This is a genomic window from Carboxylicivirga sediminis, assembly GCF_018156225.1.
Taxonomy (GTDB): domain Bacteria; phylum Bacteroidota; class Bacteroidia; order Bacteroidales; family Marinilabiliaceae; genus Carboxylicivirga; species Carboxylicivirga sediminis.
In genome coordinates, this window is sequence record NZ_JAGTAR010000002.1 from 1 (window position 1) to 57,671 (window position 57,671).

Below are 57,671 nucleotides of genomic sequence, written 5' to 3' on the forward strand. Positions count from 1 at the left end.
GTTCACCATAGCTCGCTATGCTTTCACAAATATTCCTTGAAACTAAACATTTATAAGCGATTTGAGCCAGTAATTTTATGTCGAACTCAGGTTAAAAGGGAGTAGCACCATGCATAACAATAAAAAAGAACATAGCAATTCTATTTTAATAACCCTTTAAATGCAACTACTATGTCACACACTTCATCATTGAACACCTCGGCCTTTATGGCTGAGCTGATGGCGAAGAATCCGGCCGAACCTGAATTTCACCAGGCCGTTCATGAAGTGGTTGAATCCCTCGACCATTTTCTGGATGAAAATCCCAAGTACAAACACGCTCGCATTCTGGAGCGTATTACCGAACCAGAGCGCGTTATTATGTTTCGCGTACCCTGGGTGAATGACAAAGGAGAGATGCGTGTTAACCGCGGCTATCGCATTGAAATGAACAGTGCCATTGGTCCTTACAAAGGCGGCCTGCGATTTCACCCTACTGTTAACCTGGGTATCCTTAAGTTTTTGGCTTTTGAACAGGTATTTAAAAACAGCCTGACCACCCTGCCCATGGGAGGTGGCAAAGGCGGCAGCGATTTTGACCCTAAGGGCAAATCAGACAATGAGGTGATGCGCTTCTGCCAGAGCTTTATGACTGAATTGTATCGCCATATTGGGCCAAATACCGATGTGCCTGCAGGCGACATTGGCGTGGGAGGCCGCGAGATTGGCTTCTTATATGGCCAGTACAAGCGCATTGTTAATGAGTTTACCGGCGTATTAACCGGCAAGGGCCTCAACTGGGGCGGCAGTTTAATTCGTCCGGAAGCCACCGGCTATGGCAATGTGTACTTTGCTCAGGAGATGCTCAACACCCTGGGTGAGAGCTTTAACGGCAAAACAGTATTGGTATCGGGCTCGGGTAATGTAGCACAGTTTACCGTTGAGAAAGTAAATGACCTGGGCGGCAAGGTGGTGACACTCTCCGATTCGAGTGGTTACATCTATGATCCGGATGGCATATCGCCGGAAAAACTAAAATACGTGATGTTCCTCAAAAACAATAAGCGGGGACGCATAAAGGAGTATGCTGATAAATATGGTGTTAAGTACGTTGAAGGTCAACGGCCCTGGGGCGAAAAAGGAGATATTGCCCTGCCAAGTGCTACCCAAAACGAAATTAACGAAACTGAAGCCATCACGCTGGTTGGTAACGGTTGTAAGTGCGTATCAGAAGGCGCTAACATGCCATCAACACCCGAAGCCATAGAAATATTTATTGACAAGGGTATTTTATTTGGACCTGGCAAAGCTGCCAATGCAGGTGGTGTAGCAGTATCGGGGCTAGAAATGGCACAAAACAGCATGCGCCTGAACTGGACGCGTGAAGAGGTTGATAAACGCTTGCAACTGATCATGCACAGCATCCATAAAACATGCTGCCAGTATGGCACTAAAGATAATGGCTTTATCAACTATGTTGATGGAGCAAACATAGGAGGTTTTGTGAAAGTTGCCGATGCCATGATGGCACAGGGAGCTGTATAGGGAAACCTGCAATCTGTTCAGGTGATTAACACCCGATAAACCAAGGAGGCTTGTCGGGTGTTAATGTGTTTGTACTGATTATAAATTACACAGTTTAAAGATCTAGTTGCTATGAAGTATTTTCTTTTTATCCTTGCCGTGCTGGCAACCGCGTGTCAAACAAATCAACAGGTTGATACAGCCACTCCGCACGCCTTTTCCTTCAGTATTGAAACCCGGCTTATCGGAACACCCGAAGCTGTGTACGACCAATTAACTGGTGACATCAGCCCGTGGTGGGATCATACCTTCTCCGAGACCCCGCACCAATTATATATAGAAGCAAAACCGGGTGGAGGCTTCTACGAAATCTTTGATGAATCGGGCGATGGCGTGCGCCATGCCGTTGTAACAGCTGCCCATCGCGGTAAACTTTTACGAATGGAAGGACCGCTGGGCTTAGCCGGTCATGCCCTCACGCTGGTAAGTACCTATCACCTGTCTGCCGTTAATGACTCCACCCTGCTGAAGGTAGAGGTGCATGGGGCCGGTGAGTTTAAGGAAGAGTGGCCCAAAGTGATTGAAAGCGTGTGGCACCATTTTATCATTGACCGCTTTCAGCCACATTGGGAGGAGCAACAGTAACAAAATAAAGCCCGAACAGCAGTTGTTGTTCAGGCTTTCACATCCTACACTCAAACCTATTTAGCTTTTCTTGTCCTTTTCAATCTTCACAAAAGCAATCTTTCCCCTTGTTTTAATAAGATGAAGACCATTTTTTGCATAGAGTTTCAACCAGTCATCCACATTTGCCTTATCACTTTTTATTGATGTATTAATAGTGTATTTTCCTGATAAATCTGTAACAACCGGATAGCGTATGGCTCTATTTGGTTCATTAATGTACTCGCCATTTTGAGACACGTATAAAAGTTGATTTTCTATCAGAGATACTAATTCTGCGGCAGTGCAATTTTTATTAACAATAAACTCCTTAAAACTAACCGAACTACTTCCTTTTACATCAAATGCTTCATACCCTTCCTTTATTACACAGTCCTTCTCTGATATTTTTATTAGCTTATAAAAAACTACGTCCTTTTCATTTATAGAAATCTTTAAATTGAATGCTGCATTTAACTGCCCTAATAATATTTTTCTATAATCTCCGGCAAAATTAGAACAGGAGAAATCAATGTTATACAAGTTTAATGGGCTAAAGGAATTAATATAGTTCAGCTCTTCATCAAAAATAAATCTTGCTTTTGTCAAATTAGCAAATGCGTATTGATACAACGTAAGAATAGTTGCTTTAGTAATAGTGCAACTATTAATTATCTGAAATGTATCCACTAATGCATTTCCTTGCCATCCGTTAATGATTTGTTTTGGCACTTTGACATCTAACATCTCCATTTTCATTTGCCTATCTGCGACATTCGAATTCCTTAACTCAAATGACACCAATGCTTTATTTATCTTTGTAGACTTTGCTATTTCATCACTTTTTGTTTTACATTCAATCACAGGTAAATGTGGTTTACCTCCATTAATAAGTTCAGTAATTATTTCATTTGTAATATAACCTGGAATAGTGTTAGCATGAATTTGTCCATTTTTATCTATTAAAATCGAATATGGAATTGCATTATGCGGAAATACTTTCGACAAAGACCTGTCCTTATCATAAATAAAATCAAAGGGAAAGTTGTTATCAGAAATGAATGCATTTATTCGGTTTATAGGTTCAATTGACACACAAACAATCTGAAGCTCATCTCCAAACTTTGCTTTAAGTTCTTTTAAATGGTGCATTGCCTCAATACAAGGGCCGCACGAGGTTGACCAAAACTCAATAATAATAACCTTATCATTATTTTTATTGATGAAGTCATAATCAACACAAGTGCCTCCTTTTACCTGCTGCCAATTAATATGATTAGTTTTTTGACTAATCTCACTTGGAGGTTGACAAGAAAAGAATAAAATAATAAAGCTAAGGAATGATATAAGTCGCATAGTTTAAAAATTAAGTGTTAGCAGCAATTCTTCCCCCTTTAAAGACTTAAACTGGCCAAGCATCTCAGGATAACGATAAACAGGCATCACTCAACTCAATAACCCGAACACATCACAATGCCCGGGCTATTGATGCCAAATAACAAAAACCTATTTAATCAATTCCTTCAATTGGCTTACGGGAATTATTTCATTAATGGTCATCTGATAAATTCCTCCGTTAGGACCATATGTGATGTTTTGAGTACCAGCAACGATACCTATAACATTGCCACTTTTATCCATAATGGGAGCACCACTTGAGCCGGCGGCAAAGTTTGCCGAGATGCTCTGACGGATTTTTGAAGAACCAGGTTTGAAATAGGTTCGATTGATATCTCCTTGTGTATAAGAGTAAAATCGTCCATCAGGATGGCTGATTAAATTCACATGCTCACCTGTAACCTTTTGATTACCTAGGCTTAATGCATTTAAAATCTTGCCCTTTGTATCAATCTTAAAAACAGCCAAATCATCCTTTTTACTACCGGCCAAAACTTCCGTCACAGGATATACATTCCTTTCGCTATCCATCACAAAAAAGGTCGTGTAATTATTCGGGCGCGATGGATCGTAGGATTTAAACACATGGTAATTTGTCACGCAAATGCCATCATCAGAAATAACAAAAGCAGATGCTGCACTAATATGATCCTTAGGACAATGACCACATTTATACATCTTGCCCATCAATAGTACGCCACTTTTAAATTGCTGATAAAATGCAGCTCCGTTATATACCTCATTTACCTGAGGCTTAACGCTCACCTTACAAGATGTATTATTTATCTGTTCCTTGAATGTATTGCTTTCGGTGCCACCGTGTTCCTTATAATATTCTGATGCCTTAATCTCAAATTCTCTGATTAGTTCAGCATCGTTTATAGGTTCTTCTTCTAATAAATACTCACCACTAGTATGATCTGATGTAGCTTTTATGGTTGATTCATTACAATTACATAATAATAATAATCCCATGGCTAATAACACTATTGATAAGACATAGGATTGTTTGAGTTTTTCTACTTTACTTAACATGCTCAATTTCTATTTAGACAAACACCGGTACACATAGCTTATACCGATATAAATATTTCTTTGCTACCTTCTTTTAACTTTATAATCAACAATTCTGATTCTTCCAGGAAATTCCTTTCTCATATGGAATGTCTCTGTTGTATGACCATTTTCGTATTCATTCTCAAAAACGAAGAAGTAAACTGAAGAAGAATTTGTACCTGATTCTGTTTTCCATTCCTTTATATATCGATGCTTCAAGTAACCAAGTTGCTCTCTTAGCTCAGACAGAAAAACTACTAGTTGCTGCATCTCGAACTGCTTAATATACTCATTGCTAAACATTCCGAGCATTTGATCTATATCAGCTGCGTTTTGATAAGAATAAAACTTTTTTACTATCTGTTCCGAATCGAATTTGTCCTCAATGCTATTAGTTTGAGACCTTTCAACATTAAAAATACAACCTGATAAGAACAATAATAAAATCAGTCCTAAAACCTGTTTCTTACTTCTCTCGTTCATAATCATTTTTGTTAATTAAGATTCATTATCACCTTGTTTACAACAAATCTTTAATCATTGCCTCAGCTTTTATATTGCTTGGTCTTGGAGCATCAGTCGATACTACCTTACCTTCTTTATCAAATAGCATAAACCTTGGAATAGAGTTGATGCGATAGGCCTTGGCAAACGGAGAATTAAATGCATCGTCGGCAATTAGCTGAACACCTTTTAAAGATTCGTCTTTTACAAAATGCTTCCATTCACCTATCTTCTTAGGACTATCTAACGATATACTTAAAAACACCACATCCTTATTGTGATATTTTTGTTCCAATTTCTTTAATGCAGGTATTTCACCTTTACATGGCGCACACCAGGTTGCCCATGCATCAACATACACAACTTTACCTTTAAAGTCAGATAACTTTACACTCTTATTATTAATGTCTTTCCCTTCTATATCAAACGCATCTGAGCCAATTGTAAAGCTATTGATAGATAATTCATACTCTTCAACTTTAGTCTTTAAGTATTCATTTCCTAAATAAGGTTCAATGAGCTTCTTATAATCCAAAAAGCTCTTATCCAGTGATTGAAAGCGTTCAATGTTTTCTACCCCAAAATATCCTTTTAAAAGTGGATGCTCTATTTGTTCAAGTTCTGTTTCGTACCAATTGGCCTTAGCTTCTTCTGGTAACGAAATCATTTTAAACATAACGAATCTACGCATACAACTGTATCCAGCAGGCAACTCGAGGATACGTTCTGTAGACAATTCCTTTTGATTTAACAGGTAATCATAATACTCAGGAAAATCTGATGGTTCGGGGTGCTTTGTGCGAGGTGTGTACAACATTGATAAAGCAGCATTATTCATATCTACTTCAACCATAAGTTTCATCAACTCTTCAAAGTTGGCATCCGATACACTGATCTTATTCGTAAAATCAGTTGCCTCATTCACAAATGTTGGCAGCAACGGAAAAAAATGGGTATAATTTAACTGATTATAACGAAAGCCATGTGAATATGTAAAAACAGAATCGATGTAAGTATTCCATTCTGAAAGCAGGATATTTTTATCACAATTAGACTTGAGCAATTCGTATTTACCATCTGTTAGGTGAATATCCAGCTCAACACCACCGTCCAGATAATAGCGTTTAAGGTTATGGTCCTCACGAACGAGTTGCTGCTGTTCTGTCCAAACAACATTGATAACATATAATTCGGGATGATCAACTGGCCATGAGAAGCCAAATTTTCCATCCGGCTGAATAGTAGCTGTTGCAATTTTACTGGTTTGTCCATGTTCCACCTTACAGAGGTGAATCTCTTTGCCGGTTCGTTCGCCTTCATAATGCCCTCTGATAGTGGCATACTCCGACTTATTGGCGTGACATGCCCCTAACATTAAGGCACAGAATAGTAAGGCTGTAATGAATTTCATACAGTTATGTTTATTAGAAAAAATTAAAAGTGGAGAGAAGAGTTAAAAATGTATTTCGTTATACTGCGTTTTGTGTGTCAAAAAATCACATTCTCTTCCGTGCTAAATTATAAGCACTGATTAGTACCTTTTATAAAGCAAAGCCGGCATACAAATGATGAACATCTTGTGAACACCGGCTTCGCTTAGCAGACGCTTATTAAAACTTAAGCAAAATCCTTAATCCCGAATTACAGTTTTGAAATCATATCAATAACTTTACCACAAACATGTTCGTATTTTTTGTCTAAAGTTCCATCCGGGTTATAATAATAAATTGAGCCCGGCTTATCAACGGTAGAGTCATAACTGCCTACAATAAATTTATTATCAGCCAAAGACCAGCCTACTTGCTTGGTTTCCATCTTCAAGTACGAAATCTGCTGACCTTCTGGCAGTTCAAATGCAACTACAGGCATTTCTGTTGGTGCATCAAAATTATATTTATAAACCTTATTGCCCGAAGAGAAGTAAAAATACCTTTGAGAGTATGATGGAACAAAAATACTTTGGTCATCAATTAATGCAGTTCCAACAAATTCACGTTTAGCTTTTAGGTTAAAAGTTAGGGCTCCAAATCCCGCAGCATTAATTACTGTTTCATTAACCTTTCCATCTTCCCTGGTAAAGATATAGGTATCAATTCCATAAAAGGCGTATTTACCTGGTTCCCCAGCCATAAACAAACATTCACCAGGTACCGCAACCGGTTCACCATCGATTTGTAATTTGCTTGTTATACCTTGCGAACCAGCAATATATAATGTGCCCGGATCGGTGCCATGGATTAACGACAATCCCCAACATATTTCATTAGCTCTGTCGACCGACTCATCCAAATCTGGAGATTTAAGACCAATATATGGGTTATAATCACCTGCTCCCCACTTATTTGTATAATGGTAAGATCCATTAATAACGGTATAAAAATCACCACTATTTGGTTCAAACTTAAACCAATCCACAACTATTGGCTCGCTTCCCAGGTAGCCTTCGTGAAAACATTTACTGGCCGGCCACTTGTATTGCACCTCGTTCAAATCCAAAACAGCGCCCACAGTTTCGGGATCGGATGTAAAAATAATTAACTCGGTTCCGCCAGATGGCGAGTAAGATTCCATACCAAAAGGTTTGCCCTTAAGAGGCATTCCTGTGGCTTTCTCGTAAAAGTTATCAATCGTATTCCAGTTATTCCTAACCATAAACAAATCACTATTACCATCCCCTTCTTCGGTAAGAAAGTAATAACCATATTGATAGGCGTTTTGAACCCGGATTTTAAAACCAAGTTTTTTAGCTACGCCCGTCGAATTTTCTATTACTTTAAATGTTGCAAATAAATCAGTATAAGGCACTTCATGATTAGCAACATATTCCAAATCTTTATCTGTTGAAATAACTAATTCAGTGTTCTCATATGCTCCACTTTGTTCATTATAAGCCGAATGATTAACAGCCCACTCGTAACTGAAATCACTTTCTTGCCCCAATTTGAAAAGAAGCACAGGACTAATACGCAAAGTATCTTCGTACTTGGTTATACTATACATCTCTTCAATTCCACCTACTCCAACTACCTCATTCGGATCTACATAGGTGTAATTACCGTTATCTTGGAGACATCCATAAAAGGCCAATAGAATGGCCAAATGGATATATACTATTTTAAATTTCATTTGTTAGCAGTTTAAATTATCAATACTGAAAATAAAGTCGGTTCCCATCTTCATCGTATGTTGGATTTTCATTAAACCAAATTCGTGTTTCCTTTACGTACTCATCAAGGGCAGCCGTTTGCTCTGGATACCAATTAGGAGAATCAACCTTTGCTATTTCAATAAATTTTTTACATTTCAAAGAATGATATGCTCCAGCCTTATAATGCAGGTAATTAGCCTCCCAAAATGGAGGTGGCGTATCAAGGTTATCAGTAATATTAACTATAAATGATTTAAACTCATCCAGCCCCTCTACAAAGTCATCCGTCGATTCAAATTGCAATTGAATTCGGTATGTACTATCCTGGAGCGACTCATCCCGGTTAATATATACTTCCAACCAGGTACGTGTGGTATCGGCAGGCAATTCATACTTCTCTTTCAATTCATAATGTTCACCCAGTGTTGCAGTCGTACCAGATTCAACAGGGGCTACTTTGTAATACCTTGTAGCGCTATTTGGCATTCCCAAGAGCCTGACCTGTACTCTTAAAGTATCAATTACTTTTTCATCCGGGTAAAACATAAAGTTGATATACAAACTATCAGCCTCTTTCCCTTCAATACCTGGCATAATAAAGTTAAGTGCATTATAATTTTCATCATAAAGCATCCGTTCATTCTTCTCGCATGACAGGCACATGGCCAGTGTCAATGCGATTAAAATTATATTAATTAGTTTCATATTCATCAAATTTTGTATTAACGACCACCAAATTGAATTTCATTTGCAGGCAATGGGAGTGTATATTTAGCGTCATTCATTGGCATATTTGTACCATCAGCTGCTACTATTGTACCCATGTTCATCCTTTTGTAATAGTAAAACAGTTGCCCCTCGCTATAAAACTCTTTTTCATATTCACTCTGTAGTGCCTTTTGAAATTGACTGAAGTCAGCATTTTCATCCAGAGGGCTTGCTTCCCTTACAGTCTTTAGCATGTTTAAAGTCGTAATGGCCAAACCAAGATCATACTCTGCCTGAGCTTCGGCAAGAATCAAATACATTTCAGGCAGTCTGATAATCGGAATAGAAGGATCTTTGTATAAGTGTTCTTCATTAGCCGATGAAGGTCTTTTATACTTATTGATCATCGTCACTGTCCCTGAAACTATACCCTTCTTTTCAAACCAGTATTTAAATCGGACATCTGTTCCATCGTACCAATCAGCCATTCTGAATGAAGCCATTAAATCATCACTATCTTCTAAATCACCAATATTGAAATAATTCGAGTATAAATTAGACATACGAAGAGTATATAATCCAAATATATGCTCATTGTAGTATGTATAATCATTATAAAGGAGTATCTCATCACCATTAACGAATGCAAACCGCTCTGAATCGATAACTTCCGAAGCATATTTTTCGGCGTTAGCATAATCTTTTGAATAAAGGTGAACGCGCGCCAGAAGAGCTGCAACCGCATAGGCATTTAATCGATTCTCACGGTGTATATTGCCTCTTTCACCTTCAGTTTTAATTTCATCTACTTCCAATAGGTGATAAGCTGTTTCCAAATCATCGATTATTAACCCCATGGTTGCGTCGGTGGAGAGCTGCGCTGTTACATCTTTTTTAAATTCCGTTACATAGGGTATCCCTTTAAAATTGGAATCACTCAGATATGGCAGATTAAATAAGCGCAGCATATCAAAGTGAACCAAAGCCCTGATTGCCACAGCCTCACCATAAATATAACTTTTGGTATCCCCTGTAAAAATAAGGTCATCAGCCGTCTCTATATGTTCAATTAAAGTATTACAATTGGCAATAATGTTATAGGCTTTCGACCAAATACTTGAAATCTCATTTTGGATAAACTCCGTCTCATAATTATGATACGCTAAGTCAATGTATTGATGATCTGAAAATATAAAGTAATTCTGGGCCATCACATCCACAAAACCAGCCGTCAGATTTTTACCATAAACTGCATTTTCGCTCATCATCAGGTAGATGCCGTTTAAAGCATCCATATAACCGTCTTCGGTTTCAAAGAGGTTATCTTGCGACACCTCTGATATCGGCTGAACATCCAGCCAATCCTGACATGAGCCCAAACTAATGCCAAGAATTGTTATAACTATTAAAGTATATTTTTTCATCTGTATAGTTTTACAATTGAGTATCATTATCGTAATAATGATAGACAGCCATATTAAAATTTAGTTTGTAATGAGAATGATACAGAACGTGCAAATGGATAGGATGTTCCTCTCTCTCTTTCAACAGTTGAAACCCTGAATATATCACCCATATAAACAGATAGTTTAGTTTGTCGAAGACCTATTTTTTGTATCCATTCCCTTTTAAGATCATATGAGACTCTTGCACTCGTCATCGCCAATGAGTTTTCATCTTCAACAAAGCGTGAAGATGCACGTACAAGACTCTTATCACGAATACTTCTGTATGGTTTGATATCCCCCTCTTGCGTCCATCTTTGTTCCAACACCCGACTGTCGACATTGTAAGACAAATTAGCATTCTCCACTTTGTTAATTACAGTATTGTTATACACTTGGCCACCTAGGCGGTAGTTAAACGTAAGGTTAATGCTGAAATCGCCAATATTTGTGTTAGTTCCAAAATAACCTTCAAATTCAGGTTGAGAATCGCCAATAATAACCTGATCGCGTGCATCCCAAATCATTGTACTGTTGCCGAAACGATCTAAATAAACTTCTTTTCCGGTTACGGGATCAATTCCTAAAGATCGAACGGCGTAAATAGCGCTCATCGACTCACCTTCTTCGAATTGTAATACCGGTGACCCACTGATTAAGTTTGCCGAATTTGTATAATCTGTACTTCCCCCTTTTGCGGCTTCTTCATTTTGTTTAGCCATTACAGATTCATTATACGCCTTCAGTGAATCAGATATTTTTAATATTTGATTGGTATTATGACGCACATTACCAAATAGGTTGACAAAGATTCGCTTACTATTATTTTTATAAACAGTAGTACTTAGGTTGATCTCAAAACCTTTATTCAATACATCACCCATGTTTTCGGTATAACTATCAAAACCGGTAGATGGCGCGATGGTTACCTGGCTAACCAGGTCCTTGGTCGTATCATAGTAATAGTTTCCTTTAAGCATTAAGCGATTATTAAATAATGCCAGGTCGAGACCAATGTTTTGTTTGATGGTGGTTTGCCACTTTAACTCGTCATTACCAAGTGCTTTCACATATGTACCGGTTTGATAGCGATAGTGTTTATCTGTAAAATACTCATAGGTAGTTAATGCCTGATAGGCGTAAAAATTGGTTCCACCTGTTTCACCAATATTAGCTCGAATGCGTGCTTCATTTAAGAAGTTGCTATCTTTTAGGAATGGTTCATTGTGTATATTCCAACCCAATCCGGCAGACCAAAATGGTGCTGTCCTTTGTTTAGAGCCAAATTTTGACGAGCCGTCAATACGAAGCGAAGCATCCATTAAAAAACGGTTGTCGTAATTGTAATTCAAGTTGGAGAAAGCACCGATTAAACGCGTTGTTTCCTCACTACCGTTAGGTGTTGATCCTTTTTCAAACTGGGTACCAAAACCAACATAATGCAGTCGATCATTAGGAAAGCCTTGAGCTGTATAATCCTCGGATGAATACTTACTTTCTTTAAGGTTACTTCCAATCACCGCATTAACAAAATGCTTGTTTAGCTGCTTAAAATAACTCAACACGACGTTTCCGTCAATCATAAACATCTCACTATCGCCAACATAATAACTTCCGCGAAGATTGAACTCATTAGAACTCAAATTAACAAACTCTCTTGATTCAGGTGAGCGAAATTTCTGATTATTTTTATTTTGAAGCTGCATAGATACATTTCCTTTCAGGCGCAGGCCTTCAATGATGCTCCAGTCAATAGAAAAGTTGTTAGTGAAATTGGTATACTTACTTTTACTGAAATTACTCAGATTTTCAACATCATACAATGGGTTGAATTGGCGAACCCCTGTTGGCGAATTATAGTATTGCTGAATATACCTGCCATTGTCGTCTTTCATCCTATTGTAGGGGTTCATTCGGGCATATTCAGAAAAACTACCATAAGGCGTTTCCGGGGCGTTGACATGTGTTACATTCAAGTGGTTCCTAAAAAGAATATCCTTATATCGATAAGACAGAATACTACCAATCGAATACCTTTTACGTCCCGATTCTTTCATCACACCACTCTCATCGTTGTAGTTGGCTTCTAAGGCATATTTAATAACATTATCTCCTCCTTCAATAAACAAAGAGTGCTTATGAGAGAAGCTATTTTCAACAGGTTGAGCTATCCAATCCGTGTTAACTCCGGATTTGACTGCCTTAAGGTTATAATTGTAAAGGTTATCAAGATATAATTGATCATTATAGCCATGTATATCAATCAATGATTTTCTTGTTTCATACAAGCCGGCTAAACGTTCTGCTTCGAGCTTATCTTCCGCATTTAAAAGGTTATAATCCGATAGATCTGGAGCTGAAACCGTTCCATCAAAAGTATAATTTACGCGAAGCTTTCCTTTTTCAGGAGCTTTTGTTTCAACTACTATAATACCGTTGGCTGCCCGTGAACCATATATTGCAGTTGCACTGGCATCTTTTAATATCGTCACGCTGGCAATCCGGTTAATATCTAAATCATAGAGCTTTTCAAGACTAACTTCAAAACCATCCATTATTATCGTTGGCTGGTTTGGGTTACTTCTTAACTCATTTTCAGAAAGTCCAGGTATACTCCCTTTACCGCGAATCTCAATTTCCGGCAATTTGTTAGGGTCTGAACCGAACTCATTGTTTTCCATAATTTTAAAGGAAGGATCATAAACCTGCAGTGCTGCCAACACGTTGGTATTAGATACTGCTTGTAGGTCTTCCGCACTAATAGTAGTGGCGGCACCTGTAAAGCTTTCTTTTGTTTGATTATAATATCCTGTGACAATTACATCATCAATTTTACTGACTTCCGTTTTCATTTGAACATTAATTTCTGAACGTCCATCAATTTTAATCAGTTGCTTTTCAAAACCAATAAAGGAGAAAGATAGTGTAGCATTAGCATCCGGTACTTTGAGCTCATAATTACCTTCAACATCAGAAATAGTACCGTTGTTATACTCCACAACAATAACATTTACACCCGGCACTGGCTGCCCTTTTTCATCCAGTACCTGACCAGTAATGACTAAGTCAGTTTGCTGAGATATACTTTTCGATGGTTTTATGATGACCACATCATCGATAACCTGCCAGCTTAATCCTGTACCCTGAAGGCATGCTGATAAGACCGATTCAACTGTTTCGCCATTAACCGATAGGGATACCGCTTTGACCTGTGCAATATCTTCCTCGTTAAAAATGAAGGTAAACCTGCTTTGCGACTTAATGGCTTTAAATACTTCCTTTACTGAAGCATTGCTGATATCTAACTTCAGTTTTGTTTCCTGGCTGTATGAGTTGGCTGATACCTGCCAGAGGATAACGAACATCATAAAAAGGCTTAGCTTCATAATTCGCCAAATTTGGGGTGTACCCCTCCCATCCGGGTACAGTAATTCCCGATTTTTTTTCATAGATTTGTAATTGAATGATTAAACTTAAGCCATAAGAGTTAATCTCTTAGGCTCAAACAGGAGGTGTTCCAGCACTTCCTGTTTTTAGTTATGCTTATTGATTATTATCTCAGATCCGTTGATCGTAAAGTAGATTTTTTCTGTCACCTCAAGCATCTTGAGGATATCATTTAAATGCTCATAACGTTTTACATCCATACTGAAATGCAAATCCTTTATAACTTCATCTTGATAAGTAACCGTTACGCCATACCAACGCGATAAAGAGGTCATGATATCTTCCAGACGTTCGTTTTCATAGGCAAAATACCCGTTCTTCCAGGCAATATAAGGATATACATCAACGACTTTTACCTCTATACCATTATCTAAGTTACTTGCTAATAAAAGCTGACCAGGTTCCATCAGGCGTTCTTTGCCATTATTTGATTTCCAAAGAACACTACCTTCAACTAATACGGTTTTCTGCAGGTGCTCTTCAGGATATGCTTTAACATTGAATTGTGTGCCCAACACTTCAATGCTATTGTTATTAGGTAGTTCAACAACAAACGGACGAGTGGCATCTTTGGCTACCTCCAGGTAAACTTCGCCTTCAGCTTTAATACTTCGAGTATTTCCCTTAAATGGATGAGCAAAGGTCACTTTACTGCCGGCATTCATCCAAACCTTTGTACCATCCGATAACACAAATTGATACTCGGATTTAATGGGCACTTTAACAGTCATTTCAAGCAAAGAAGATACCTCGTTATTGTAATTTATCTGCCCATTACTAATACTGGCAATTAGTTCAGATTTATCTTCCAATATCACGTTAACAGTATCACTTAAGGTAATTGATTGATTATCTACTACCAAAACAGCATTTGAGGTGCCAGGTTGAATACTTGACTCTGTTAACTGTTGAGGCTGCTCACGCATTGTGTTCAGAAAATAGAGGACGCCACCAATTGATATCAACAAAACAATAATAGAGGCTACTTTCAACAACGGTTGCATATAGATGGTGTTATTCCTTTTGAGTTTGTTGGTTATGACGAACTGGCCCCATGCCTTATTGCTATCAAAACTATTGTAAAGCTTTAGCTTCTCACCTAATAAATGAGAATCATGTATGTCATCAATAAAATTCCTATTCGCAGGTTTTATGGCTTTCCATTCCTCCACTTTCGCTTGCGCCTGCGCATCACAATTCCCTCTTAAATATTTTACAACTAATGCTGATAGCTTAAATACATCCATCCTTTACTCTTTTGCCATATGACAATTAGAAAATAAAATTAGGTGAAACAAGTATTAAGAAAATTCGCTTATAAATGAAAAATACTTATCAGACTGAATAAATGCCTTAATTCATCTTTTAAAATACTTTTCGCTCTCTTCTTATGTGTCTTTACCGAATTAACAGAAATATTCAGTCGATCGGCAATTTCCTGCTCGCGTAGTTGAGTAAGGTAACTTAGCTTAAACACTTCCTGTGCACGCTCGGGCAATTTTTCAATACTTGCCATTATCTCACGCAATACTTCTGCTTTCACTATACGAACAGACTCATCATCATCCCAGGCTATTTCCTGCATTTCATTTGTCTGATATTTGTGCAAATTTTGTTGCGTTCTAATCCGATTGAGACAACGATTACGAACCATAGCATATAAGTAGGCTTGTAATTTAGACGGTTCTGAAACTTCAGGCATATTATCCCAGACTTGGGTAAAAACGTCCTGTACTACATCTTGAGCAGCATCACTATCAGATAAATAATCGTTAGCAAAAAAGCACAGGCTTTTATAATAATAGTGATACATAACCTTAAATGACTTAAGATCGTGATTTAAAAGATAGCTATTAATGGCATGTATGACGGTATCGCTCTCCAAGTTATTATTTGATATACTATAGGTGAAACTACTACGAAAATGAATTTCAGCGGACTAAAATAGAAACATTTTTTAATTGACACAAAGTAAGATGGAAAGTTGTCAAATGTCAGTATATAAAAAAGGGAGCCATATGACTCCCTTTTAATATATTCTAGATAAGTAATTATCTGTTTTTAACCATTTCGGCTGCTGAGTAGTTAATCTTCAAAGCAGCTGCTTTACGCAAGGCTTGCTTGATATCAGTAATAACTCCCATTGGACATTCTCTGTCAGCTTTAATTGACACAGTCATTTTTGGCTGATCACTCTCACGCATAGCGTCACGCGATTGAGCGATATAACTTTGAATATCCGGCACAGTTGCAAACTGGTCATTCAACTGAATACGTGGTTCACTTCCGTAAAGAGCTTGAAACTTTTTAGCAGGCACACCTACATAAATAAAAGTTACCAACTCTTTTTTCTCTAATGTAGCGAGTTCCGTTGCCTGTGCAGGTTTAATCTGCACTTTCATATCTACCTCTTTCATAGTGGTTGATACCATGAAGAAGAACAGCAACATGAAAACGATATCAGGTAATGAGGCCGTGTTAATAGCTTGCTGGCCTCCGCTCTTCTTTTTTCTGAACTTTGCCATACTAGTTACCTCCTATATTTTTAGGTTCTGCCTCGGAAATCTTTTGAGGAAATACTTCGCGAACAGCTTTTTGCTCTTCTTTTTCAAGCTCCTCATAAGCTTTACCAAATTTTCTTTTCGCTAAATCGTCTCTTAACTCGTTGTAGGCTCTTTGAAGTTCGTTTTGAACCATCAAATAAGTCTGATATTCAGTATCACGGTCGTTCTGCAGAGAGATTACTCCTTTGGTTACTTCCTGAACACCTAACAGTTCAACTTCTATCTCCTTTTTCTCTGGAAGTTTTTCATCATCCAGTGGATTTAAGATAAACTCTTTAGTTGCTTCTGTCAGGTCCCTTATCTCCATTGGTCGGCCTTCTACCAGCAATTGGTTCTGACTGTTGATAAGCACCGTAAATACGTTACGCTCCTTAATAGGAGGGGTATCTTCTGGTTCTTCTTCTACCGGTGGAGGTAAAAGACGTGCTAATCCGGTGTCAGTATCCATGGTAGTGGTTACCAGGAAGAAGATAAGCAACAAGAAAGCAATATCTGCCATTGACCCTGCATTAACTTCTTGTACTTCTCTTTTTGACATAGACAATTAATTTTATGATCCTATAACAGGATCGGGCCATTATTTAAACAGACGCGATAATTCTGTATACAGAATAGCAACAATCACTATTCCAAACAATAAATAGGTTCCATATAACATGGTACCAGCCATGGTCAACATGCTTGGAACGTTATCGGCTCCTTGATAACCTATCAGTTGAAGCGGCGTGTCATCAGACAAGCTATAAGCCACTAATACGATAACTCCCAAAATAGCCATCGAAACTAACGAACGAACAGCATTTCTTGGATTCATCACTAAGTGGAACACTTCAAATAATAGTGATACACCTGCAGCTACATAGATTAACAACTTTGCCCAGTTAAGGAAAGACTCTGTGTAGATTGGTGTGTCATGTGCTACACCATCTGCTTCTGTTAACCATGGACCGAAAAAGAACATTCCGGCAAATACCAAGGTTATTGCTAACAGCAGGTATAGAACAATATTTAAAATTTTTGAAAGCTTAGTCATAACGACAATTATTTTTTCATGTTATATTTTACCAAAATATCCAGTAGAGAGATTGAAGCATCTTCCATAGTATTTACAATACCATCGATTTTAGAAACGATGTAGTTGTAGAATACCTGAAGGATGATAGCTACGATCAAACCAGATACAGTGGTAATCAACGCTACTTTAATACCACCTGCTACAGCTGTTGCAGAAATAGTACCCATTGCCTGAATGCTATCGAAAGCATCAATCATACCGATTACAGTACCCATGAAACCAAGCATAGGAGCAAGCGAGATAAACAATGAAATCCAAGTTAATCCTTTTTCTAAAAGACCCATTTGAACTGAACCGTAAGAGATAACTGATTTCTCAACTACTTCAATACCTTCATCGAAACGATCAAGACCTTGATAGAAGATAGAAGCTACAGGACCTCTTGTGTTACGACACACTTCTTTAGCTGCCTCAACACCACCGTCGTTCAACGCATTCTCGATGTTTTGTAACAACTTCTTAGTGTTAGTAGAAGCAAGATTCAAGTAAATGATTCTTTCGATACAGATTGCTAAACCGAAAATCAAAGCTAAAAGTACAAAGCTCATAAACATTGCACCACCTTCGATGAATTTGGCTTTAATCTGCTTGTGAATACCCTTAGGAGCCTCAGCCATTTCTTCCTCAACAACTGCTGCGGGTTCTTCACTTGGAGCTGTTTGTTCAGCCACCTGTTCTGTAGCTTCGCCAGCTACATTTTCTTCTTCCTGAGCATAAACGGCATTGGCACCGGTACTCAGCATTCCAATTACTGCTAAAAACGCAAATAGCTTTTTCATAGTCTGCTAAAAATTTTGATTTGTATTAGTATTGTTAATACTCAAAATAGTTTAATGTTGTCCCCTTTTCCCTTATTTATTAAAGGTACAAAAAGGTTCAAACCCTTTAATTTTTCAGGGTTGCAAATTACAAAAAAAAAGTCAATTACAAACTCTTAACTGTTAATTTTCGTTATTGCTCACACATTGGAGAGGTTTCATTTAGGAAGTCCCAAAACAAGATCAAATAAATCATCAGTGATGAATCACAAATAACTATTAATTAACGCAAAAGACCTTTTATTAAAACCTATTGATTAAAATGAGACATTAAATACTTTAGATATGAATTTCACCCTGAAGCGATCGGTTTAACTCTTTTTTCACTTCCTCAACCGAAGAACAGTTAGCCAACAGGTACATCAGTTTAGTAACGGCCGCCTCTGTAGTCATATCGTATCCACTAACAACTCCCAGTTCGAGCATATGCACACCTGTTTCGTAACGCCACATTTCAACGCTACCGGCAAGACACTGCGTCACATTTAAGAGGATTAATCCTCGTTCTACAGCTTCTTTAATTTCGTTTAAGAACCATTCTGTAGTTGGTGCATTACCCGAACCATAAGTTTCAAGTACAACTGCTTTGATATTAGGTGCATTCAACACAGCTTTAACCACATCCTTATTTATGCCCGGAAAGATTCGTAACAAAGCAACGTTGGTATCCATTTTTTTGGATACACGGAAGGTTCCGTTGAGTGTTGTGTAACGAATGTAGGGATAATTATATTTAAGATGAATACCTGCTTCGGCTAGAGGTGGATAATTATCAGATCGAAAGGCATTGAAATGCTCTGCATTGTATTTTGTTGTACGATTGCCCCTGAAAAGCTTATCCTTAAAATAAATACACACCTCAGGAACTAGTGCCTGGCGGTTTTTTTGGGCAGCTGCAATCTCCAGAGCGGTTATCAAGTTTTCTTTACCGTCGGTACGAATCGTTCCTAAAGGCAACTGGCTTCCGGTAAGTACAACCGGCTTTTTAAGGTTTTGCAACATAAAACTTAATGCACTGGCAGTATAAGCCATCGTATCAGTCCCATGTAATATCACAAAACCATCGTATAAGGAATAGTTCTCCTCGATAATACCAACCAATTTAATCCAGATATCCGGATGCATATCCGATGAGTCGATGAGTGGCTCAAAAGAAAGACTCTTTACCTGAAAATCGAATCGGCGTAACTCAGGCACGTGCTTTGATATACTTTCAAAATCAAATGGCACCAATGAGTTGGTTTCCGGATCGATGACCATACCAATAGTACCACCTGTATAAATTATCAATATCTTTCTCTCTTCCATACTTATCCGTTTATTTACAAGGCAAACAGTTTTTTCGCATTACTTGTGGTTTGCTGCTTCACCTCATCAACATTCACATTATAAACACCTGCTATTGTTTCGACTATCCTCTCCAGGTAGGCAGGTTCATTTCTTTTACCACGTTTTGGCACTGGCGCCAGATAAGGTGCATCTGTTTCAAGCACGACCTTACTCAATGGAACTCCTTTCAACACCTCACGCAATTTGGTATTTTTAAAGGTTACCACACCGTTGATGCCCAGCATAAAGTTTTTGTATTCCAGTATACGTGCAGCCTCGACTTCATAACCACTAAAACTATGAAAGACTCCAAACAAACTCTCATCCAGTTGTTTTTCGACCACCTCAAAAACCTCAGAAAAAGCATCTCTACAGTGAATCACAATTGGCAAGCCCTTCTCCTTTGCCCAGATAATCTGCTGTTCAAAAGCATCCATCTGCTCCACTTTGTAGGTTTTATCCCAATAAAGATCAATCCCAATCTCTCCAATAGCTACGTAATCGCGTGTATCAATAAAGCTTCTGGCTTGCTTAAGCAGCTGCTTATAATCTGCCCCTATAGATGTTGGGTGTATACCCATCATGGCCAAACAATAGCCTTCAGACCTTGCTTCAAGCTGATGCATGGCTTCAATTGTTTCAATATCAACATTGGGCAATAATATCTTCTCAACACCAGCAGCCCGGGCTCTTTCAACAACCTCTTCTCTGTCATCATCAAAGTCTGACAGGTAAATATGTGAATGTGTATCTATCACGTGCTTCCCTTTTGTTTAGCCACAAAAATACCAATGTTTATTGAGTTTCCAGCTGTGAGCAGTATGATTTTAGTTCAGGTGCATTTTTACAAGAAGGCCGTCCCGGGGAGGAGACGGCCTATATTTGTTGCATCCAGAAAAATTTAAACAACACCTTGAGCAATCATTGCATCGGCCACTTTCACGAAACCGCCAACGTTAGCTCCTTTGATGTAATTTACTTTACCATTTGGTTCAGTTCCATATTTCACACAAGCGGCATGGATTTCTGTCATGATTTGATCCAAACGCTCGTCTACTTCTTTCTCAGTCCAGTTCAAACGCATGCTGTTTTGCGTCATTTCTAATCCTGAAACGGCAACACCACCAGCGTTAACAGCTTTACCAGGAGCAAACATGATTTTATCAGTAGCTAAGAAAGCAGCTTCTGCTGTACATCCCATGTTTGAAGCTTCAGCAATCATCTGACAGCCATTAGCAATTAGAGTTTTTGCATCCTCTTCGTTCAGCTCATTCTGAATAGCACAAGGGATAGCGATATCTACTTTCTGCTCCCATGGCTTCTTACCAGCGAAGAATTCAGAACCTGCGAAACGCTCAGCGTAAGGAGAAACGATATCCTGGTTAGAAGCACGTAGCTCTAACATATATTCAATTTTCTCACCTGAGATACCATTTGGATCGTAGATGTATCCATCGGGACCAGAGATAGTAACTACTTTAGCGCCATATTCAACAGCTTTAAGAGCAGCACCCCAGGCAACGTTACCGAAACCAGAAACAGCTACTGTTTTGCCTTCCATAGTCTCACCTTTAGTAGCTAACATTTCACGAACGAAATAGATAGCTCCGAAACCTGTTGCTTCAGGACGAATCAAACTACCACCGTACTCGCGTCCTTTACCAGTTAACACGCCAGTAAATTCGTTACGCAATTTTTTATACTGACCATATAGGTAACCGATTTCACGACCACCAACACCGATGTCACCAGCAGGCACGTCAGTATTAGGTCCAATATGACGGAACAATTCGCTCATGAAAGCCTGGCAGAAACGCATAATTTCGTTATCAGACTTACCTTTTGGATTGAAATCAGAACCACCTTTACCACCACCCATAGGAAGGGTAGTTAAGCTGTTTTTGAAAGTCTGCTCAAATCCTAAGAACTTAAGACCACTCAACGTTACACTTGGGTGGAATCTCAAACCACCTTTATAAGGCCCGATAGCTGAGTTAAACTCAACACGGAAACCACGGTTAACCTGTACTTCACCACTATCGTCAACCCAAGGTACACGGAAGATAATTGTTCTTTCCGGTTCAGTCATGCGCTCAAGTATCTTAGCTTTTTTATAGTGTGGATTTTCCTGGTAGAAATCCCATACGGTTTCTACTACTTCTTGCACTGCTTGCAAAAATTCGTCTTCGCCAGGGTTCTTAACCCTAACGCTATCCATGAATTCCTTCATCTTAGCGTCCATATTGAAAAGGTATTAAATGTTGGATCTTGTTATTTGTAATAATTATGATTCAAAAATAGATATTTTTAGATAACCCCATTATAATTTGTAAGGAATTTTCATTTTTTTTCAGAAACACACTACTCCTTGAATATCTGCGTATTATAAATTATTTCAACATGTTATTTAGCACTTCATGACATATATCACCTAAACAACAGGCACCAAAGAGTCAAAAATTGTAAGCAAGTGCAATTTGTCATGTTTTTAACACGTGCATTATCCCTTTATTTTTGGCAGAAAGTTGGAACTTACTATTTACATATACTACCAATATAGTGTACACAAATATATAAAGGTACCAATACAAGGTCAATGATTATTTCAGGGCTTCAAACAGTACCTGTGCCGGATGTTCTGCAACAACACCTGTTCCATCTTTAATTTGATGACGACACGATGTCCCTGTAGCAACAATTCCTTCTATGTCTTTATATTTCCTTACTTCAGGAAAAAGCACCAACTCTCCTATCTTCATCGACAAATCATAATGCTCCTTTTCAAAGCCAAAAGAACCAGCCATACCACAACAACCTGATGGTATTTCAATCGCCTTATAATTTGATGGTATCTCCAGAACTTTTTTAGTGAGACCAGTATCCGACAAAGATTTTTGATAGCAGTGCGCATGAAAACGTAAGTTTTTTTCATTCTCAACAAACAGGCTCACATCAATACAACCTTTGTCGAGCTCCTGCGCCAGAAACTCTTCAAAAGTATAGGTATGCTTAGCCAATACCTTTGCAGCTTCTCGCAAATCCTCATCTACCAATTCAACATACTCGTCGCGAAAAGTCAGAATAGCTGATGGCTCCAATCCAATTAACGGCTCCTGCTCATTAATCAGTCCAGATAACAACCTGACATTTTTATTGGCCAACCTGGCAGCCTCTGTCACCAAACCTTTAGAAAGATACGTCCGTCCGCTGGCCATATTTTTTTCCAACACAACGTTATACCCTAACTTTTCGAGCAGCATCACAGCGCAAATCCCAACATGTACCTCATTATAGTTAGTGAACTCATCGGCAAACAAATAGACCTTCCTCGCCTGCCCAACGCTCGCACTTCGTTTCTGATGCCACCTTCGCAATGTTGTGTCGCATAATTTTGGCAAACTCCTTTTGGAGCTAATCCCCAAGTACTTTTCTGAGTATACACTTATCCACCCAAAACCAGTACCTTTATTATATAGATACGAAAACGGCTGTAGCACCCTGTTAATTGCCGGAAGGTTAGCAATTAATTTTGAACGGGCAGGTATTCCGAACCGACTATGATAACCATCCAGGAATTCGGCCTTTAGCTTGGTCATATCCACATTACTCGGACATTCAGTTTTACACGCTTTGCACGACAAGCATAAATCCAAAACACTTTTCACTTCATCATAGCCCATTTTGGTAGCTGGAATTTCACCAGCAAAAAACTCCCGTAACATATTGGCTCTGGCACGCGTCGTTTGCCGTTCATCTCTCGAACCCATATAACTTGGACACATGGTGCCCCCTACCAAATGACTCTTTCGACAATCACCAGAACCGGTGCATTTTTCAGCTGCTCGCACCATACCCAAGGTCGAAGACCAGTCAAATGCAACATCATCCTCAACCTGTGCATCCGCTTGTTTATAGCGCAAGGATGTATTCATTGGAGGCGTATCGATTATTTTACCAATATTAAACACATGACCAGGATCAAATATCTTTTTTACCTGCATAAATAGCTCATAGTTCGATTCACCAACCATTATCGGAATAAACTGTCCCCTCAAGCGTCCATCACCATGCTCTCCACTTAAGGAACCCTTGTATTGCTTTACTATTAGCGCAGTATCCTTGGCAATCTGATAGAATAACTCAACATCTTCCTTACGCTTCATATTTAATACCGGTCTTAAATGCAGCTCACCTGTGCCAATATGTGCGTAGTACACACACTCTTTACCATACTTGTGCAGCATCATTTTAATATCGGCAATAAAAGCAGGCAAATCCTCCGGTCTCACAGCTGTATCCTCAATAACAGGTACCGGTCGCTCATCACCAGGCATATTAGCTAATACTCCCAAACCGGCCTTTCGCAGATCCCACACTTTTTTAATATCACCTCCGTAAACTACCGGATAAGCATACCCAAACCCCTTTTCAACCAATTCATCGGTCATATCCTTTGCTAATCTTTCCACCATTTCTTTTGCATCTCTTGCAAATTCCACCAATAACAAAGCCGCAGGATCTCCTTCCACAAAAAAGCTATTCTTATTTTGAAGTTTATTGCCTTTTGTCAAATCCATGATTGCCTTATCCATCAGCTCAATGGCTCCAGGCTGATACTTCAAACATATCAGATTAGCTTCCAAAGCTTCCTCGATGGAATTGAGATGTACGCAAACAAGCCCCTTTTCTTTAGGAGGTACATCAACCAGATTCAGTTTTATTTCGGTAGTAAACATGAGTGTACCTTCCGAACCAGCCAATAGCTTACAAAAGTTAAACTCTTCCCTTTCACCGTCAATAGGAAAACTTTCTACGAGATAATCTAGCGCATAACCTGTATTTCTTCGTTTAATCTCAGGATGAGGAAACTCTTTTCGAATGCTTCTCCGATTATCGCGATCACTTATTATTTCTCTTACAGAACGGTAGATATCCCCTTCAAAGGATTCAAGTCGACATTTTTGATCAAACTCCCACTTCTGCAACGCTCTGAAATGAACTTCATCACCATTACTCAAATACCCCTTTAATTCCAGCGTATGATCGCGCGTACTACCATATATCAACGAATGAGCACCACATGAGTTATTGCCAACCATCCCGCCTATCATGCAACGATTTGAAGTAGATGTTTCAGGACCAAAAAATAAACCAAACTGCTCCAGATACAGATTTAGTTCATCGAGCACAACACCCGGCTCTACCCTTACCCACTTCTCCTGCTCGTTGACTTCTAATATACGATTCAGGTAGCGTCCAATATCAACCACCAGGCCCGGGCCTACAACCTGACCTGCTAAAGAAGTACCAGCTGCCCTGGGGATCAAAGAAATACCATATTTAGCAGCAAAACGTATTACTTCCTTAATATCAATAGCATCCCTGGGCGTTACAACACCAACAGGTTTATCGAAATAAGCTGATGCATCAGTACTATAAATAATCTTTGTTGCTTCATCTAAATCAAGCCTACCCTTTATTTTTCCACGCAATTCTTCAAACGGATATTCTCCTTCTTTCATAAACCGGAATTTTACCAGCCATTAAGCACCGCTACAATCTAATATTACAGAAGAGTATAAACAAATTCATTCTCCCTCTGTTTGAGAATAAGTAACAAAAATACTCGAATGACTAAATCAAAATTACAAACACGAGACAATATAGAGAAATTGGTACGTACTTTTTACGCTAAAGTACAAAAGGACGATCTGTTGGGACTTTTTTTCAATCAAACCATAAAAACCGAAGAGGAATGGGAAAAGCACTACATACTCCTGACCGATTTCTGGACACTAAACCTTCTGGACATAAAAGGTTTTGATGGCAACCCGGCTAAAGCACATCATGGAGTGGACAAAGCTTTTAAGCACTCTATCACCACAACTCATTTTGATCGCTGGGTAGAATTATGGAGTGAAACTATCGATAAACTTTTTGAGGGAGAGATAGCCAATAAAGCAAAAATGAGAGCACAAAACATGGCCAAAGGAATGTATAAAAAGATACTTGACCAACGACCTGGTGGGTTTATCTTACCAGGCAACGCCACAGATATAAAATTTGGCTGATCAATTAAGTATATTAAGTACTTTAAATATATTACAACAGCTGACTCTCGGACCTACGAACCAACAGCAGCGCATTAATTTAAATAGGGCATAATCCCCCTGTTATTAAAGTATTGACTTATGTCATAAGGCCGTAAATTCGGCAAACCAAATTTTTATTTAATCTTAATAATTACTTATTTTTGCGCTTCCAATAACCAAAATCCGCTTATTAATGAATTAAAATCTGCAATGAACCAATAATATGCTTCATTGTTAGATTGACGAACATGAGTTAATGTAAAATATGGCTGAAGATCAAGATAAAATATTAGAAGAAGTAACTGGCGGGGAATACAAATACGGATTTTACACCGATATTGAAATGGAGGAATTCCCTAAAGGTTTGAATGAGGATATTATCCGCCTGATTTCGGCAAAAAAAAATGAGCCGGAATTCATGCTGGAGTTTCGCCTGAAGGCTTTTCGTCATTGGCTGACAATGAAGCAGCCCAACTGGGCTCACCTGAACATTCCGCCAATCGATTTTCAGGATATCATCTACTATGCAGTTCCTAAAAAGAAACCGGAGCTTGAAAGCATGGATGATGTAGACCCGGAATTAAAAGCCACCTTTGACAAGCTGGGTATACCGCTGGACGAACAAAAAGTACTGGCAGGTGTGGCGGTTGATGCAGTCATCGATAGTGTTTCTGTAAAAACCACTTTTAAAGAGACCCTGGCTGAGAAAGGCATTATTTTCTGCTCTATCAGTGAAGCAGTGCAGGAATATCCTGACCTTGTAAAAAAATACCTGGGTTCAGTAGTTCCGCATCAGGACAACTATTTCGGTGCACTTAATGCAGCTGTTTTTAGTGACGGATCTTTTGTTTACATTCCTAAAGGCGTTCGTTGCCCAATGGAATTGTCGACCTATTTCCGCATTAATGCAATGAATACCGGACAGTTTGAACGTACACTTATCGTTGCTGATGACGACAGTTATGTAAGCTACCTCGAAGGATGTACAGCGCCCATGCGAGATGAGAACCAACTTCATGCAGCTATTGTAGAAATAGTAGCCATGGAGCGGGCCGAAGTAAAGTATTCAACTGTACAAAACTGGTACCCGGGAGATAAAGAAGGTAAAGGAGGTATTTACAACTTTGTAACCAAGCGGGGAATTTGCAAAGGCGATTATTCTAAAATCTCCTGGACGCAAGTTGAAACTGGTTCTGCCATCACCTGGAAATATCCAAGCTGTGTATTGCAGGGTGATCACTCGGTTGGTGAGTTTTACAGCGTGGCTGTTACCAACAACTACCAGCAGGCTGATACAGGGACAAAGATGATTCACCTGGGTAAAAACACCCGCAGTTTGATTGTATCAAAAGGGGTGTCGGCCGGTAAGAGTCAAAATAGCTATCGCGGCTTGGTTAAAGTCTCTAAGAAAGCAGAAAATGCCCGCAATTTCAGCCAATGTGATTCGTTACTATTGGGCGACAAGTGTGGGGCGCATACCTTCCCATATTTGGAAATTGCGAACAACTCAGCTAAGGTAGAGCACGAAGCCACCACCTCCAAAATTGGTGAAGACCAGATCTTTTATTGTAACCAGCGTGGCCTAAGCACCGAAGATGCCGTTGGACTAATCGTGAATGGTTACGTAAAGGAAGTCATCAACCAGTTACCAATGGAGTTTGCTGTTGAAGCGCAAAAACTTTTACAAATCAGCTTGGAAGGAAGTGTGGGTTAAGCCACCAATAATTAACACATTTTAGAAACAATATTAGTAGCAACATATGTTAGTCATTAAAGATTTACACGCCAAAATAGATGACAAGGAAATATTAAGAGGTATTAACCTTGAGATTAAACCAGGAGAAGTTCACGCAATCATGGGACCCAATGGCTCAGGAAAAAGCACCCTTTCTTCTGTATTGGCCGGTAACGAAAAATTTGAAGTCAACGAAGGCAGCGTTAGTTTCAACGGCAAAGATTTATTGGACTTAGCGCCGGAAGACCGCGCACGCGAAGGCCTGTTTTTAAGCTTCCAGTATCCGGTTGAAATCCCAGGCGTGAGCATGGTTAACTTTATGCGTACAGCTGTCAACGAACATCGCAAGTACCGCGAAGAAGAACCTTATTCGGCCAGCGAGTTTTTAAAGCTGATGCGTGAAAAGAAGAAACTGGTTGAAATCGACTCTAATCTTACGAATCGTTCGGTTAACGAAGGTTTCTCCGGTGGTGAAAAGAAAAAGAACGAGATTTTCCAGATGGCTATGCTTGAACCAAAACTGGCTATTTTGGATGAGACCGATTCTGGTTTGGATATTGATGCTTTGCGGGTTGTTGCTAACGGCGTTAATAAGCTCAAGTCACCAGAAAGGTCTACCATCGTGATTACGCACTACCAGCGTTTATTGGATCATATTGTACCTGACTATGTACATGTACTTTACAAGGGACGAATTGTAAAGTCGGCCGGCAAGGAACTGGCATTGGAGTTAGAAGAAAAAGGCTACGATTGGATTAAAAAAGAGTTTGAGGATTAATACCATTTATAAATTTCCGGTTAATATCCTTTACTCACTACAAAAAGATGCATTATGAATAAAACTTGCCGAATCGTTAATCTGCAAGAAGAATATAGCCAGCTTTATCAGGAGCATCGCTCTATGATTGAAGATGGCGCGCCAGAAAAAATGAATGCATTACGGGCTAAAGCCTTTGAAACATTCATTGAGAAAGGCATTCCTTCAAATAAGGTTGAGGCTTATAAGTATACCAATTTGCAACCTTACTTTAAAGGCACCCTTGACATTGCCTTCTCAAAAGAGGCTGCACTAAATGGCTCTTCCAATAAGTTTCACTGTAGCGTTCCAGAACTGGATACACACAATGTTTTTCTTATCAATGGTTGGTTTGCTCATCTGGAGGATGCGCACCAGCTTCCGGAAGGAGTAGTTGTGGGCAGTATACGGGAAAAAGCCCTTGAATACCCTGAGGTATTTGAAAAGTATTATGGGCAAAACCTGGGCGATGACAATGACGCCATGGCTGCCATGAACACAGCCTTTGCACAAGATGGTGCGTTTGTATACGTTCCCAAAGGTGTGGTAGTTGACAAGCCCATTCAGCTGGTTAACATCATGACTGGCGAAAACGACCGCTTGGTATTTCAGCGCAACCTCATTGTGGTGGAAGATAATGCCCAACTAAAAGTGATGCTGTGTGACCATACCATCTCCCCACAAAAATTTGTGATTAACAACCTGACAGAAGTATTTGCCAACGAAAACAGTGTGTTTGATGTTTATAATATACAAAATCAGCACAACCTGACAACACAGGTATCTGGCATGTATGTGCATCAGAAAAAATACTCGAACATCCTGACAAATAACCTTACACTTCATTCCGGCGTTACTCGTAACAACATACGCGTGACCATGGATGATGAAAATTGTGAGAGCCACGTCTATGGCTTGTACCTGAGTGATAAAAACCAGCATGTTGATAACTATTCATTCATTGACCACGCAAAGCCTCATTGCCAGAGTTTTGAGCTTTTCAAAGGGGTGATGGATGATTCTGCATCAGCAGCTTTCACGGGTCGCGTTTTAGTACGTCCTGATGCTCAGCAAACCAATGCTTATCAGAGCAACAACAACCTTCTACTGACGCAAAATGCCAAAATTAACAGCAAGCCTCAATTGGAGATTTATGCTGATGATGTAAAGTGTAGCCACGGTGCCACAGTTGGTCAGCTGGATGATGATGCCATGTTTTATTTAAAAGCTCGTGGCATCAATGAGAATGAAGGACGAATTCTGCTGATGTTTGCATTTGCCTACGAGGTGATTGAAAAAATCAGAGTTGAGCCACTGAAAGAAAATATTCGCAGCCTGGTTGAAAAACGATTCAGAGGCGAATTTGACAAATGCGACTCATGCGTTGTTTGCGGCCATCAAGGTGCCAGCGTGAGCTGCTTATAAAGAAATATTGGCTTAAGAATAGGATTCTTAGATATAACCTAAATCACAAAGACACAAAGATCACCTGGAATAAAATGTATTCTGTGTGCGCTTCGTGTCTTTGTGGTTATCAATAATAACTTCATCAAATGGCTATTAATATTGAGCAAATAAGAGCTGACTTCCCTATATTACAGGAAACTGTGTATGGAAAACCATTGGTATACCTGGATAATGCAGCCACCACTCACAAACCACAACAGGTTATTGACGCTGTTTCAGAAGTATACCTGAAATATAATAGTAACATCCACCGCGGGGTGCATCATTTAAGCAATGTATGCACACAAGCTCATGAAGAAGCTCGTATTAAAGTACAACAGTTTATCAATGCTCAGCACTCGCACGAAGTTATTTTTACAAGAGGAACCACCGAATCCATCAACCTTCTGGCATCGTCATTTGCCGACACCTTTTTAAATGCCGGTGATGAGATCCTTGTGTCCCAATTAGAGCACCATTCCAATATTGTTCCCTGGCAATTACTCGAAAAGAAAAAGGGTGTTATTCTGAAATATATTCCCATTAACCAAGCTGGCGAATTGATTCTTGACAATATTGATGAGCTGATTAATGACAGAACCAAACTGGTAGCGGTTGCTCATATCTCCAATGCACTTGGCACAGTTAATCCAATAAAAACCATAATTCAACAGGCCCACAGCAAAAACATCCCCGTGATGATTGATGGTGCACAGGCTGTTCAACATGTTAAAGTAGATGTGCAGGAGCTGGACTGCGATTTTTACGTATTCAGCGGCCATAAACTATATGCTCCTACCGGCATTGGTGTACTCTACGGAAAAGAGGAATGGCTGAATAAGCTCGAACCTTATCATGGAGGTGGTGAGATGATTAAAACTGTCTCATTTGAAGGCACTACCTTTAATGAACTTCCGTTTAAATTTGAAGCAGGAACGCCCGATTTCAGTGGCTCAGTTGGTTTAGGCGCCGCTATTGACTATGTCAATAACATTGGTATTGATGTCATCGCACAATATGAACACGAATTACTAAGCTATGCCACTCAACAGCTATCGTCCATACCGAACATTCGTTTCTTTGGCACAGCAGCTGAAAAAGCAAGTGTCATATCATTCCTTATAGGAGAAATACATCCCTTCGACATTGGCACCATGCTCGATAGGATGGGCATTGCAGTTCGTACCGGTCATCACTGTGCACAGCCACTCATGCAGTACTATAATATACCAGGCACCTTACGTGCATCATTTGCCATTTATAACACCAAAGAAGAAATAGATAAATTGACTGAAGCGACTGAACGTATAGCTCAGCTTTTTGGTTGATTCGGTTTTAATTATCAATTTTGCCACACGAATAATTACAACGAACAAACAAAATGACTATAAACGAAATACAAGAGGAAATAATTGAGGAATTTGCTGCCTTTGATGAGTGGATGGATAAATACTCATACCTGATTGAAATTGGTAACGATTTGGAGGGTTTCAAGGATGAATGGCGCCTTGAACAGAATCTGATTGAAGGTTGTCAGTCAAAAGTGTGGGTACATGCCGAATTACAGGATGATAAGATCATTTACTCAGCCGATAGTGATGCAATCATCACCAAAGGCATCATTGCATTGCTAATACGCGTACTGTCTGGCCGCACTCCGGATGAAATTCTTAATTCAGAACTTAATTTTGTGGAAGAAATTGGTCTAAAAGATCACTTGTCGCCCACCCGCTCAAACGGCTTATTGGCCATGATGAAACAAATGCGCCTGTACGCTGTTGCTTTTAAAGCAAAGCTGGGCTAAAAAATGGAGTGAAAAGCAGAAGTCCGGCAAATAAGAAATAAGCATTCTGCAGATAACCTTCGGCCATAAGCTGGCTGCTATCTGCTAAAAATAAAAATATGGCAAACGAGTTTTTACAATTGGAGGGAGAAATTATCAAGGTCATCAAAACCATTTTTGACCCTGAAATTCCTGTTAATATCTACGATTTGGGATTGATATACGAAATTGATGTTAATGATGAGGGCAAAGCACGTGTTGTAATGACCTTAACCTCACCAAACTGCCCGGTAGCTGAATCCCTTCCTGAAGAAGTACATGAAAAGGTAGCAGCCATTGATGGTATCACCAGTGTTGATCTTAATCTGACCTTTGATCCGCCCTGGACCAAAGACATGCTGTCTGAGGAAGCACTTTTAGAGCTTGGACTTTTATAAAAAACAATCAATCATACCATAAAGCTCTCGTTAAGGGAGCTTTTTTAATTCATTACACATGGAAGGTCTCTATATTAACCTGGTTAGAAAACAACCACTCAATTACCTTCGATTAATTGCAGGGCTGGCCATGATTGGCGCCACCATCTACCTTGGTTTTTATTCTAACCAACAACGTTTCTCATTGCTTCATCTGTCAATATTTTTCATTGCCGGACTCTATTATGCTGTTTTAGGGGCCGGCATAAATCCGGTAAAGACATTTGGCAAAGCCTTTATTTTGGTGAACCAGAACTGCATTGCAGTTAAAAAATCGATCTTCTCAAAATCCATGGAAGCTCAATGGGACAGCATCAATGAAATCCAGCTTAATATCACGGCGATTCGCATCAAACTTAATGATGGAGAGAGTTTTGAATTTGAATACCAGGTGTTAGATACAGATACTACACACGAGCTAAAAACCCGCATAGCGTTAACTGCCAAAAGTAAAGGCATCACAGTCAATTAATGGACATTATCAGTCAGGCATACCACAATCAGATTAAGGACAAGGCCCTGGAATTGGGCTTTTCAGATATTGGCTTCGCCCTGATTGAATCAATAACTGATGATGAAGAGCGACTACAGGAGTGGCTTAACAATGGCTACCAGGCCGGCATGAGCTATATGAGTAACCATTTTGAAAAACGAGTCAATCCTTCATTGTTGGTCGAAGGAGCTAAAAGCGTTATCTCCGTTATCATCAACTACACGCCAAAAACTTTACAAACCGACCCTACAGCGCCCAAACTAGCACGCTATGCCTATGGCAAAGACTATCATTTCGTTATAAAAGATAAGCTGAATGAGCTCTTTACTTTTATAAAAGAGCATGTTTACTCGTCGCTGGAAGGGCGTGTTTTTACCGACTCTGCACCAGTATTGGATCGCGCATGGGCTGCAAAGGCCGGTCTTGGATGGATTGGCAAAAACACTAATCTCATCCACAAAAAGCTGGGAAGCTACATATTGATTGGCGAACTGATAACAAACCTGCCAATACAAGGCAGTCAACCAGTCAAAGAAGCCTGTGGAGGCTGCCAACGCTGTATAGATGCCTGCCCGACCGGGGCACTGTTTGCCCCTTTTCAATTGGATGCCAATAAGTGTATTTCTTACCTCACCATTGAGCATCGCGATGAGTTACCAGTAGAACTAAGAGGGCAATTTGAGAACTGGGCTTTTGGCTGCGACATCTGCCAGGAGGCTTGTCCGTGGAACTGGAAGGCTCGCCCAACCAAAGAGGAAGCCTTTGAGCCACACCCCGAACTACTTAAACTATCAAAAGACGAGTGGCATCAAATGGATGAAGACCGTTTCAGGGAATTATTTCGCAAATCAGCTGTAAAACGCACTAAATTCTCTGGTCTCCGGCGCAACCTGGATTTTCTGCAATAAAAAACCGGCACGTGGCCGGTCTTTCTATATATCTACAAGATGTTTATGCTTTATCAGGATAGTATCCTTTGATAATTCCACGCTGTGAATTACGTACGAAAAGAATAATTTCGTCACGCTCTTTTGACGCCGGCATTTCTGCCTCAATGCGCTCTATTGCATCAGAATTATTCAAGCCCATCTGGAACAGGTAGCGGTAAATATTCTGGATATCTCTTATCTGCTCGTTGGTATATGATCGTCGACGCAAGCCAATTGAATTAACACCTGCGTATGAAATACGCTCACGACCAGCCTTAACATATGGAGGGACATCTTTTCCAATTAGTGTACCACCGGCTACCATTACGTGAGCGCCAATATGCACAAACTGGTGAATGGCCGAAGTACCGCCAATAATGGCAAAGTCATCTATCACAACTTCTCCTGCTACCTGCACAGCATTGGCCAAAATTACATTATTACCAACAATCGCGTCATGTGCAATATGCGTATAGGCCATCAACAAACAGTTGCTACCAACCACTGTTTTACCTTTGGCTTTAGTGCCTCTGTTTACTGTCACACATTCTCTGATAGTAGTGTTATCACCAATTTCGGCAGTGGTTTCTTCTCCTGCAAATTTCAAATCCTGAGGAACCGCACCAATTACAGCACCCGGAAAAATTTTACAGTTCTTTCCAATTCTGGAACCTTCCATGATGGTCACATTTGACGCAATCGTTGTTCCCTCTTCGATAACGACATTCTTGTCGATGGAAACGAAAGGTTCAATAACAACATTGGGAGCAATCTTTGCCTCCGGATGGATATATGCCAATGGTTGTTTCATTTCTAAAGTTGTTTTAGTTCTTTATTCGTTCTGTTAACTTTAAACAGAACCCTTTTGGTGTAATTACTTATTTTTTACTACTTGCGCCATAAACTCACCTTCAGACACAACTGTATCGCCAACAAAAGCTGTTCCTTTCATGTTGGCCATACCTCTTCTAAACTCGGTGAGCAGCTCTAACTTGAAAATGATAGTATCACCCGGCACCACTTTCTTACGCAACTTCACATTATCAATCTTCAGAAAATAAGTACTGTAAGCACCCGGGTCCTCAAGTTGACTTAATATGAAGATACCTCCAGCCTGTGCCATAGCCTCTATTTGAAGAACAGCTGGCATTACAGGCTCGTCGGGGAAGTGCCCCACAAAAAATGGCTCATTCATGGTCACGTTCTTCACGCCAACAATTGAACGTTCTTTCAATTCAATAATCTTATCAATCAACAAAAACGGCGGGCGATGGGGCAACATCTTTTTAATATCATTGATATCGCATACAGGCTCCTTACATGGATCATAATGCGGGACCTCGGGTTTAAGCGCTCGTTTCTTAATTTCTTTACGAATTAACTTGGCAAATTCAACATTAGCCATATGGCCTGGACGAGTTGCCATAATGCGACCTTTGATAGGCATACCACATAGCGCTAAATCGCCAATCACATCAAGTAATTTATGACGTGCCGGTTCATTAGGATACACCAACTCAAGGTTATTAAGTATTCCTGTTGGCTGCACTTCCACACGCGGTTGATTAAACAAATCAGCCAGTTTATCCAGCTCTTCCTGAGATATTTCCTTATCTATAATAATAATGGCATTATCTAAATCACCACCTTTTATCAGGTTATTTTTCAACAAGGGTTCCAGCTCATGTAAGAACACAAATGTGCGACAGGCTGAAATCTCCTCTTCAAAATCATTGAGGCTATCCAATGTAGCATATTGATTGGAAAGCAGAAGAGACTTGTCAAATGATATCTTAACATCGGCACTAAACTCATCATCGGGCAATGCCATTAGTTTAATACCGCGCTCCTTATCCTCAAACACCATTTTTTCCTTCACGACAAAATACTGGCGTTCTTCATCTTGTTCCTCAATACCTGCTTTATTGATCGCCTCAACAAAAAACTTCGAACTTCCGTCAAGAATTGGAGCCTCAGGTCCATCTACTTCAATCAAACAGTTATCAATACGCATGGCTACCAAAGCGGCCAGACAGTGCTCAATGGTGCTTACCTTAGCTTCTCCTTTCTCCAAAACAGTTCCACGCTGGGTAAAACCAACATTATCAGCCAACGCATCTATCACTGGTTGCCCTTCTAAATCAATTCTTTTGAATTTATAACCGTGGTTAACCGGAGCAGGTGTCAAAGTGAGATTCACTTCTACTCCTGTATGTAAGCCAGTTCCTTTAAGGCTTACTGATGTTTTTATAGTTCTTTGCTTTTCAGTCATATGCTTATCTTCTTCGACAATAACGACGACGAATTATGAATGCTTATTCTTCTAATTTCTTTTTCAGTTCGTCCAACTGAGACTTCAACTGAGGCAATCGCTTAAATACAACATACGAGCGATTAAATTCTCCCATATCCATAGTTGGAGAACCAAACTGAATTGAGTTCTCTTTTTTAATTGACTTATTGATACCTGTTTGAGCACCAGCCTTGGTACCATTAGCAATGGTTATGTGCCCTGCAATACCAACCTGTCCGCCAAACATGCAATCCTGCCCCACTTTTGTAGACCCTGCAACACCTGATTGTGCCGCAATAACAGTGTTCTCCCCAATCTCTACATTGTGAGCAATCTGAATCAGGTTATCGAGCTTAACACCTTTTTGAACAACTGTAGAGCCCATTGTAGCCCTGTCAATGGTGGTATTGGCTCCTATCTCCACATAGTCTTTTAATACTACATTACCAATCTGAGCCACTTTTTTATATTCATTATTGGCATTTGGTGCAAATCCAAAACCATCACTTCCAATAACAGCTCCGGCATGAATGGTACATTGCTTACCAATAATACAGTTTTTATAAACCTTTACACCGGCATAGATGGTAGTGTTATCATCTATTTTAACATTATCTCCAATATAGGTATGCGGATAAATCTTCACATTATCCCCGATACGCACGTTTTCGCCGATATAGGCAAAGGCTCCTACATACACAAAGTCACCTAGTTTTGCGCTATCATCTACAAACGAAGGTTGTTCAATGCCTGTCTTTTGAGGTATACTCTGCTCATACATTTCCAATAACTGAGCTAAGGCTTCGTATGCATTAGGCACCCTTATAAGCGTAGCTTTAATTTCCTTTTCGGCTTCAAAGGAATCATTTACAATCACCACATCTGCCTTGGTGGTGTATATATATTGATTGTATTTAGGATTTGCTAAAAAAGTAAGCGTTTCAGGCTTCCCCTCCTCTATTTTAGACACATTCCTTACAATCGCTTCTTCGTTTCCTTCTACCTTACCGTTTAATAATTCGGCAATTTGACCGGCTGTAAATTTCATTTATAACAAACATTTGTTTGACAGCACTTTATAATCACACCCACACCACTAAAAATTCATAGTAAAGCTAATTGATTAACAAGCTAAATGTCAAAAAATTTGGTGCAAATCTAGTAAATATATTTACTTTAGAAAAGCGTAACATTTCTTTGCAATTCGGACTCAATACATTTAGGATAACACACGTAATGTTTCCTAATGGTTTTACCAAGTACCGAAAGGTTAAGCATATCAGAGGCCTTAGAAATATCTTTTAGTTCATTGTTATTATATAATATCTCAATTTTATCGTCCTTTATGCTGTATGCATTATTCGTAATTGTATCGGTAAACACAAAATAGTTTGCCTGCTGTGTTGACTTTAGGTTAAACTTCTTTTGCGTCACGTCCTTTATAAACTGTATGCTTTCACCTTTAAAAGGTTTCTCACTAATTCTGATTCGCCATAGCTGCCGGTTAACAAACCCTTTTGCCAATGTCGACAATATAATATCCGGGTGCTGGGTCCATGATTTTATGGAGCACATAATATCATCATCATCGAGCAAAGCAAAATTATTTAACACCTCTTCATCGTTATTAAAATCCTCGATACTTGGCTTACGTTTCATAAAAAACAGCAGATGTGCAGGTGCAAACAACTCCTCTCCCTTAGCAATCAATTTTCTGGCCCTTTTAAGTAAATGTACCAGCATTTGTTCGGCCGCCAAAGCTGTTTTGTGCAAATAAACCTGCCAATACATTAGGCGTCTGGCTACCAGAAATTTCTCGATAGAATAAATCCCCTTCGATTCAATTACCAACTTATCATCCACCACATTGAGCATCTTAATAATGCGATCTGAGCCAATCACTCCTTCCGAAACTCCTGAAAAGAAACTATCTCGTTTCAGGTAATCCAGCCGATCCATATCCAGTTGACTAGAAACCAATTGATGTAAGAACCGTTTAGGGTAAGTATCATTGAAAATATCAATAGCTGTTGATAAAACACCATCAAACTCCCCATTCAGTTTCTGCATAATAATCTGAGATATGGCTTCGTGCGACACCTCTACCAAAGAATGCTCAAGCACATGACTAAATGGTCCATGCCCTATATCATGTAATAAAATAGCAGCATGAACAGCGGTTGACTCTTCATCTGAAATTGCATTCTCCTTTGAAATTAAAGTCTCAACAGCAGAACTCATTAAGTGCATAGCACCCAGAGCATGCTGAAAACGGGTATGCATAGCACCTGGATATACCAGATGAGTCAGACCCAGCTGCTTAATGCGCCTTAACCGTTGAAAATAGGGATGTTCAGTAAGATCGTACAAAAGCTCATTGGGCACTTTTATAAAGCCATGAACAGGATCGTTAATTATTTTCCTTTTATTCACACATTATGCTAATTGATTGGTTGGCAATATACAAAAAACGCTTCAGTTACTAACATAATCACCAACTTCATAAACACATAGCAACTTCTCAATTTAATCTGTACGATGGGTATACACTAATAACTGCGTAATATAAAGAAGTATGTCATTTGGATAAGTGTGCTGATATTATTATCTTTGCGCTTGATTTACCGAGTGGAAGACTTAGGGGACAAAATAGTCCCCTATTTTATTAGACAAAAGGCATGATAACAGAAGCTACAATCGAAGGTATCATCACTGATAAGTTAGCAGCAGACGAAATGTTTCTGGTGGAGTTGGCAGTTAAACCCGGCAATAAAATTATTGTCATGATTGATAATGACAACGGGGTGCCAATTAGTTACTGCATTGAACTGAGCAAGTTTATTGAAGCAGGACTTAACCGTGACGAAGAAGATTTTGAACTGGAGGTAGCATCAGCCGGCATTGGTCAGCCGTTCAAGGTGAAACGCCAATATATGAAAAACATTGGACGTGAAGTAGAAGTACTCACCTCAGCAGGCATAAAATTCACCGGCAAGCTCATTGCGGTTGAGGAAGAAGGCTTTACAGTTGAAGTAGAAGAGAAAGTGAAGATAGAAGGCAAGAAGCGTAAAGAATTGCAGGTAAAAACGGTAAATTGTAATTTTGACGAAGTAAAACAGGTAAAAGACATTATATCTTTTTAAATATTCCTTAGGGTATGGAAAATATTAATCTGATAGATACGTTTTCGGAGTTTAAAGAACTCAAGAATATTGATCGTGCAACCATGATCAGTGTGTTAGAAGACGCATTTCGAAGTGTTCTGATCAAGCGCTTTGGCACAGACGAAAACTTTGATGTTATCATCAATGACGACAAAGGTGACTTTGAAATATGGCGTAACCGTGAAGTGGTTAAAGATGAAGATTTAGAAGATGAGAACCTTCAAATTTCTTTATCGGAAGCGAAGAAAATTGATGACGACTATGAGTTGGGTGAAGAAGTAACCGACGAAGTAAAGTTTCTGGATTTTGGCCGTAGAGCAATATTAAGCTTGCGTCAGAATTTGTCTGCACGTATTCTGGAGTTGGAAAAAGACAACATTTACCACGCCTATAAAGACCGTGTTGGTGAAATCGTTACCGGTGAAGTATATCAGATTTGGAAACGCGAAATCCTTATTATCGATGATGAAGGCAATGAACTTATCTTGCCTAAGGCCGAACAGATTCCTTCAGATTTTTTCCGTAAGGGAGATAGCGTAAGGGCTGTAGTGGTGAAAGTTGAAATCCGCAACAACAATCCATTAATTATTCTTTCACGCACCTCGCCAGTATTCCTTGAGCGACTGTTTGAATTAGAGGTACCTGAAATTTTTGACGGCTTAATCACCATTAAAAAGATTGTACGAGTACCTGGTGAAAGAGCGAAAGTAGCGGTTGAATCATACGATGAACGAATCGATCCGGTTGGGGCTTGTGTTGGTATGAAAGGTTCGCGTATACATGGTATTGTGCGTGAGCTTCGCAACGAAAACATCGATGTTATCAACTACACTTCCAATACCCAATTATTTATCCAAAGGGCATTAAATCCGGCTAAGATTACCAACATCAAAATCCTTGAAGATCAAGGCAGAGCTGAGGTTTACCTGCGTCCGGAAGAAGTATCACTGGCAATTGGTAAAGGAGGATTAAACATCCGATTAGCCGGACAGCTTACAGGATACGAATTAGATGTTTACCGTGAATCTGACGAGGATGATGAAGATGTTAATCTGGATGAATTCTCTGATGAAATTGATAGCTGGGTATTAGACGAACTGAAAGCAGTTGGCTGTGATACTGCCAAATCGGTATTAGATCTGTCAGTTGAAGACCTGGTTAAGAGAACTGATTTAGAAGAAGAAACAATTCAGGAAGTTAGGAAAATATTAAGCGCCGAATTTGAATAAATCGCTATATTTGCCCGCAAAGAATTGAATCCGAACAAAATAAAACGATAAGAAGAGTCCTATTTATATGGCAGTTGGAAAAAGACTTAGTAAAGTAGCACGAGAGTTCAATGTTGGACACCACACCATTGTGGAATTCCTGCAAAAGAAAGGTTTCAAAGTTGAAACAAATCCGAATACAAAAATCTCGGAAGAGATGTATTCACTTCTTGCACAGGAATATCGTGGCGATTCACATGTTAAAAAAGAATCGGAAAAACTGGCTAAATTAAAGGAGAAGTCGAAGAAAGAGTCGATTTCACTTTCTGATATCAGGGATGATATTGAGCCAGCTAAAGAGAAAGAAAAACCGGCTGAGACACCGGCTGCCAAGGATGAATCTGGCCCTAAAGTAGTTGGCAAAGTCGATTTAGACGCATTGAAACCCAAGAAAAAAGAAGCTCCTGCTCCGGCACCTAAGCCCGAGAAGAAGGCAGAGGAAGCACCTAAGCAAGAGGTAGCTCCTCAGAAAGAAGATAAGCCTGTGGAAAAAAAGGTGGAAAAGAAACCTGCTAAAAAACCTGAGCACATTCCTACTAAAGTAGAGCCAGCTGAGGAAATGAAAGTAGTTGGAAAAATTGACCTGGATAAGAAGCCAAGTAAGCCTGCTGAAAAAGCACAGCCTAAAGCAGAGGTTAAAAAAGAAAAGCCAGCTCCAAAACCAGCTCCTGAAACAAAACCTAAACCTGCAGCCGAAGCTCCTGTCAAGCAGGAAGAGAAGCCAGCTGAAGAAGATACCTTCAGAGCCACACAGGTTAAAAAACTATCGGGTCCAACTGTTATTGGCAAAATTGAACTACCAAAAACACCAGCTAAATCAGATAATAAATCTGCAGCTGATAAAAATGCCAACAAGAAGCGCAAACGTAAGCGCATCAAAAAAGATAAAGAGAAGGTTGATATTAACCAAAAGCAACAGCAAGGTGGCGATAACAAGCAGCAAGGCGGACAAGGTGGTGGTCAGAGAACAGACAATCGCCCGCAAAGACAACGTCCTTCACGTGTTAAGAAACGCCCTGTAAAAACTGAGGTTAACGAGGAAGATGTACAAAAGCAAATTAAAGATACGTTAGCGCGCTTAACATCTAAAGGAAAAAGCAAAGGTGCTAAACACCGTCGTGAAAAACGTGAAATCCAGTCTCAACGCCAGCAGGCTGAGATGGAGCAGGCAGACAAGGAAAAGTCAATATTGAAAGTTACTGAATTCGTAACTGCCAATGAATTGGCAAACATGATGGAAGTGCAGGTGAACCAGATTATTGCTACCTGTATGAGCTTAGGTATGTTTGTTTCTATCAACCAACGTCTGGACGCTGAAACATTAGCCTTAGTAGCTGAAGAATTCGGTTATACCATCGAGTTTGTAAGTGCTGAAGTGGTTGAATCCATTATTGAGGAAGAGGACAAAGAAGAAGATTTACAAGACCGTCCGCCAATTGTAACGGTGATGGGTCACGTTGACCACGGTAAAACATCATTATTGGACCATATTCGTCAGGCTAACGTAATTGCCGGTGAGGCGGGTGGAATAACCCAGCACATTGGTGCTTACAGTGTAACACGCGAAGATGGTCGTCAGATTACTTTCCTGGATACACCAGGTCACGAGGCCTTTACCGCGATGCGTGCTCGTGGAGCTCAGGTAACCGATATTGCTATTATTATTGTAGCAGCTGATGATAATGTGATGCCACAGACTGTGGAGGCCATCAACCACGCAGCGGCAGCAGGTGTACCTATTGTGTTTGCCATCAACAAAATTGACAAACCAGGTGCAAATCCAGATAGAATCAAAGAAGAACTGGCTAATATGAACTACCTGGTTGAAGACTGGGGAGGTAAATACCAGTGTCAGGAGATTTCGGCCAAGAATGGTGTTAACATCGAAGAGTTACTTGAGAAAGTATTGCTGGAAGCTGACCTTCTTGAATTGAGAGCGAATCCAAATAAACGAGCTGTTGGTTCGGTTATCGAATCATCACTTGATAAAGGACGTGGTTATGTTACAACGCTATTGGTACAAAGTGGTACAATGCGTGTTGGAGACATGATACTGTCCGGTTCCCACTATGGTCACGTTAAAGCGATGTTTAACGAGCGTAACCAAAAGGTGGATGAAGTAGGGCCATCGGAACCAGCATTGGTACTTGGTTTAAATGGTGCGCCGCAGGCCGGTGAACGTTTCAACATCATGGAAGATGAGCGCGAAGCCAAAGACATTGCAACTAAGCGTGAGCAGTTGCAGCGTGAACAAGGCATGCGTACCAAGAAGCACATTACACTTGACGAAATTGGTCGTCGTATCGCCATTGGTAACTTCCAGGAGTTGAATGTAATTGTGAAGGGTGATGTGGATGGTTCTATCGAAGCATTATCTGACTCATTAATTAAGCTGTCTACTGAAGAGATTCAGGTGAATGTTATTCACAAAGCGGTTGGTCAGATTTCAGAATCAGACATCATGTTGGCAACGGCCTCCAACGCCATTGTAATTGGTTTCCAGGTGCGTCCATCATTGGCAGCACGTCGCATTGCTGAGAAGGAAGAAATCGATATTCGCTTGTATTCAATCATCTACGATGCTATCGAAGAATTGAAATCAGCCATGGAAGGTATGTTATCGCCTGAAATTAAGGAAGAGATTACAGCTACTATCGAGATTCGCGAAACGTTCAAAATTACGAAAGTTGGTACCATCGCTGGTTGTATGGTGAAAGAAGGAAAAATCAAACGTACCAATAAGATACGCCTGATTCGCGAAGGTATTGTGGTGTACACCGGTGAGCTTGGTTCTCTGAAACGTTTCAAAGACGATGTGAAGGAAGTGGCAGCTGGTTACGAGTGTGGTTTGAACATCGAAAAGTACAACGACATCAAAGTAGGTGATATTGTTGAAGCTTACGAAGAAGTCGAGGTAAGCCGTAAATTGTAAAATAGTTTTACACGATATACAAAAAAAGCTCGTCCATTTGGATGAGCTTTTTTGTTGTCTGGCAATTATTTATTTTCAAACTAAATCAACCCCAACTTCAATAAATTATCTAAATCATCAGGCGTATCAATACCATGTGACTCTTCTGTTGTCTGCTCCACCCGGATTGAATAACCATTTTCGAGCCAGCGCAACTGCTCCAATGATTCTGCTGATTCAAGCTGCCCAATAGCCAATTGTGTAATTTCAAACAAAACATCGGTACGATACCCGTACAATCCAACATGGTTAAAATACTTATGTTTCTCCATCCATTGACTTTCCTCCTCTCCTCTCAGGTACGGAATTGGCGAACGACTAAAATACAAAGCACGCTTGTCATTACTAAGGACAACTTTGGGCTTGTTGGGATTAAATAAATCGTCGGATGACGTTACTGGTTTAACCAAAGTAGCCAGCTGAGTCGTTTCATCATCAAAACAATCCGCTACCGAAGCAATCTGTTTTGGGCTGATAAAGGGTTCATCCCCCTGAATATTAATTACTGCATGAAACTCTCTTTGCTCTATTTCTTTTATCTTCGTTAGCGCTTCCGCACAGCGATCGGTGCCACTCTGATGGTCGACCGATGTCATTACAACCTTACCTCCAAACTTTTGAACAGCCAACTCTATTCTGTCATCGTCGGTGGCTATATATACATCATCTAAGGCCTGACAGGCCTGTTCATATACACGCTGTATCATTGGCTTACCTCCAATAATAGCTAAAGGTTTACCTGGGAAACGTGTGGAAGCAAACCGAGCCGGAATGATTCCGAGTATCTTCTTTTTTGTCATAACACCATTCATATTTTCTCTGACAAAGGTATCAAGTTCATCTTACAAACAATTCCATAATGAGAAAGTTGATGAGTGTTCTGGTGCTTTTAACAAAAATTGTTGGGCACTAATCCCCAAAAAAAGCATGATAATTGTAACTTTGTCAGGTAGCCTGCTAAAATTGCAGGCTTTATATTATTCAGGTAGAAAGATAAGTGTAGAATAAATGGATTTACAACAAATCAAGCAACGATTCGGAATAATTGGTAATTCATTTGGGTTAAACAGGGCTATTGATGTGGCCGTTCAGGTAGCCCCTACCGATTTATCTGTATTAATAACAGGTGAAAGTGGTACCGGTAAAGAGGTGTTTCCGCAGATTATCCATCAGTCGAGTGCCCGTAAGCATGGTTCTTACATAGCCGTTAACTGCGGTGCCATACCAGAAGGAACTATTGACTCAGAGCTATTCGGTCATGAAAAGGGAGCTTTTACAGGTGCATTATCTGATCGAAAAGGTTATTTTGAAGAGGCCAATGGCGGCACCATCTTTCTGGATGAAATTGGCGAACTACCTTTAAATACTCAGGTTCGATTGTTACGTGTACTCGAAGCCGGCGAATTTATTAAAGTTGGCTCATCAAAAGTACTAAAAACAGACGTACGTGTAGTAGCGGCCACAAATGTGAATATGGAAAAGGCGATTAAAGAAGGGAAGTTTCGCGAGGACTTATACTACCGCTTAAATAGCGTGCCAATAACCATTCCGCCCTTGCGCGACCGCTCCGACGATATTTACCTCCTATTCAGGAAGTTTGCCAATGATTTTGCCACACGTTATCGTATGCCGGCCATACGTCTGTCTGAAGATGCCAAAGAAATGCTTTTGCGTTACCGCTGGCCGGGCAATATCAGGCAACTTAAGAACATCACTGAGCAAATATCAGTGATTGAACAGCGGCGGGAAATCGACAGTGAGGCCATTTCCAAATACCTCCCCTACCATTCGGGCGATAACTTGCCGGCTATTATTGACAATAGCAGCAAGCCCGATGCCGATTTCAGCACCGAACGCGAAATACTTTACAAAGTATTGTTCGATATGAAAAAGGATATGAATGATCTAAAAAAGCTGGTGCTGGATATGATGGAAAACGGAAATATCAGCTCACATAGCGAGCATGCCCAGATCATTCAAAAGCTGTATCAGGGCGAAGATGGGGACTTCGTGAGAAGTGGTAATAATGTGCCTCCAATGAGCTATTCGCCATCGGTCAATGATGATGAACATGAATCTATTCAAGATACAGAAGAATTCGTTGAAGAATCCTTGTCGCTAGCAGATAAAGAAATTGAGCTCATTAAAAAAGCACTCGATAAATACAACGGAAGGCGAAAACAAGCCGCCGTTGAATTAGGTATATCAGAACGAACTTTGTATCGGAAAATTAAAGAATATCAGATAGAACGATGAAAACAGCATACAGCATAATAGGCTTGGTATTGGCATTAACGGTAACCGCCTGTTCAATTAATATGACCATGAGCGGGGCATCAATACCTGAGAATATCAACAGTTTCTCTGTTCAATATTTCGACAACAGAGCCCCTTTAATTAATCCCGTATTAAGTCAGAATTTTACTGAGGGTTTGAAAGACCGGATATCAAACGAGTCACGTCTGAATTTGGTTAATGGAACAGGCGATGTGGATTTCTCAGGAGAAATCACTGGCTATAGTGTTCGCCCAATGGCCATTCAGGCAGATGCGATCTCTGCAGAAACACGTCTTTCAATGACCATTAAGGTGCGGTATAAAAATTATAAAGACCCTAAACTCAACTGGGAAAGTAGCTTTTCGGCATTTCGGGATTTCCCATCGGATCAGAATATTAACGCGGTGGAAAATGACCTGACCACAGAAATGATTGAAGAAATTACCGAGAATATTTTTAATAAAGCATTTGCCGACTGGTAGCATAGAGTTGATTCTATTATATGAAGAAAACAGCCTTTTTTGATTTAGTAGCACAGCCTGATTTGTTAAATGAGGATACCCTGCCTGAATTAACCGAAATTGTAGCAGAGTTTCCGTGGTTTCAGTCTGCACGCATGCTACTGCTTAAAAATCTTCATATAATTGAACATGTACGGTTTAATGGTGAATTAAAGCAATCAGCTGCATTTATTGCCGACCGCAAGCAACTATTTGAACTCATTCATTCTAGTAATAACATACCATCACCTGTCAGCCATGAAACCCATACCGAGGAAAAGGTTGAAGCTGTTAAAGAGTTGGTGGTGAGTGATGCCGAAGCCACAAAAACACCTAAGAAAACTATTGGCATCACAACAAAGGTGAGTTCCATTACCGACTATTTCCAAACGGACGATACATTTGAAACAGCTGACGGCAGCCAGATTGACTTTTCGGTGCTTTCAAATAAAAAGCCTGAAACGAAACAGAACCAGTCAATGGTATTGCCAAGTGCTGATTTTTTGGGCTATGAATCCAACGAATTCGTAGGATATGAACTAAAAGAGGCCATCAATCCTGAGGAGAAGAAAGATGAAAGCCACTCCTTCTCTGACTGGCTTAGCATGCTGCGACATACACCGGTTCAAACAGAAAAGCAACCTGTTAAGAGAAAATCACAACAGATTATTGATAATTTCTTGCAGATTGATTCACCTAAAATTATTCCATCGTTCAAACAGGAACCAACTAAATCAGAATCTATGAGCTCTGTAAATAAAGGGCTAACTGACAATGCCGATGATCTAATGTCAGAGACGCTGGCTAATATTTACATCAAGCAAAAACACTATGACAAAGCAATTGGGATATATGAGAAACTCCGTTTGAAATATCCCGAAAAAAATGTTTACTTTGCACGTCGCATTACCGACTTAGAAAAATTAACAAATTAAATAATTGAGCGAGATATGTATACTTTTGTTTCGATATTAGTAATCTTAGTAAGTATCTTTTTAATCCTTATTGTTTTGGTTCAAAACTCTAAGGGAGGAGGTTTAGCATCTAACTTCTCATCACAAAACCAGGTGATGGGTGTGCGTAAAACTACTGATTTCTTAGAAAAAGCAACCTGGACCTTAGCCGGGGTGTTGTTAGTACTTTCGTTTGTTGCTGTATTGGTATTACCAAAGGCACAAATGGGTGGCGCTGAAATTGATGAGAAACTCAACACGCTTCCTTCGCAGCAACAAGAGATGCAAGCATTCCCATCTCCTGCACAAGGTGATGAGGCTGCAACAACAGAAGAAACAAGTACCGAAGATGCTGAGTAAGCAAAACAGGTAAAAAAATATGGAAAGTGTCAGGCTCAACAGTCTGACACTTTTTTTATCTGTAATTTTGACTTCTGACAAATGATCTCCTGTCAGACCTCTGCAAAAAAGTCAGTGAATCTTATAAAAATATGTCATAAATTGCTTTGGCATACTTTGTGAGTGAGAAGCAATCGTTAAAACTTAAACTGTTTATATAAATCAAAAATTAATAGATATGTCAGAATTAAAAGGAAGAATCTTAGCCGGTAAAATTTTGGTTAAGCCTCAGGCAGCTGAAACAACAACAGCAAGCGGAATTATCATTCCTGATTCAGCCAAAGAAAAACCATTACAAGGTACTGTCGTTTTAGTGGGTGAAGCTAAAAAAGATGAAGTAATGGAAGTAAAAGTTGGCGACGTAGTATTGTACGGTAAGTATGGTGGTACTGAACTAGCAATTGATGGAGAAGACTACTTGCTGATTTCTCAGTCTGATGTACTTTACATCCTGTAACTATCAATAGTTAATAATTTTTAATCCTGAATATTTAAAAGAGACATAAAATGGCTAAAGAAATAAAATTTAATATTGAAGCGCGCGATTTGCTGAAAGAAGGTGTTGATGCTTTGGCAAATGCTGTAAAAGTAACATTAGGACCTAAAGGACGTAACGTAGTAATTGACCGTAAATTTGGTGCTCCATCCATCACAAAAGATGGTGTGTCGGTAGCTAAAGAAGTTGAGCTATCTGATCCTTATCAAAACATGGGTGCACAAATGGTGAAAGAAGTTGCTTCAAAAACTGGTGACGATGCTGGTGACGGTACTACTACTGCTACTGTCTTAGCTCAGTCAATTATCAATGTTGGTTTGAAGAACGTAACTGCCGGTGCTAACCCAATGGAATTGAAAAAAGGTATTGACAAAGCAGTTACTGCCATTGTTAAAAACATCAAAGCACAAGCTCAGGAAGTTGGCGAGCACAGCGAAAAAATTGAGCAGGTGGCTACCATTTCGGCAAACAACGACAGCGAGATTGGTAAATTGATTGCTGAGGCCATGGAGAAAGTGAGCAAAGAAGGTGTTATTACCGTGGAAGAAGCCAAAGGTACTGAAACAACTGTAGAAGTAGTTGAAGGTATGCAGTTCGACCGTGGTTATATCTCTCCATATTTTGTGACCGATACTGACAAGATGGAAGCAGACCTGGAGAATCCTTTTATCCTGATCCACGACAAGAAGATTTCAACCATGAAAGATCTTCTACCTGTATTGGAGCAGACAGCACAAACAGGTCGTCCGTTGATGATTATAGCAGAAGATGTTGATGGCGAGGCTTTGGCTACTTTGGTAGTAAACCGCCTGCGTGGTTCATTAAAAGTGGCTGCTGTTAAAGCACCTGGTTTTGGTGACCGTCGTAAGGAAATGCTGCAGGACTTAGCGGTTCTGACTGGAGGTACTGTTATCTCTGAAGAAACTGGTTTGAAGTTGGAAAGCGCAACTATCGAGATGCTTGGTCAAGCCGAAAAGGTAACTATCGACAAAGAGAATACAACAGTGGTTAATGGTGCTGGTGCCAAAGAAGCTATTGAAGCACGTGCCAACCAGATTAAGGCTCAAATTGCTAATACGACTTCTGACTACGACCGTGAGAAGTTACAAGAGCGTTTGGCTAAGATTGCCGGTGGGGTAGCTGTACTTTATGTAGGTGCTGCTTCTGAAGTAGAAATGAAAGAGAAGAAGGACCGCGTAGACGACGCATTAAGTGCAACACGTGCGGCTGTGGAAGAAGGAATTGTTCCTGGTGGTGGTGTTACCTACATCCGCTCTATTGCAGCCTTAGATGAGATTAAAGGTGAAACAGAAGATGAGCAAACTGGTATTGAAATCATCAAGCGTGCTATCGAAGAGCCATTGCGTCAGATTGTATTCAACGCAGGTAAGGAAGGTGCTGTAGTAGTACAAAAAGTAGCTGAAGGTAAAGATGACTTTGGCTACAACGCCCGCTTCGACCGTTACGAAAACCTGTTGGAAAGTGGTGTAATCGACCCAGCTAAAGTAACACGTATCGCTCTTGAGAACGCTGCATCAATCGCGGGTATGTTCTTAACCACCGAGTGTGTATTGGTTGAGGAGAAAGAAGAAAACCCAATGCCAATGGGTGGCGCTCCAGGAATGGGTGGCGGTATGCCAGGTATGATGTAAGAAATAAATCATCAATCATAAAGGAAGAGGGATTCATTGCGAATCCCTCTTTTTTGGTATTGAGCATACTAAATTTAACATACCATTTCTGAATTATTCTTGAATAATCCACAACATAAGACAATATATCAATCGCTTACATTTCTGATAATTCTTAAATAATGTTGACCCATCGCCACGCCATTTACCCATAAATTGGGATTTCAAGGCCAATCATAATTAGCGAATTTTGCTGCACATCACAACCCATGTAAGTATTAGGTATAACGATGCAGCGATACATTCTTCTTTTCATATACATTATTTGTTATTCTCCGCTTTATGCACAAAGTAAGCAAATAAGCGTTAGTACACACATTATTGATGAGAAGAGTGACGAACCCGTTCCTTTCGCTGCAATCATCTTCACTAAAGTTAACGTTGGCACTTACGCTGCTTACAATGGCACCACCTTGCCAGTTAAACTCCGAAAGGGCAACCATGAGATACAGGTTTCGTGCATTGGTTACAATACAGCTTCTGCTAATGTTACACTAACCGCCGACACAACAATTACTATCAAGCTTCAGTCAGATGATATTAACATCAACGAAGTGGTGGTTACAGCAACTGACAACGAGGGGCCCGGTTCAGGCTCTAAAATTAACCGCAAAGCCATTGAGCACATACAGGCCTCCAGCTTTGCCGATGTGATGCAGCTGGTGCCTGGTGGTAAATCGCAAGAACCGGATCTTTCAAAAGTGAACCCCATTAGCATACGCCAGGTTGGCAGCGATGTGAACACAGCTTTGGGCACCGCATTTATTTTGGATGGAGCACCCATTTCCAATGAGGCCAATATGCTGGCTCCCGAAGGTACGGCATCTGACATTAAACTAGACAACAGAACCAATGTGAGCAACGGCATGGATATGCGCAGCATCCCAACCGATCAGATTGAATCCATTGAAGTTATTCAGGGTATTCCCTCGGTTGTGCATGGCGACTTAAGCACTGGTGCTATCATCATTAATCAGCGGCATGGCATCACACCCTGGCAGGGACGCATCAAATCCGATGCACGCAACAAACTGTTTTCGTTGGGTAAAGGTATTGACCTGGGTCAAAAAGCAGGCACCATAAATTTTAATGGCGATTACCTGATCTTCAATTCCGATCCACGCAATCCGTACGAAGGTTACCAACGCTATACCTTCTCAAGCAGGTATTTTAATCATCTGCAGCTGGCCAACAGCTCAATTAATATTAAAGGCAACCTGAGCTACACCGGCTCGGCCGATAAAGACCGTAATGATCCGGAAATCGACGATCAGGCCAACGATCAGTTTCGCACCAACTACAATAGCTTATCATACACTTTAAATACCGAATGGAACTTCAACTCATGGTTTCAACAGGTTATACTGAGCTCACGGGCCAGCTATGCAAGCAATAAACTCTACCGACAAAAGTTTATTTCCAATGGCGGCCCAATGCCAGCTCCAATTAATACTGCAGCAGGCGAAAGCTATGGCATCTATTTGCCCGCCACATACGAGGCCTTTTACCGCATGGAAGATAAACCTTTGAATGTGTTTAATCAACTCAGTGCACGCTTAGTGAGCTCAAAAGGTGTCATCTCGCACAGTATTGTGGGAGGTTTGGAATGGCGATACGATAAAAACCTTGGCCAGGGTGAAATCTATGACCTGGAGCGTCCCATGTACCCAAGCTTCCGAGGCTCCTATTCCGTATCAACGCGCCCCAGAGACTTGTCGTCTATTCCATCTGTTCAGAAACTGGCTTTTTTTGCTGAGGATAATATGAATGCATCTTTGGGAGAACACAAGATAGACGCACAATTAGGTATCAGAGGCACCAACCTACTCAACCTGAGTGACACTTATGATATGAGTGGGAAGATATACCTGGAGCCTCGCCTGAACATGCAATATACGTTGCCTGATTTCTCGCTCAACAAGCAAAATGTACAGCTCAGCATTCATGGTGGTATCGGCCATCATTATAAATTCCCCACACTCAACCAGCTGCATCCCAACGAGCTGTTTTTCGATTTGGTGCAACTCAACTACTACTCGCAAAATCCAGATTTAAGAAGCCTTCATATTAAAACAATCGTGGAGAATCCAACAAACTATGAGCTCCAACCTGCCAGCAACCTGAAATGGGAATTCAGCCTGCATCTTAAGGTAGATGAACACCTCTTTTATATGACCTATTTCAACGAAAGAATGAACAATGGCTTTATGACACAGAACCAGTGGCAGAGTCAAAGTTATCGCTTATATAATACCGATGGGCTTAATCCTGTTGCTCCGCCGCAAGTGGATGATTTACCATACACCAACACCCAGATAATTAATACATTCAGCCAAACGCACAACGGGGCCGGCGTGTACAAAGAGGGTCTTGAGTACCAAATGACATTTGCACGTTTTAACAACATCAACACCCGACTAACTGTTAACGGGGCCTGGTTTAATACTACCTACCAAAGTAATATTTACCAAGTCTTTCATCCCAACCGGGTAATTAACAACCAACCATTCCCCTATGCGGGTATTTACGATGAACACATAGGCAGCGACCGCACTCTGCAGCAGTTTAATACCAATTTTCAGTTTGACACACAAATTACCAGACTGGGGCTCATCTTCACATCAACCATTGAATGCACTTGGTTCTCAAACAGTGAAAACCACACTTCAGGTGGATGGCCGGTAGCGTATATCGATGTTTTCGGGCAAAAGCATCTTTTTACAGATCAGGACAAAAACGATCCGATACTTGAACAGCTATACCTTGGCAAAAATGATGAGTACTTCCATCGTCTGAACGAACCCTTTGGGACTAACCTCAATATCAGAGTGAGTAAACAATTTAAAAAGGGCCACAATCTGTCGTTCTATGTCAATAACCTGATTAGCTACTACCCCGACTATTATAATAACTATCACCGCAGAATACAACGCATCAACCAGCCATACTTTGGCATGGAACTAAACATAAACATATAATCAAAAACAATAAAATGAAAACACTACAAATTATTCCTTTACTTCTTCTGACAGTACTGCTGTTTAGCTGTAATGATGATGAAAACTTTGTTGCCAAAACCGATGTGGAAGTGGCATTGCATTTCGAAGATGAATCAACAGCCATTGAGCTGGATGATATTACAGTAACTTTTATAAACATTAACAATGGTTCGGAAATAAAAAGCACCAGTGACACCAATGGCAAAGTGAGTCTGATGCTTGAAGAAGGTGTGTATAGTATGGTGGCCAATGGTGAAAAAACCATTACCATAGATGGCAACGTACAAACTGTAACTATTTCAGGCTCAATAGAAAACAAAGTTGTCAACGCCAGTTCATCAACGTTTGAGCTACCTCTTTTCTACAGTGCACCAGGCGAAGGCTGGGTCATTAAAGAAGTATACTATGCGGGCTCTCGTACACCGGAAAATAAAGCTTATTACAAAGACCAATACATCGAAATATATAACAACAGTTCAGAAGTACTGTATGCAGATGGCCTAACGATTTCGGAAGCTGAGCACAACACTTCGCGTGAACTTAACGAGTGGGCCGATTGGCTTAGTCAAGGGGTGGTTGTGCGCACCATCTACACCATCCCTGGTTCAGGAACAGAACACCCTGTACAACCGGGCGAAAGTCTGATTCTGGCCTCACAACCCATCGACCACACCATTGAAAACGCTAACTCCATTGACCTGAAGGGCGCCCATTGGCAATGGTTCGATGAAGGAACTACGGATGTAGATGTGCAGGAAGTGCCCAACCTCACCAAATATTACAGCTACAGTAAAAGCTTTTGGCTACTGCACACAAGTGGTTACAACTCATTTATATTATGGCGCGCCGATGATATGGAAGCATTTATGAGTACGCAACGTAAAGAAACAGAAAACTCGGCCGGCAACACTATCGAAGGTTATCTGGTGCCTAACGAGATTATTTTGGATGCGGTAGAGTCATCGCGCAAGGATAAATTCTTAACCAAAGCCCTGGCACCACAAATTGACCTGACGTACACCTATTGCAATGAAACATTCAGTAAAAAGAGTATTCGCCGCAAAGTGCAGGGCTATGATGATGGACGAGCCATATTGATGGATACCAACAATTCAGACAATGATTTTATTAAAAATGCCGAACTAAAACCCGGTGAAGTAGAATAATCAAACTGCATACATGACAAGGAAACATTGTGTCAGCAAGTGTTTCCTTGCTTTTCCTCAAAAGCATTTTATAAATGAGACACCTGCTTTTTATTATCGTGATAATGGTCGGATGGTCGGCTTATGCCAGTCAGCCCGATAGCCTGCAGCGTACATTGAATACATGGAATTCAATGGAAAGGCAGCATGATAATATCAATCAGCAAAATCCGGCTGGTCGTCGCGCCTACTCTGCCGACCGCTTTGTCAGCTCACAGGCTGGCGCTCTGCTTCTCAACACCGACCAGATAAACATTTTGGAACAGGGCACCCAGTTGACTACTTACGGACTCAATTTTGAAGGCTATCAAACACTGGGTTCATCAGTTCTTTGGGGTCAGGCGAGCTACAGTAATGAATACCAGGAAGACGTTGGCTTCAATAATGTGGCCGATTTTTGTTTCCTCTACCCTTATATCATTGCCGATTCAGTTGGCGGTGATCGCAACCTGGAAACCTACACTCTAAAGGGTGGTTTTCAGAAGCAGACAACACACCTCACATATGGGATCGAGGCGCATTATCGCGCAACCATCAGCCATGGCAATACGGATCCACGTCCGCTTAATACGGTGTCTGACCTTTCTATTAAAGCAGGTATATCAAAAGCCATTGACAGGCATCAAGTGGGCGCATTTGCACAATACGGTTCTTACAGCCAAGAGCTAAAAGTGAACTCAATGGCCGACAACCGTAACGACTACATCTACCTGCTGCGGGGATTTGGTTTGCAGCAAAACAGAATATCAGGCCCCTACCAATCCTATAACAATAACTACTTTGCCAATTCACTTGGAGGTGGACTGACACTTAGCCCGCATGCATCGGGCTTTAGCGCACTGCTGTTGGTTACCTCAGACGACATTCACCTTAAAGAGTCGAACACCAACAATGGTATTGTGCCATTTAAACTGATGAACCAACAGCTGGAGGCTGAATTTGGCTATCGCATGGCAGGCAATCAAACCTCAATCCATGCTAAAGTTGGAATGGAACGTTACAAAAAAATAGGTACTGAACGCATCTACACCACCGACAACAACGAATTGCTCAGTGAAAGTAAACCCTTTAACCACACTCAAACCAACTACAAGGCTAACGCATTATTGAGCACTCAAAAAGAAGACTTGACAACGTTTGAGGTATTTGGGCAATTAAGCTATTCCATCACCGATGCCTTTCATCTTGGCTATAATAGTGGTTCCTATTTTGCTAATATTTCATCGCTCAACCCCTTCATTCAATACCAATGGAATCATTACTGGAAGTCATCCAGCCTCACCATCCGCCAGAATATAAGCGGACGATATGTAGTTAATGCCAGTGCGTCTTTAAACAATGATGGCACAGCATTAAGCGAAGGCGTAAGAGAGAACTACAACAGACTAAAGCAAAACCTATTCCAATCAACATTAAGCATAAATTATACGGTTTTCACTCCCAAAAAAAGCGCCTGGAGCATTGCCCCGGCCCTGATGGTGATGTCCAACGACAGCCAGACAAATTGGGGAGGAAACCTTTCATTAATCCATAATTTTTAAACACGTGGCAGCAGTAATCGAATGTAATAATATCACCCATTACTATGGGAACCGACTAATTTATAAAAACCTGAACTTTTCGGTTGAAAAGGGTAAAATATTAGGTCTGCTGGGCAAAAACGGCACCGGCAAAACCACCATCATCAACATACTAAATGGCTATTTAAAACCCTACTCGGGTGAGTGCCGGCTATTGGGTGAGGACATGCGCTCGCTCAGCATCGAAACAAAATCGAAAGTGGGACTGCTGCTCGAAGGGCATGTGCAGCACAGCTACTTCAATATTGTGCAAATTGAGAAGTTCTATTCACGGTTTTTCAAAGACTGGAAGAGTGAGCCTTATTGGGATTTGATGGATAAGCTGAAGGTGACACGTAAGCAAAAAATATCCACCATGTCGTGCGGGCAGCGATCGCAGGTGGCCTTGGGTCTGATTTTAGCGCAAGACCCCGAACTGCTGATTCTCGATGACTTTTCCATGGGGCTCGATCCCGGCTATCGCCGCCTGTTTGTCGACTACCTGAAAGAGTATGTGACCGCCACCAACAAAACGGTTTTCCTCACTTCACATATCATTCAGGATATGGAGCATCTGATTGACGAAACCATGATACTGGACTATGGTAAGCTGCTCCTTCATAAGCCAACGCTTGAAATTCTGGACAATTTTAAACGCTATAAGCTAAGCCATGATGCACGATTTAAACTGGATAGTGATGACGCGATTCAGAATTTGGAGCATTTTAAATCACACACCGAATTTTATTCATTTGACACAATAGATAGGGTCAGGCAGATATTGCAAAGACGAAGCATCGACACACAAACATTAGTGAACGAGAGCTTAACTCTGGAAGATGCTTTTATTGGTTTAACAGGAAAATACTAAGACAAATACATAATGACTAGAGCAATATTTTATAAAGAATGGATTAAACTCAGATGGCTATTGTTAGCTATTTCGCTTGTTTTTGCCGGGTCCATCCCCTACTTTATCCTTAACCTCACCAATAAATTCAGGTTTGCAGGCAAGCCGCACTTTTGGAGTGTGATTGTGGGTAAGGATCTAAATTTAATCAGCGAGCTCACTTACATTCCACTATTGGCAGGATTAATATTAGGCCTTGCTCAATTTGTGCCCGAAATGCAAAAGAAAAGCTTGAAGCTTACACTCCATCTGCCTCATCCCGAGAAGCTGACCATCTTAAAAATGTTATTATTCGGGTCGGGAACATTGGTATCTATTTTCAGCATCACAGGTTTGGTATTGTATTTAAGTTTAAGTATTTACCTGCCTTCGCAAATTTTAGTGGCCTGGTTTACGGCCGCATTAGCATGGTACCTGGCAGGTTTGGCTGCCTATTTTCTGGCTGTGTGGGTGTGCATCGAACCGGTGTGGAAACAAAAAGCTATTAACACACTGCTGGCCATAGCGGTCATCATGCTGTTTTTTAAAGGCACATCTACCTATTCGTTGCAATACGCTATGCCTTTATATATAGGCATAATCCTTCTAAGTATGTGCTTCCCGTTTTATTCCGTGTTCCGCTTTAAAGAAGGTGTGCAACAATAACCAACTAGATAATTAGCAATGACGAAGAAAAATATAAAAACACTACTAATATTAGTGTCCACCGCACTACTGGCATGGGTACTGCCCTGGTTGATAAAACTTAGCACCAATGAAGCCTGTCGTTATCCTTTCACCTATTATTCAAGTGTGAAGAATGAGTTTTTTCAGGTTGTAAAAGAAGATGCTGAAACCGTACTGATGGATCAGAGCAGCCATGAATATACCCGTGCTGAGTATGATAGCTTGCTGCCCATGCTCAGCTATCGCCAGCTATTAAAAGATGGCCGTTTGCCCGATTCACTGAACGGGAAAGCCATTAGCGGCAAAAGCATTCAGCTTGAGCAGTTTTATTTCAAATACAGTCCGCGCGACAAGCATCATAAACAGATGGACCTCAATCCGATGTTCGAATCCATGTCGGGAAGAGTCCAAATCGAAAGTCCCGACGATCTATTTAGTATTAAAAACAAGATGGTGTTTATTGATGCAGAAACCAACTCAGTGCTCGAAAATAAAAGCAGCCAATTTCATCAGGCGATGATAAAGCGCGGCTACAAATTCCCAACTAAGATGGTGGCGGGTAATCCTTCAACCAAAAAGCTATACGATGAAGGATGGTTTGCCCTGGATGCCAACAACCAACTGTATCATATTAAAATGGTGAATGGCCAACCTTTTGTAAAAGACACCAAAGCAGGCGAAAAGCTGGATATCGACTTCGTAAAAACCATCGAAACACAAAACCGGCGTATGTATGCCTTTGTGTTTGACAGGAGCGGTAAGCTGTATTACCTCAGTGACGTGAGCTACGAACCGGTACAGCTACCCATCGACGCTTATAATACCAATACCGATGGCCTCTCAATAATGGCCAATCCTTTTTACTGGAATGTGGTTGTTACAACGCCTGCGCAACGCATCACCTACGCTCTG

Annotated in this window: 49 protein-coding genes (1 of these 49 running past the window's edge); 26 read left to right on the forward strand and 23 right to left on the reverse strand. The window is 40.3% G+C overall.

From position 1 onward, the window contains the following. The first annotated feature begins 171 nt into the window (after window positions 1–171). Together gdhA (KDU71_RS01780) and KDU71_RS01785 are read left to right on the forward strand one after the other, a co-directional pair. Window positions 172–1,524 carry an NADP-specific glutamate dehydrogenase gene (gene gdhA / locus KDU71_RS01780; protein WP_212188181.1) on the forward strand — a complete coding sequence of 451 codons (1,353 nt, stop codon included), beginning with the start codon at window positions 172–174 and terminating at the stop codon, window positions 1,522–1,524. Between the two features lie 138 nt (window positions 1,525–1,662). Next, window positions 1,663–2,148 carry a hypothetical protein gene (locus KDU71_RS01785; protein ID WP_212188182.1) on the forward strand — a complete coding sequence of 162 codons (486 nt, stop codon included), beginning with the start codon at window positions 1,663–1,665 and terminating at the stop codon, window positions 2,146–2,148. 60 nt (window positions 2,149–2,208) lie between these two features. Here the strand turns inward: KDU71_RS01785 and KDU71_RS01790 are convergent, their stop codons facing one another. The 18 genes from KDU71_RS01790 to KDU71_RS01875 all read right to left on the reverse strand — a co-directional run bounded on the left by KDU71_RS01790 (window position 2,209) and on the right by KDU71_RS01875 (window position 25,180). Next, on the reverse strand, window positions 2,209–3,522 hold the full coding sequence (locus tag KDU71_RS01790; RefSeq protein WP_212188183.1) for a TlpA family protein disulfide reductase: 1,314 nt from the start codon (window positions 3,520–3,522) through the stop codon (window positions 2,209–2,211). 150 nt (window positions 3,523–3,672) lie between these two features. Continuing rightward, on the reverse strand, window positions 3,673–4,599 hold the full coding sequence (locus KDU71_RS01795) for a S1 family peptidase (protein ID WP_212188184.1): 927 nt from the start codon (window positions 4,597–4,599) through the stop codon (window positions 3,673–3,675). A 63-nt stretch (window positions 4,600–4,662) separates the two neighbouring features. Further along, on the reverse strand, window positions 4,663–5,103 hold the full coding sequence (locus KDU71_RS01800; RefSeq protein ID WP_212188185.1) for a hypothetical protein: 441 nt from the start codon (window positions 5,101–5,103) through the stop codon (window positions 4,663–4,665). A 37-nt stretch (window positions 5,104–5,140) separates the two neighbouring features. Then, complete coding sequence (locus KDU71_RS01805) at window positions 5,141–6,535, reverse strand: TlpA family protein disulfide reductase (protein WP_212188186.1); 1,395 nt, start codon at window positions 6,533–6,535, stop codon at window positions 5,141–5,143. Between the two features lie 230 nt (window positions 6,536–6,765). Beyond that, window positions 6,766–8,250 (reverse strand): PKD-like family lipoprotein, encoded by a 1,485-nt coding sequence (locus tag KDU71_RS01810; RefSeq protein ID WP_212188187.1) that lies wholly within the window; start codon window positions 8,248–8,250, stop codon window positions 6,766–6,768. A gap of 19 nt (window positions 8,251–8,269) precedes the next feature. Next, complete coding sequence (locus tag KDU71_RS01815; RefSeq protein WP_212188188.1) at window positions 8,270–8,977, reverse strand: DUF4843 domain-containing protein; 708 nt, start codon at window positions 8,975–8,977, stop codon at window positions 8,270–8,272. Window positions 8,978–8,994: 17 nt separating this feature from the next. Beyond that, the gene (locus KDU71_RS01820) at window positions 8,995–10,404 is read right to left on the reverse strand and encodes a RagB/SusD family nutrient uptake outer membrane protein (protein WP_212188189.1); all 1,410 of its coding nucleotides are present in this window, start codon (window positions 10,402–10,404) and stop codon (window positions 8,995–8,997) included. Window positions 10,405–10,457: 53 nt separating this feature from the next. Continuing rightward, the gene (locus tag KDU71_RS01825; RefSeq protein WP_212188190.1) at window positions 10,458–13,811 is read right to left on the reverse strand and encodes a SusC/RagA family TonB-linked outer membrane protein; all 3,354 of its coding nucleotides are present in this window, start codon (window positions 13,809–13,811) and stop codon (window positions 10,458–10,460) included. A gap of 147 nt (window positions 13,812–13,958) precedes the next feature. Beyond that, a complete protein-coding gene (locus KDU71_RS01830) occupies window positions 13,959–15,119 on the reverse strand; it encodes a FecR family protein (RefSeq protein ID WP_212188191.1) in 1,161 nt (386 codons plus the stop codon). A gap of 68 nt (window positions 15,120–15,187) precedes the next feature. After that, window positions 15,188–15,757, reverse strand: a complete 570-nt coding sequence (locus tag KDU71_RS01835) for an RNA polymerase sigma-70 factor (protein WP_262898240.1) — start codon at window positions 15,755–15,757, stop codon at window positions 15,188–15,190. A gap of 166 nt (window positions 15,758–15,923) precedes the next feature. Continuing rightward, window positions 15,924–16,397 (reverse strand): ExbD/TolR family protein, encoded by a 474-nt coding sequence (locus KDU71_RS01840; RefSeq protein ID WP_212188193.1) that lies wholly within the window; start codon window positions 16,395–16,397, stop codon window positions 15,924–15,926. Window position 16,398: 1 nt separating this feature from the next. Further along, window positions 16,399–16,974: an ExbD/TolR family protein gene (locus KDU71_RS01845; protein WP_212188194.1), complete on the reverse strand. Its 576-nt coding sequence runs from the start codon at window positions 16,972–16,974 to the stop codon at window positions 16,399–16,401. A gap of 39 nt (window positions 16,975–17,013) precedes the next feature. Continuing rightward, window positions 17,014–17,469 carry a hypothetical protein gene (locus KDU71_RS01850; protein ID WP_212188195.1) on the reverse strand — a complete coding sequence of 152 codons (456 nt, stop codon included), beginning with the start codon at window positions 17,467–17,469 and terminating at the stop codon, window positions 17,014–17,016. A gap of 8 nt (window positions 17,470–17,477) precedes the next feature. Then, window positions 17,478–18,290 (reverse strand): MotA/TolQ/ExbB proton channel family protein, encoded by an 813-nt coding sequence (locus KDU71_RS01855; protein WP_212188196.1) that lies wholly within the window; start codon window positions 18,288–18,290, stop codon window positions 17,478–17,480. Window positions 18,291–18,608: 318 nt separating this feature from the next. Next, window positions 18,609–19,637 carry an asparaginase gene (locus tag KDU71_RS01860; protein ID WP_212188197.1) on the reverse strand — a complete coding sequence of 343 codons (1,029 nt, stop codon included), beginning with the start codon at window positions 19,635–19,637 and terminating at the stop codon, window positions 18,609–18,611. A gap of 14 nt (window positions 19,638–19,651) precedes the next feature. Next, window positions 19,652–20,416, reverse strand: a complete 765-nt coding sequence (locus tag KDU71_RS01865) for a TatD family hydrolase (protein WP_212188198.1) — start codon at window positions 20,414–20,416, stop codon at window positions 19,652–19,654. Between the two features lie 143 nt (window positions 20,417–20,559). Continuing rightward, a complete protein-coding gene (gdhA, locus tag KDU71_RS01870; RefSeq protein WP_212188199.1) occupies window positions 20,560–21,900 on the reverse strand; it encodes an NADP-specific glutamate dehydrogenase in 1,341 nt (446 codons plus the stop codon). A gap of 358 nt (window positions 21,901–22,258) precedes the next feature. After that, window positions 22,259–25,180: an FAD-binding and (Fe-S)-binding domain-containing protein gene (locus KDU71_RS01875; protein WP_212188200.1), complete on the reverse strand. Its 2,922-nt coding sequence runs from the start codon at window positions 25,178–25,180 to the stop codon at window positions 22,259–22,261. Between the two features lie 108 nt (window positions 25,181–25,288). Between KDU71_RS01875 and KDU71_RS01880 the strand changes: the two genes are divergently transcribed. From KDU71_RS01880 to queG, 9 genes are all read left to right on the forward strand, one after another. Beyond that, entirely contained in the window at window positions 25,289–25,729 is a 441-nt protein-coding gene (locus KDU71_RS01880; RefSeq protein WP_212188201.1) for a group III truncated hemoglobin, read from the forward strand. A gap of 286 nt (window positions 25,730–26,015) precedes the next feature. Then, entirely contained in the window at window positions 26,016–27,464 is a 1,449-nt protein-coding gene (gene sufB / locus KDU71_RS01885; protein ID WP_212188202.1) for a Fe-S cluster assembly protein SufB, read from the forward strand. Window positions 27,465–27,510: 46 nt separating this feature from the next. Then, window positions 27,511–28,263, forward strand: coding sequence for a Fe-S cluster assembly ATPase SufC (gene sufC, locus KDU71_RS01890; protein ID WP_212188203.1), 753 nt, complete (start codon window positions 27,511–27,513; stop codon window positions 28,261–28,263). Between the two features lie 54 nt (window positions 28,264–28,317). Further along, window positions 28,318–29,706, forward strand: a complete 1,389-nt coding sequence (gene sufD, locus KDU71_RS01895; RefSeq protein ID WP_212188204.1) for a Fe-S cluster assembly protein SufD — start codon at window positions 28,318–28,320, stop codon at window positions 29,704–29,706. 128 nt (window positions 29,707–29,834) lie between these two features. Beyond that, window positions 29,835–31,055, forward strand: a complete 1,221-nt coding sequence (locus KDU71_RS01900) for an aminotransferase class V-fold PLP-dependent enzyme (RefSeq protein WP_244828071.1) — start codon at window positions 29,835–29,837, stop codon at window positions 31,053–31,055. A 53-nt stretch (window positions 31,056–31,108) separates the two neighbouring features. Further along, window positions 31,109–31,531: a SufE family protein gene (locus KDU71_RS01905; RefSeq protein WP_212188205.1), complete on the forward strand. Its 423-nt coding sequence runs from the start codon at window positions 31,109–31,111 to the stop codon at window positions 31,529–31,531. 98 nt (window positions 31,532–31,629) lie between these two features. Next, window positions 31,630–31,947, forward strand: a complete 318-nt coding sequence (locus KDU71_RS01910) for an iron-sulfur cluster assembly protein (RefSeq protein ID WP_212188206.1) — start codon at window positions 31,630–31,632, stop codon at window positions 31,945–31,947. A gap of 58 nt (window positions 31,948–32,005) precedes the next feature. After that, on the forward strand, window positions 32,006–32,458 hold the full coding sequence (locus KDU71_RS01915) for a hypothetical protein (RefSeq protein WP_212188207.1): 453 nt from the start codon (window positions 32,006–32,008) through the stop codon (window positions 32,456–32,458). Further along, entirely contained in the window at window positions 32,458–33,387 is a 930-nt protein-coding gene (queG, locus tag KDU71_RS01920) for a tRNA epoxyqueuosine(34) reductase QueG (protein WP_212188208.1), read from the forward strand. The genes KDU71_RS01915 and queG overlap by 1 nt, the downstream gene beginning before the upstream one ends. A 43-nt stretch (window positions 33,388–33,430) precedes the next feature. Here the strand turns inward: queG and lpxA are convergent, their stop codons facing one another. From lpxA to KDU71_RS01940, 4 genes are all read right to left on the reverse strand, one after another. Then, window positions 33,431–34,219, reverse strand: coding sequence for an acyl-ACP--UDP-N-acetylglucosamine O-acyltransferase (gene lpxA, locus KDU71_RS01925; protein ID WP_212188209.1), 789 nt, complete (start codon window positions 34,217–34,219; stop codon window positions 33,431–33,433). Between the two features lie 63 nt (window positions 34,220–34,282). Next, window positions 34,283–35,680 (reverse strand): bifunctional UDP-3-O-[3-hydroxymyristoyl] N-acetylglucosamine deacetylase/3-hydroxyacyl-ACP dehydratase, encoded by a 1,398-nt coding sequence (locus KDU71_RS01930; RefSeq protein WP_212188210.1) that lies wholly within the window; start codon window positions 35,678–35,680, stop codon window positions 34,283–34,285. A gap of 43 nt (window positions 35,681–35,723) precedes the next feature. Further along, window positions 35,724–36,749, reverse strand: coding sequence for a UDP-3-O-(3-hydroxymyristoyl)glucosamine N-acyltransferase (gene lpxD / locus KDU71_RS01935; RefSeq protein WP_212188211.1), 1,026 nt, complete (start codon window positions 36,747–36,749; stop codon window positions 35,724–35,726). A gap of 128 nt (window positions 36,750–36,877) precedes the next feature. Then, complete coding sequence (locus tag KDU71_RS01940) at window positions 36,878–38,134, reverse strand: HD domain-containing protein (protein ID WP_317195155.1); 1,257 nt, start codon at window positions 38,132–38,134, stop codon at window positions 36,878–36,880. Window positions 38,135–38,379: 245 nt separating this feature from the next. Between KDU71_RS01940 and rimP the strand changes: the two genes are divergently transcribed. The 3 genes from rimP (at window position 38,380) to infB (ending at window position 43,065) form a co-directional block, all read left to right on the forward strand. Then, on the forward strand, window positions 38,380–38,844 hold the full coding sequence (gene rimP, locus KDU71_RS01945; RefSeq protein ID WP_212188212.1) for a ribosome assembly cofactor RimP: 465 nt from the start codon (window positions 38,380–38,382) through the stop codon (window positions 38,842–38,844). A 14-nt stretch (window positions 38,845–38,858) separates the two neighbouring features. Beyond that, window positions 38,859–40,094: a transcription termination factor NusA gene (nusA, locus tag KDU71_RS01950; RefSeq protein ID WP_212188213.1), complete on the forward strand. Its 1,236-nt coding sequence runs from the start codon at window positions 38,859–38,861 to the stop codon at window positions 40,092–40,094. Between the two features lie 67 nt (window positions 40,095–40,161). Next, window positions 40,162–43,065 carry a translation initiation factor IF-2 gene (gene infB / locus KDU71_RS01955; protein WP_212188214.1) on the forward strand — a complete coding sequence of 968 codons (2,904 nt, stop codon included), beginning with the start codon at window positions 40,162–40,164 and terminating at the stop codon, window positions 43,063–43,065. 80 nt (window positions 43,066–43,145) lie between these two features. On the opposite strand, the gene kdsB is transcribed toward infB, so the two are convergent. After that, on the reverse strand, window positions 43,146–43,904 hold the full coding sequence (gene kdsB / locus KDU71_RS01960; protein ID WP_212188215.1) for a 3-deoxy-manno-octulosonate cytidylyltransferase: 759 nt from the start codon (window positions 43,902–43,904) through the stop codon (window positions 43,146–43,148). A 208-nt stretch (window positions 43,905–44,112) separates the two neighbouring features. On the opposite strand from kdsB, the gene KDU71_RS01965 reads away from it, so the two are divergent. The 12 genes from KDU71_RS01965 to KDU71_RS02020 form a co-directional block, all read left to right on the forward strand. Further along, entirely contained in the window at window positions 44,113–45,360 is a 1,248-nt protein-coding gene (locus KDU71_RS01965; protein ID WP_212188216.1) for a sigma-54 interaction domain-containing protein, read from the forward strand. Next, window positions 45,357–45,863 carry an LptE family protein gene (locus KDU71_RS01970; protein ID WP_212188217.1) on the forward strand — a complete coding sequence of 169 codons (507 nt, stop codon included), beginning with the start codon at window positions 45,357–45,359 and terminating at the stop codon, window positions 45,861–45,863. Before KDU71_RS01965 ends, KDU71_RS01970 begins: the two co-directional genes overlap by 4 nt. A 20-nt stretch (window positions 45,864–45,883) precedes the next feature. Then, entirely contained in the window at window positions 45,884–46,816 is a 933-nt protein-coding gene (locus tag KDU71_RS01975; protein ID WP_212188218.1) for a hypothetical protein, read from the forward strand. Window positions 46,817–46,831: 15 nt separating this feature from the next. Beyond that, window positions 46,832–47,194: a preprotein translocase subunit SecG gene (secG, locus tag KDU71_RS01980; protein ID WP_212188219.1), complete on the forward strand. Its 363-nt coding sequence runs from the start codon at window positions 46,832–46,834 to the stop codon at window positions 47,192–47,194. Between the two features lie 217 nt (window positions 47,195–47,411). Then, the gene (locus tag KDU71_RS01985) at window positions 47,412–47,690 is read left to right on the forward strand and encodes a co-chaperone GroES (RefSeq protein ID WP_212188220.1); all 279 of its coding nucleotides are present in this window, start codon (window positions 47,412–47,414) and stop codon (window positions 47,688–47,690) included. 50 nt (window positions 47,691–47,740) lie between these two features. After that, the gene (groL, locus tag KDU71_RS01990) at window positions 47,741–49,381 is read left to right on the forward strand and encodes a chaperonin GroEL (RefSeq protein WP_212188221.1); all 1,641 of its coding nucleotides are present in this window, start codon (window positions 47,741–47,743) and stop codon (window positions 49,379–49,381) included. 269 nt (window positions 49,382–49,650) lie between these two features. After that, window positions 49,651–52,398, forward strand: a complete 2,748-nt coding sequence (locus tag KDU71_RS01995; protein WP_212188222.1) for a TonB-dependent receptor — start codon at window positions 49,651–49,653, stop codon at window positions 52,396–52,398. 14 nt (window positions 52,399–52,412) lie between these two features. Next, window positions 52,413–53,585: a DUF4876 domain-containing protein gene (locus KDU71_RS02000; RefSeq protein ID WP_212188223.1), complete on the forward strand. Its 1,173-nt coding sequence runs from the start codon at window positions 52,413–52,415 to the stop codon at window positions 53,583–53,585. 74 nt (window positions 53,586–53,659) lie between these two features. Further along, window positions 53,660–55,165, forward strand: coding sequence for a DUF6850 family outer membrane beta-barrel protein (locus KDU71_RS02005; protein WP_212188224.1), 1,506 nt, complete (start codon window positions 53,660–53,662; stop codon window positions 55,163–55,165). Window positions 55,166–55,169: 4 nt separating this feature from the next. Next, window positions 55,170–56,054 (forward strand): ABC transporter ATP-binding protein, encoded by an 885-nt coding sequence (locus tag KDU71_RS02010; protein ID WP_212188225.1) that lies wholly within the window; start codon window positions 55,170–55,172, stop codon window positions 56,052–56,054. A gap of 12 nt (window positions 56,055–56,066) precedes the next feature. Continuing rightward, window positions 56,067–56,738 (forward strand): hypothetical protein, encoded by a 672-nt coding sequence (locus KDU71_RS02015; RefSeq protein WP_212188226.1) that lies wholly within the window; start codon window positions 56,067–56,069, stop codon window positions 56,736–56,738. Between the two features lie 18 nt (window positions 56,739–56,756). Beyond that, on the forward strand, window positions 56,757–57,671 hold the 5' portion of the coding sequence (locus tag KDU71_RS02020; RefSeq protein WP_212188227.1) for a DUF4857 domain-containing protein. It continues 336 nt past the right edge of the window; the window shows 915 of its 1,251 coding nt (coding positions 1–915); its start codon is at window positions 56,757–56,759; its stop codon lies off the right edge, out of view.

Bases quoted from the DNA above. Each gene is read 5' to 3' on its own strand.
- gdhA (WP_212188181.1), top strand. From the start codon at position 172: ATGTCACACACTTCATCATTGAACACCTCGGCCTTTATGGCTGAGCTG.
- KDU71_RS01790 (WP_212188183.1), bottom strand. From the start codon at position 3,522: ATGCGACTTATATCATTCCTTAGCTTTATTATTTTATTCTTTTCTTGT.
- KDU71_RS01795 (WP_212188184.1), bottom strand. From the start codon at position 4,599: ATGTTAAGTAAAGTAGAAAAACTCAAACAATCCTATGTCTTATCAATA.
- KDU71_RS01800 (WP_212188185.1), bottom strand. From the start codon at position 5,103: ATGAACGAGAGAAGTAAGAAACAGGTTTTAGGACTGATTTTATTATTG.
- KDU71_RS01805 (WP_212188186.1), bottom strand. From the start codon at position 6,535: ATGAAATTCATTACAGCCTTACTATTCTGTGCCTTAATGTTAGGGGCA.
- KDU71_RS01810 (WP_212188187.1), bottom strand. From the start codon at position 8,250: ATGAAATTTAAAATAGTATATATCCATTTGGCCATTCTATTGGCCTTT.
- KDU71_RS01815 (WP_212188188.1), bottom strand. From the start codon at position 8,977: ATGAAACTAATTAATATAATTTTAATCGCATTGACACTGGCCATGTGC.
- KDU71_RS01820 (WP_212188189.1), bottom strand. From the start codon at position 10,404: ATGAAAAAATATACTTTAATAGTTATAACAATTCTTGGCATTAGTTTG.
- KDU71_RS01825 (WP_212188190.1), bottom strand. From the start codon at position 13,811: ATGAAGCTAAGCCTTTTTATGATGTTCGTTATCCTCTGGCAGGTATCA.
- KDU71_RS01830 (WP_212188191.1), bottom strand. From the start codon at position 15,119: ATGGATGTATTTAAGCTATCAGCATTAGTTGTAAAATATTTAAGAGGG.
- KDU71_RS01840 (WP_212188193.1), bottom strand. From the start codon at position 16,397: ATGGCAAAGTTCAGAAAAAAGAAGAGCGGAGGCCAGCAAGCTATTAAC.
- KDU71_RS01845 (WP_212188194.1), bottom strand. From the start codon at position 16,974: ATGTCAAAAAGAGAAGTACAAGAAGTTAATGCAGGGTCAATGGCAGAT.
- KDU71_RS01850 (WP_212188195.1), bottom strand. From the start codon at position 17,469: ATGACTAAGCTTTCAAAAATTTTAAATATTGTTCTATACCTGCTGTTA.
- KDU71_RS01855 (WP_212188196.1), bottom strand. From the start codon at position 18,290: ATGAAAAAGCTATTTGCGTTTTTAGCAGTAATTGGAATGCTGAGTACC.
- KDU71_RS01860 (WP_212188197.1), bottom strand. From the start codon at position 19,637: ATGGAAGAGAGAAAGATATTGATAATTTATACAGGTGGTACTATTGGT.
- gdhA (WP_212188199.1), bottom strand. From the start codon at position 21,900: ATGGACGCTAAGATGAAGGAATTCATGGATAGCGTTAGGGTTAAGAAC.
- KDU71_RS01875 (WP_212188200.1), bottom strand. From the start codon at position 25,180: ATGAAAGAAGGAGAATATCCGTTTGAAGAATTGCGTGGAAAAATAAAG.
- KDU71_RS01880 (WP_212188201.1), top strand. From the start codon at position 25,289: ATGACTAAATCAAAATTACAAACACGAGACAATATAGAGAAATTGGTA.
- sufB (WP_212188202.1), top strand. From the start codon at position 26,016: ATGGCTGAAGATCAAGATAAAATATTAGAAGAAGTAACTGGCGGGGAA.
- sufC (WP_212188203.1), top strand. From the start codon at position 27,511: ATGTTAGTCATTAAAGATTTACACGCCAAAATAGATGACAAGGAAATA.
- sufD (WP_212188204.1), top strand. From the start codon at position 28,318: ATGAATAAAACTTGCCGAATCGTTAATCTGCAAGAAGAATATAGCCAG.
- KDU71_RS01900 (WP_244828071.1), top strand. From the start codon at position 29,835: ATGGCTATTAATATTGAGCAAATAAGAGCTGACTTCCCTATATTACAG.
- KDU71_RS01905 (WP_212188205.1), top strand. From the start codon at position 31,109: ATGACTATAAACGAAATACAAGAGGAAATAATTGAGGAATTTGCTGCC.
- KDU71_RS01910 (WP_212188206.1), top strand. From the start codon at position 31,630: ATGGCAAACGAGTTTTTACAATTGGAGGGAGAAATTATCAAGGTCATC.
- KDU71_RS01915 (WP_212188207.1), top strand. From the start codon at position 32,006: ATGGAAGGTCTCTATATTAACCTGGTTAGAAAACAACCACTCAATTAC.
- queG (WP_212188208.1), top strand. From the start codon at position 32,458: ATGGACATTATCAGTCAGGCATACCACAATCAGATTAAGGACAAGGCC.
- lpxA (WP_212188209.1), bottom strand. From the start codon at position 34,219: ATGAAACAACCATTGGCATATATCCATCCGGAGGCAAAGATTGCTCCC.
- KDU71_RS01930 (WP_212188210.1), bottom strand. From the start codon at position 35,680: ATGACTGAAAAGCAAAGAACTATAAAAACATCAGTAAGCCTTAAAGGA.
- lpxD (WP_212188211.1), bottom strand. From the start codon at position 36,749: ATGAAATTTACAGCCGGTCAAATTGCCGAATTATTAAACGGTAAGGTA.
- rimP (WP_212188212.1), top strand. From the start codon at position 38,380: ATGATAACAGAAGCTACAATCGAAGGTATCATCACTGATAAGTTAGCA.
- nusA (WP_212188213.1), top strand. From the start codon at position 38,859: ATGGAAAATATTAATCTGATAGATACGTTTTCGGAGTTTAAAGAACTC.
- infB (WP_212188214.1), top strand. From the start codon at position 40,162: ATGGCAGTTGGAAAAAGACTTAGTAAAGTAGCACGAGAGTTCAATGTT.
- kdsB (WP_212188215.1), bottom strand. From the start codon at position 43,904: ATGACAAAAAAGAAGATACTCGGAATCATTCCGGCTCGGTTTGCTTCC.
- KDU71_RS01965 (WP_212188216.1), top strand. From the start codon at position 44,113: ATGGATTTACAACAAATCAAGCAACGATTCGGAATAATTGGTAATTCA.
- KDU71_RS01970 (WP_212188217.1), top strand. From the start codon at position 45,357: ATGAAAACAGCATACAGCATAATAGGCTTGGTATTGGCATTAACGGTA.
- KDU71_RS01975 (WP_212188218.1), top strand. From the start codon at position 45,884: ATGAAGAAAACAGCCTTTTTTGATTTAGTAGCACAGCCTGATTTGTTA.
- secG (WP_212188219.1), top strand. From the start codon at position 46,832: ATGTATACTTTTGTTTCGATATTAGTAATCTTAGTAAGTATCTTTTTA.
- KDU71_RS01985 (WP_212188220.1), top strand. From the start codon at position 47,412: ATGTCAGAATTAAAAGGAAGAATCTTAGCCGGTAAAATTTTGGTTAAG.
- groL (WP_212188221.1), top strand. From the start codon at position 47,741: ATGGCTAAAGAAATAAAATTTAATATTGAAGCGCGCGATTTGCTGAAA.
- KDU71_RS01995 (WP_212188222.1), top strand. From the start codon at position 49,651: ATGCAGCGATACATTCTTCTTTTCATATACATTATTTGTTATTCTCCG.
- KDU71_RS02000 (WP_212188223.1), top strand. From the start codon at position 52,413: ATGAAAACACTACAAATTATTCCTTTACTTCTTCTGACAGTACTGCTG.
- KDU71_RS02005 (WP_212188224.1), top strand. From the start codon at position 53,660: ATGAGACACCTGCTTTTTATTATCGTGATAATGGTCGGATGGTCGGCT.
- KDU71_RS02015 (WP_212188226.1), top strand. From the start codon at position 56,067: ATGACTAGAGCAATATTTTATAAAGAATGGATTAAACTCAGATGGCTA.